Genomic DNA, 56,669 nt, shown 5'->3' on the forward strand with positions numbered 1-56,669 from the left:
CAATCACGACTAAATACGTCAGCTCGTTTTCGTACTGAAATCCCGAATAAAATTTCCCGGGTTTCGAAGCGCTTGCTTTGCTTGTCGAAAAGTCGAATCCATGGCTGATTTTCGTCTGCCTGTTTCAGGTTTTCCAACAACGCCAGAATCACAGGTCCGACACCGATGCCGCCCAGCGCAACCGTCAAATCCTGATTAGGCGATGTTTTACCCGCGTTAAATTGATTGAATATCTAGCCCGCTTACCCCAAACAACGATTGGAATGGAAGCCTGTCCGGGTTGCCATTGGCTGGCCAGAAAAGCTAAATCATTTGGACATACGCCCTGCATCGTCCCGGCACAATTTGTAAAACCTTTCGTTAAATCAAACAAGAATGACCTGATTGATGCTGAAGCAATAGCCGAAGCCATTTCTCGTCCTACTATGCGGACAGTGATCCGCAGATACTGCTCCCTCGGAAGCAATCTCTTCTGCCTCTTTTCCACTAACATCCTGACGCATCCATTCCCGGGCGGCGTTCGGTACCAGGACAAGCGGGCGCCGGTCATGGATATCAACGAGACCTTTATCAGCCGCGGCCGTGACAATCAGAAACCCTTCCGCCTCATCACCACGCTCAACCAATCGCGGCCATGAGGATTGGCTGGGCGTCTTTACGGTGGATGAAACAGGGCTGCTTCTTGTCTCCTTCACGCTTCCATTCAAACCAGCCATCGGCAAAGTAGATCGCCCGGCCGTGCTGCCACAGAGGTTTAAACATCCTGCTGCTGGCTGCGGTCTCAACCCGGGCATTAATCAATGGCGGTTTATCCCACCACCCTGGCGCGTAACCCCAGTGAACCGGATCGAGGTGCAACTGTTCGTCACATTCGCTCAGCAATAAAACCCGGGTACCTGGCGCCACGTTGAAGCGACCGATTGTTCCACACTGTGAAGAAATGGACGCAATCCGAGACAAAACGCATTAAATTCTTCCGGAGTTGCAGTCGCAGTTCTGTTTATTTTTGTTCCGGCTAACTCAGAGTTTCCGGTCGCATTTTTTACTGCGCCAGCACCGCGGATAGTCGTCTGCGAGCTAGACTTATCACCTGCCCCTGCTACGGGGCAGATGAGTTCGGCCTCTGGATTTAAAATTAACTTTTCACCGCAATAAACTGCGGGGAAAGTTATGCTGAAAAATCACCGCTTCCAGAAGGGAAGATCATTATCCGTCAACCGGTCAAACTCCTCAACGGGCCTCTTACTGTCTTCAATTGCGTAGGGTATCTCAGTTCGCCCCAATAGCATGGGAACAAATTCACCAAAGTCATCATAAAGAATAAGAGTCATTTCATAGGCAGTGTTGAATCCTGTGAAAAACCCACTAAAAAAAGACGCTAAATCATTAACATGGACATTCCATGATGTTTTGTTCTCATCAACGCCGAAAATGGAATAAAACTCATTGTCTAAAGGGAGCATTGCAAGTCTTGATTGGATCTCATCCATTTCTAGTTTTGCTGTTTTTATCTCATCAAAATTCAGGGCTTTTTTATAAAGTTTTAACATAACTACAGGATAGTTAGCCCCCCACTCCCCCTGCTCAAGAGTTTTTGATACTGTAGAAAAAAAAGCTCAACATCATCAGGAGAACCTAGCCCATATATAGTTGAAGCGCCTAAAATACCTATTTTTTTAATCATTCCATAAACCTTATGATAGCTTCACTGATTTTACCTTCATTACGCAACTGGCGTGCTATTTTTGAGGCATTTTTAATTGCCGAACCAGCCCCTGGCAATATAGTTACGGCCGCCAGTGTGTAGTCAAGTTTTGTTTCAGCCTCAGCAAATGAGCTGATAGTCCCTACTACAGGCATCATGTCAATAAGCAGAAAAGATATTGAGGTTCTGTTATCGATACGCTGCTGTGCCGCTTTATCTCCGTTTTTGGCCGCTTCATAATCGGCCGCAACAGCGGCCACCATGGGCTCAATCAAGTGTTCATCAAAGTTATAGCGATAAACCAGTTGAGCGGCATCTGCGCCACTGTATGCTCCTGAAGAGCTGTTTGTCACAACTGCACCAGCTAATGAACCAATAACTCTGGCAACCTGTTCATTAGTTTCTTTTTGCTGCATGGCATTGAGTAAATCAGCAATCTGGCCCGTCACATCAGCATCATATTTTGGAGCAAACAGACTGGGATACATGATAACCCCGGCCATTTCTGCCGCCAGCGCTCCTGCAGCGGCCCCTTTCCCGTCACCGCGACCGATTTCTGCACTGATGCCCGAGACCACCGCGTGACTCAGGGCCCTGCAAGGCAGCCCCAGTACCTCGCCGTTGTCACCAATCAGCCCTGCTCCTTCAGCATTAATCTGGTTGCCAATGTTTGCCAGCAGGGCATTTGTCAGATTGTCCTTGAAGCTACCGCCATTGATACTAGTATTCAGGCTGGAGCTGATAAGCGACTGCCCGGCCACGCGCTGGACCACTTTCCCCCACCCTTCATTTTTTACCAGCGCCGGTATGAGGAGTTTTCTATGGCTATACATGATGCCGGGATGTTCACCGTGAAAGAAATCAACCGCCTCAAAATTCTTCAGGATGTCATTGAGCGTAACCTACGTCCTGGCCAGGCTGCCGAGATGCTCGGCATCACGCCACGTCATTGCAGCCGTCTGCTGAAACGTTATCGCCAGTCCGGGTCGCTTGGTATGAATAACCAGAGTCGTGGTCGCACTGGTAACCGTCTGTTGCCCACGTCACTGACTGACCAGGCACTGAGTATCATCCGGGAACGCTACCGCGATTTTGGCACCACGCTGGCACGGGAGAAACTGGAGGAAGTCCACGGCCTGGTCCTGGGCAAGGAAATCATCAGACGTCTCATGATAAAAGCCGGACTCTGGATCCCCCGCAGACAACGCGCACCGAAAATTCATCAGCCTCGTTACCGGCGGCCCTGTACTGGCGAGCTGATACAAATACTACGCTGGCAGACCCGAGCTTGTTTGTGGCAAGTTCAAAGCGGTAGAATCGACCATCAGTGCTGCAAAGTATCGGGTAACGGTGAGCACCCAAAGGATATTTGAGATGATTAAATTCCCAACTAAAAAGCGCGTTGATGTATATAAAAACGCCGTCAGTTCTGAGCAATTACAGCAGGATCTGGCTGCAGCTCAGGAGTTTATGTTCGATGCCTGGGAAACTGATGACCTGGACACGGTGCTGAAACTCATAAGAAAAGCTATCAAAAAATCTCCGCTCTGCGCTGACGCATACTCCTTCTACAGCAAGATATCTGAAGAGTCTCCTGAGTCAAAAGTCAGTTATCTTGAAACGGCGCTGTATGCTGCCAACATCGCACTTGGCGAAGATTTCCAGGAATTCGCGGGCAATTTCTGGGGATTTGTCGAAACACGTCCCTATATGAGAGCAAAAGCAGCTTTGGCTGATGCCTTATGGGAGTCAGGTAATTTCCACCCAGCCATGGCTCATTGCCGAGAAATGCTTAAGCTCAATCCGAACGATAACCAGGGGATTCGTCATTTATTAACGAACTATTACCTTGAACTCGAAATGGTGGATGATCTGACCTTATTACTGGATGATTATTCAGGTGATGTGCGCCCGTTTCTTCAGTATACACGCGCCCTCCTCGCCTACCGACAGTCATCCCCGGATGCCGATGATATCGCTAAAGCTGCGATTGATTCTAATAGACACATCCCCGGGTTGTTATCGAAGTACAGATTGCAGCCCAAGTCTAACAGTGGATACATCACGTTAGGTGGAATGGATGAAGCCATTTATTACGTGAATAATAATATAAAGCCCTGGATTCGCACCCCTGGTGCAATTGAATGGATTGTCAATCGCATTTAAATGATGCAGGCGATTACTCAGGCCTTCATCATTAATTCAACTATAAGCCATTTCTTGCGGTCTTTAATTCTAAAAAATGGAACTTCCCTGCCCTTCATTACTGACTACCGGCTGGGATATTTCGCTTAAGCGCAGGCCTACGCTATGTTTATATGCGGTTTATGGCGTCAGACGATAGTACGACTGCACCAGACCCGAGGGGAAGCTTCGGCTTGATAACAGCGTCAAATCAATATCATGGGGAAGGGATCCGAACAGCGGCTTTCCCGAACCGAGCAGGACAGGAATGGTAGTGATAACAATATCGGCAACCAGCCCTTCGCGCAGGAACGACTGTATCAGCTGCCCACCGTCGATATAGACGCGATGTGCGTTCTGCGTCGCCAGGTCATCAATCACCTCTTTCGGCGTGCGATTAGAGAACTGCACTTTGCCCTTAAGTGCCCCGGGCACAGGGGTATCGGCTAACTGCCGGGAGAGCACCAGCACGGGCCGGTCATAAGGCCATTCGTCAAAGGTCAGTATCTTCTCATAGCTCCCCCGGCCCATAACGATCCAATCTTTGTCAGCGATGAACGCGGCATAACCATGATCCTCTGTCGGATCATCGCGCTGTAACAGCCAGCCAATATCGCCATCCTGGCGGGCGATGTAGCCATCAAGACTGACCGCGATAAAAACATGTGTGGTGACCATAAGGCGCTCCGTATTCAAGGTGCTGGCAGAGCCGCTACAGCGGCGCAATTTCAGAGTCTGATCGGGAACAATAATGTCAGAACGTTAACAATAGAAGGCTCAAAACCAAACCGGGTATAAAAATCCCTGACTTCATCATTCAGGGCGTGGACGAGAAGCGCCCTCACGCCAACCTGCACTGCGATGTTTTGGGTGCGGTATATGGCGTCCTTAAGCAGCGCAGCTCCGAGTCCCTTTCCTGCCCAGGATACATCGACCGCAAGCCTTCCCTGAACGATGACCGGTACGGACTCAGGTGCATTACGACGGTAGGTCCCAGGAACTGTGTTTCGGTGCACACTTCCGGAAGACAAGCAGTAATACGCGATCACCCTGTTTGTGTTCCCGGCACAGACCACATAGACCCTTGAAATGCCCGTACTGTGGTTTTTCAGTGCTTTCTTCTTCAACCACTCATTAAGACCTGGGTCCTGGCAACAAAATTCAGCAATGTCGTGTTCAGGGGTGAGTGATTCCGGGGGCCTCATTCCCATGGCGATTTGCGGTTCATCAGGTTATCAATACGCGCCTGGCGCTCCGCTGTCATAGGGGCATCAAGCTCTTCAATAAATGACTCAAACTGCTTATCGTCCAGCAGAAATAAGCGCTGATCCAGCAGAATGTCCTGGGCCTCGCGGCAGGCCGCCTCGAGCATAAAATCAGTACGTGATTTTGATACAAGGTTTGCGGCCATGTCGATAAGATCGCGTTGTGATGTTTTTGCCCGAATATTTATCGGGGCTTCACGGATGTCCGGTTTCATAGATACCTCTTGTGTAGCATTTCTATATACAATTATAGACTTCGTATATAGAAATGCTACACAAATCAACACAGCAAACTCAAACCCCTGGCGTATTCTCGGTCCAGTCAAACGCCAGCTGTTTTGCCGTACGCTCGGCCAGCGCCCGGTCGGAAAAGCGTTCGACTAAATGCAGGCACATATCAATACCCGCCGAGATCCCGGCGGAGGAGACAATCGGCCCCTCATCAACCCAACGCACGCCCTCTTTTACGGCTAGCTGCGGGAACATCGTTCGCAGATCGGCGATATTCTCCCAATGGGTGGTGGCCGCTTTGTCGGATAAAATGCCGGCCCTGGCGAGTAAAAACGCCCCTGTGCACACGGAGGCGGTGATCGCCGTGGTGAATGACTGCTGACGGATCCAGGCAATGACATGGTCCTTTTTCAGCTCTGCATCCACCACGCCGCCGGGAATAATCAGGCAGTCTATTGGTGGGGCGTTGGCTATCGTCACTTCAGGGGTAAGTTTGAGGCCAGCGCGTGCATATACGGTTTCCTGCGTTTCGCCTATCGTAAAAACATTAAACAGTGCCGGCTCTCCCCGATGCACCCTGGAGGCGCATGTAAAAACCTCATAAGGCCCGGCAAAATCGAGAACTTCAACATTATCGAAAATATAGATTCCCACTTGTACAGGCATAGATTAACTCCCTCGATAATACGAAAAAAAGCAAAATAGCCGATCAACATGACCCTGGCGTTTACGATATTCCCTGATTTCTCCTTTTTATTAATATACAGATATTGAGCTTTAATGGGATGGGTCGCGGATGAAACAGTTATCGTCATTGTGGTGGCGATAGTGACAGCAACTCGCGTGCGGTTTTTCCTTTTCATTTCTCCCGCCCGTTAGCGATACCTTCCCCCTTCTCGCCAATAGATATCTCTCAAGGCCGCGGCAGGCCCATCGTGAATATAACAATCCCGGCGGCGGCTCTGCACGCCCTGCTTTCTTTTTGTGAAACTCTTGCACCGTTTGCGACGGCGATGGCCGCAATTGTTCCATTTTGGTGCTCGATAATATCCATAGCTTTCTGGAGACGTCAGTAGAAGGCGAAATCTTTCTATGTGTTTCATCAAGATACAAAGATGGCATCAAAATTGCCTTTATCGATATGGCAGACCGACACAGTAACAAACGTACGGTTAAATGCGCACCACGACCACATAACAACACGATATCTCCATACAGGATGCTTTATGAAAAAAATAATGTTCTCCACCCTGGTCGCCGCGGCTTCTCTGTTCGCTGTCGCGCAGCAAGCGCATGCGGGTACTACGCTGGATGCAATTAAGAAAAAAGGCTTTGTTCAGTGCGGTATCAGCGATGGTTTACCGGGCTTCTCTTATGCCGATGCTAACGGCAAATTCACCGGTATTGATGTCGATATCTGTCGGGCTACGGCAGCGGCAGTGTTTGGCGATGCGAGCAAGGTCAAATATACCCCGCTGACGGCAAAAGAGCGCTTTACCGCTCTGCAATCCGGTGAAGTGGATATTCTGTCGCGTAATACAACCTGGACCTCTTCGCGCGATGGCGGGATGGGATTCTTGTTCGCCGGGGTTAACTACTACGACGGTATTGGCTTTCTGACCCATAAAAAAGCGGGCCTCAAAAGCGCTAAAGAGCTGGATGGCGCCACCGTATGTATCCAGGCAGGTACGGATACGGAACTGAACGTGGCCGATTACTTCAAAGCCAACAAAATGCAATACACGCCCGTAACCTTCGATCGCTCAGACGAGTCGGCGAAAGCCCTCGACAGCGGTCGTTGCGATACGCTGGCTTCCGACCAGTCTCAGCTGTATGCGCTGCGTATTAAGCTGGGCAAACCAGATGAATTTATTGTTCTGCCGGAAGTGATTTCGAAAGAGCCGCTGGGCCCGGTTGTTCGCCGTGGCGATGATGACTGGTTCACCATCGTTAAATGGTCGCTGTACGCCATGCTGAACGCAGAAGAGATGGGGATCACGTCGAAAAACGTTGAGCAGATGGCGGCAAAACCGTCTAACCCGGACATCGCTCACCTGCTGGGGGCGGAAGGTGACTTTGGCAAAGACCTGAAGCTCGACAACAAATGGGCGTTCAACATCATTAAACAGGTTGGTAACTATCAGGAAAGTTTTGACCGCAACGTCGGTAAAGATAGTGCTCTGAAAATCGCGCGTGGACAGAATGCGCTCTGGAACCAGGGCGGCATCCAGTACGCACCGCCGGTACGTTAATACTGCCTTCCAGACGGCTGCCGCCCCGCACGGGTGGTAGCCAATGCGCTATTTTTATTGAGGTTTCAACATGTCTCAACGCCCAACCGTAAAAAGGGATTTTTCATTCGGTAACCCTACGGTTCGCGCCTGGCTTTACCAGATGGCCGCCATCGTAGCCGTGCTTGCTATTGTGGGATATCTGATCCACAACACGGTGATCAACCTGGCCAATCGCGGTATTACCTCCGGTTTTGGTTTTCTTGAGCGAAGCGCCGGTTTCGGTATCGTCCAGCATCTGATTGATTATACGGAAGGCGATACCTATGCTCGCGTCTTCCTTGTGGGGTTAACCAACACCCTGCTGGTTTCCGCGCTGTGCATTGTATTCGCTTCGGTGCTCGGGTTCTTCATTGGCCTCGCGCGTCTGTCGGATAACTGGCTGCTGCGCAAGCTCTCGACCTTCTATATCGAAACGTTCCGTAATATTCCGCCACTGCTGCAAATTTTCTTCTGGTATTTCGCCGTGCTGCGTAATTTACCTGGCCCGCGAGAGGCATTAAGCGCATTCGATCTGGCATTTGTCAGCAACCGCGGTCTGTACATCCCCTGGCCGACCTACGCGCCAGGCAGCTGGCCGTTCGTTATCGCCCTGGCACTGGCGATCGCCGGCAGCATCGGTTTACGGCATTACAACCGTCAGCATCAGTTGAAAACTGGTCAGCTGCGGCGAACCTGGCCGCTGGCCGCCGCGATGATCGTCATCTTCCCGCTGATCGCTCATATGCTGTTTGGCGCCGCTACTCACTGGGATGTTCCACAGCTGCGCGGATTTAACTTCCGGGGCGGGTTCGTCATGATCCCGGAACTGGCTTCGTTGACCCTGGCGCTGTCGATCTACACCTCTTCGTTTATTGCCGAAGTGATTCGTTCCGGAATCCAGTCAGTGCCGCATGGACAGGGTGAAGCGGCCCGGTCGCTGGGGTTGCCGAATCCCGTGACCATGCGGCAGGTGATCATCCCCCAGGCGATGCGGGTCATCATTCCCCCGCTGACCAGTCAGTACCTCAATATTGTGAAAAACTCCTCACTGGCGGCGGCGATCGGTTACCCGGATATGGTCTCGCTGTTTGCCGGGACGGTACTGAATCAGACCGGTCAGGCTATCGAGACCATTGCCATCACCATGGCGGTGTACCTGCTTATCAGTCTGATGATTTCGCTGCTGATGAACCTCTACAACCGCAAAATTGCGCTGGTTGAGCGTTAAGAGAACGGAATGACTATGTTTGCTACCACACATGAAACACCGCCAGCCTCCACTAACCCGGTGCGTAAAGCCTGGGGCTGGGCACGTAAAAATCTGTTCTCCAGCTGGTTCAATACGCTGCTGACACTGTTGTGCCTGTGGGTTATCTGCAACGTTATACCACCGGCGCTAAACTGGCTGGTCTTTCAGGCTAACTGGCTGGGTACCACCCGTGCCGACTGTACCAAAGAAGGCGCCTGCTGGGTGTTTATCCATGCACGCTTTGGCCAGTTTATGTATGGGCTGTATCCGCATGAACTGCGCTGGCGTATTAACCTCGCGCTGGTAACCGGCCTGCTGTCGATTATCCCGATATTTATCAAGTCGATGCCGCGCCGGGGCCGTTATATCGCCTGTTGGGCCGTGGTCTATCCTCTCATCGTCTGGTGCCTGATGTACGGCGGTTTTCTCGGCCTCGATCGCGTTGAAACCCGCCAGTGGGGGGGCCTGACGCTGACGTTAATTATCGCCGCTGTCGGGATTGCTGGCGCGTTGCCGTTGGGGATTTTACTGGCGCTGGGGCGGCGCTCAACGATGCCGGTGGTTCGCACCTTGTCGGTGATCTTTATTGAGTTCTGGCGGGGCGTGCCGCTGATTACCGTGCTGTTTATGTCATCGGTGATGCTGCCGCTGTTTATGGCCGAAGGGAGCACTATCGATAAGCTGGTGCGCGCTCTGGTCGGGGTGATCCTGTTCCAGTCGGCCTATATTGCCGAAGTCGTACGTGGGGGGTTACAGGCGCTTCCCAAAGGGCAGTATGAAGCGGCGGAGTCGCTGGCGCTGGGCTACTGGAAAACGCAGGTTCTGGTCATTCTCCCCCAGGCGCTCAAGCTCACCATCCCGGGGCTGGTTAACACCATCATCGCGCTGTTTAAAGACACCAGCCTGGTTATCATCATTGGCCTGTTCGATCTGTTCAGTAGCGTACAGCAGGCAACGGTTGACCCTACCTGGCTGGGTATGTCGACTGAGGGATATGTTTTCGCCGCCCTCGTCTATTGGATTTTCTGTTTTAGCATGTCGCGCTACAGCCAGTATCTGGAAAAGCGCTTTCACACCGGGCGCAAATCGCACTGAGGTTTTACATGACACACACAATGACTAATTCTGCTGACGCAATGATGATTACGCTCGAAAATGTGAATAAATGGTACGGCCAGTTTCACGTCTTGAAAGACATTAACCTGCAGGTGAAACCGCGTGAACGCATTGTCCTCTGCGGGCCTTCAGGATCGGGTAAATCGACCACGATTCGTTGCATCAACCACCTGGAAGAGCACCAGCAGGGGCGGATCGTCGTTGATGGCATTCATCTGAACGATGATGTCCGCAACATAGAGCGCGTACGCACTGAAGTCGGCATGGTATTTCAACACTTTAATCTGTTCCCTCACCTCACCGTTTTGCAGAACTGTACCCTGGCGCCGACCTGGGTGCGTAAGATGCCGGCGAAGGAAGCGGAAGCGCTGGCAATGCATTATCTGCAACGTGTCCGCATCGCGGAACATGCGCATAAATTTCCCGGACAGCTGTCGGGTGGTCAGCAGCAGCGCGTGGCGATCGCCCGTTCCCTGTGCATGAAACCCAAAATCATGTTGTTCGATGAGCCCACCTCCGCGCTTGACCCGGAGATGGTCAAAGAAGTGCTCGATACCATGATTGGCCTGGCGGAAGATGGCATGACGATGCTGTGCGTCACTCATGAAATGGGCTTTGCACGCACGGTGGCGGATCGGGTGATCTTCATGGACCGCGGCGAGATTGTCGAACAGGCGCCGCCGCAGGAGTTCTTCTCCCATCCAAAATCAGAACGTACACGGACGTTTTTGTCGCAGGTTATACACTAAACATCCGGGGTTTCCCCCCTCGACTCTCGCTGAGGGGGGAAATAATAGCGCTCAGCCGCGCTGCACATCGACCGCAACTTCAAGGGCCAGCGTTACCCCGCCATCGAAAATAACCCCCTGCAACGGGGCAACATCGGCGTAATCCCTGCCCCACGCCGTGACAATATGTTGCCCCTGAGGCATGAGATCGTTGGTCGGGTCAAACTCCAGCCAGCCTGCGTCGGGGATAAAAATGGCAAACCACGCATGCGACGCATCGGTCCCGACTAATTTTTCCTGCCCCTCGGGCGGTAGCGTTTCGATATAGCCGCTGATATAGCGCGCGGGTAAGCCGACGGAACGCAGGCAGGCGATCGCCAGATGGGCAAAATCCTGACAGACCCCCCGCTTTTCCTGTAAGACCTGCTCTGGCGGGGTGCTGACGCTGGTCGCAATCGGATCGAAAGTAAACTCCTCAAAAATGCGATGGGTCAATGCCGCCGCCGCCTGAATGACCGGGGCATCATCATGGAAAATATCCGCCGCGTAGCAGGCCAGCCGCTCAGAACGGCGAATTAAACTGGAGTCGAGCAAATACTCCTTCGCCATCCGCAGCTCCGGCGTCACGGACTCATGCAATTGCTGCCGATACTCTCCGCAGGTCAGAGAGTGGCTATGCAGCAGATCCGCGCGGTTGATTTCGTCAATATCAAGCTCACTTTCCATCTCAATGGTCAGAGTGTCGTGCGGGACCTGGATCGAGAAATAAAACGTCAGATTGCCAAAATAATCATACCCTTCGTTCTGATAAACCGGCATCGGCGTTACGGTTATCCGCCGCTGTACGCAGTGCTGACTGGCGGTATTGCGCGGCAACAGGTGCGTCATGTTGTAGCATAACGTCACCGGAGAGTTGTACTGGTACTTTGTAAGATGTCGTACCCGGTATTTCATAAGTCGGTCTTCCACTGGGTGTTAATCAGTTGCTGCGGTCCATTGGCGTGGTCGAAATATTTGTCGCTCAGCAAGGTAGTGAATTGCTCCAGCTGACTGATTATCTGCGTCATTAACGTATCCAGTTGTTCACGCAGTCCGGTGGGTTCATCGACCTGCGCCAGTCGATCGAGATCGGCAAGTTGTATATCCGTGAGTGATTTCATCACCGGGCGCATATCCGATGTCAGGCTGGAGGTCTGTCCCTCCTGGCGCGGCAAATCGAGGAGATATTTACGCAACCGATCGACCTGATAAATCAACGAACGCGGGTTCGTCCCATCCAGCATCAATAAATCCAGACCGGAAATGATATTCATCTGCCCCCGGTAACGTCGTCGAAAAGAAATTAACGCCTCGACGCTCATCAGTACCGATTCTAAAATTTGCTGTTGCTGTAAACCCGGAACGGCGCGGGTCAAAGTATGTTTCAGCAGAATGGCGGTCAGACGCGCTCGTTCGGCACGGCGACCAATCTCCTGGAACCGCCAGTCCATGCCCCGCAGCATGCTTTCATGATTCAGTCCGGACAAGGCCAGTAAAGAGGTGACCAGATTATCCAGCGACTCTTCCGGCAATTCCGGCAGCCCGTCTTGATATGCGACCTCCACCGTCCGAATATAATCACGTAATTCATTGATGATAATGCGCGTATCGGCCGACAGCATCTCTTTCACCTGCTCACCGCAGGCCAGCATGTTGAGAATATTAAATTTTATCGATCCCGTGCGTTGGCCATCGCACACCAGGGAAGAAAGCTCATGATTCTGATCGCCGACAGCGCCGCTTTCTGGCAACGTCCCGGTAAGCGCAGATAATGCCCCCAGCAGAATCTCGCGGCTTTCCGGCATAAAATGCTCAACGCCGTTAAGCTGCTTGAAAAGAATACGTATCAGACGCAGGCTCATCTCCGCGCGTTCCGCATAGCGGCCAAACCAGAACAGGTTTTCTATCACCCGGCTGGGCAAATTTCCCTCATCGCGCGGAATCGAGTCCGTCAGAGGGGGTTGCGCGGTATCGAGATTTTCCCCAAGTATCCACGTATCTTTACTCCACGCCCCGGATAAGTCGCTGACGATACATTCATCGGCCGACTCTGCCACCCGCGACAACGTTCCGGGCATGACGCAGTACCCTTCAGGCGCGGCAACGGTGAACGCGCGGAAAATCGTCGGACGATACTCAATTTGCTGATTCGCCCACACCGGGACGCGTGAGCCCGGAATATAGGCCTGCGCCACGTAGCTGTGCGGGCTGGCGGTGATTTGCTGAATAATCAGCTTGCGGCCCGCGTCATCCAGACTATGACCATAGATACTTTTGCTATCAAAACTACGATAAGACGGTTTGATGATCAGTTGCTCAAGGTGGTGGATCACGAAGTCGCGGTCCTCCACTCGGCCGCACCACCAGGTTTTAACCGTGGGGATCAACAGCGGTTCGCCCAGCAAAAACTGACTAATTTCCGCGAGAAACGCCAGCAACGCCGGTGCTTCAAGGACCCCTGAGCCCAGAGGGTTAGCCAGCACGACGTTACCGTTGCGCACCACTTCAAGCAGCCCTGGCACCCCCAGGCGCGAGTCGGAGCGGAGTTCGGTCTGATCGCAGTAGGCATCATCCATCCGGCGCACAATCACATCGACTTCCGACAGCCCATTCAGGGATTTCAACCATACTCTGCCGTTACGCACGGTCAGGTCGCCCCCCTGCACCAGCTGAAAACCGAGATAGTTTGCCAGATAAGCGTGCTCAAAATAGGTACTGCTGTAGGCGCCGGGAGTCAGAACGACGATCCGTGGGGTATCGGTTTTGTGGCTGGCGAGGCTGGCCAGCGTATGCCGTAGCGCATGAAAGAAACCGGAAAGCCGCCGGACATGGCTGTTACGAAACAACGATGGCAGGACGCGGGAAACGGCGATTCGGTTTTCCAGAACATAACCGGTACCGCTCGGGGCCTGGGTGCGATCGCCAATCGCCACAAACCGTCCATTCCCGCCGCGAACCAAATCGACCGCGTGGAAGATAAGATTATGGGCCCCAGGCAAATGGATACCGTGGCATTGACGCAGAAAACCAGGGTGAGAGAAGATGATTTCCGAGGGGATAACCCCTTCTTTCAACAGCCGCTGTTCGCCATAGAGATCTTTAAGCATCAGGTCGAATAGCCGCGAACGCTGCGCCAGCCCGCGTTCCACGCTTGACCACTCCTCCTCCGCCAACAGATTGGGGATGATATCCAGCGACCAGACGTTTGGCGAAAGCGGATCGCCATTCAGGTTATAGGTGGCGCCATCGTCGCGCAAAATACGCTGGGCCTGACGCAGACGGTTTTCCATCCCTTCCACACCCATCTCACTGACGCTGTTCATCACCTCTGTCCAGTGTGGACGGAGGGTGTTCGTCAGATCGCAGGCCTCGTTATAAATGGCTGTCGAAGCGCTATCGACAGCGAAAGAAGCCGGCTCACAGGCCGGCGTGATTGATTCAGAAAAAGATGCGGTCATGTATTCTGATTACCCGGCTCAAAACTAAATCCTAGTATACTTCCTGCGAAGGTCCAAAGTATGAGGGTATTCGTCGCCAGGTTCCTCAGCAGGCGGAGCCATCGGGCGGGGAACCTGCTCATGCTCATAGAATGTTCTGAGCGCGCTGAATGCCGGCGGGGGAACCAATGCGCCCTGGGTAAAACCATGATCCCAGAAGCGATTGACACGCCTGGCTTCGGCTTCATTGCTGTTGACCGGTCGCGTCTCATAGTTTCGTCCGCCAGGGTGGCTGACACGATAGGTGCAGCCACCGATGGAAAGACCATTCCAGGTATCAATCAAATCAAACACCAGCGGGGTATTCACCCCCAGCGTCGGATGCAGCGCCGACGGCGGCGCCCACGCCCGATAACGTACCGCCCCCACCATCTCCCCTTGTCTTCCGGTCGCCCGCAGCGGCACGCGGCGACCGTTACACGCCAGCACGTAGCGCCCTTCGGTTAAACCAGACAGGCGTACCTGTATACGTTCGACCGAGGAGTCAACATAGCGCGAGGTCCCGGACAGCGTCACCTCCTCGCCCAGAACATGCCACGGCTCGATGGCCCAGCGCAGCTCCAGCTCAATATCATCAATTTGCTGACGACCATAGTGCGGGAAACGGAACTCTTCAAACGGCAACAGCCACGCCAGTTTGAAGGGATAACCATGACGCTGCAGGTCATCCACCACCTCTTTCACATCCTGCCAGACGAAATGCGGCAACATAAATTTATCGTGCAGCTGCGTCCCCCAGCGGACCAGCGGCTGGTGATACGGTTCTTTCCAGAAACGCGCCACCAGGCAGCGGAGCAGCAGCAGTTGCACCAGCGACATGCGAGCGTGAGGGGGCATTTCGAAGCCGCGGAACTCCAGCAGCCCCAGGCGGCCGCTACTGCTGCCTGCCGCATAGAGTTTGTCGATGCAAAATTCTGAACGGTGGGTATTGCCGGTGACATCCACCAGCAGGTTGCGCATCAGCCTGTCCACCAGCCATGGTGTATCAACCAGCCCTTCCGGCATATTCTGGAAGGCGATTTCCATTTCATAGAGGGCTTCGTCTCGCCCTTCATCCGGACGCGGAGCCTGACTGGTTGGGCCAATAAACATGCCGGAGAATAAATAGGAAAGACCGGGATGATGTTGCCAGTAAGTCACCAGACTACGCAGGAGATCGGGACGTCGAAGTACCGGACTGTCGGCTGGCGTACTCCCGCCCAGGGTGACATGGTTCCCCCCTCCGGTACCGGTGTGCCGGCCATCAAGCATAAACTTCTCGGCACCCAGCCTTGCCTGGTGCGCCTGCTCGTAGAGTGTTTCAATATTATGCACCAGCTCATCCCAGTGGCTGGCCGGGTGAATATTGACCTCGATAACGCCTGGGTCGGGGGTCAACAACAGCTTCTGCAAGCGAGGATCTTTTGGCGGTTCATAACCTTCAATCACCACCGGCAGCTGCAGTTCACTGGCAGCCTCTTCGATGGCATGCACCAGGGCCACGTAATTCTCGAGATGGGTGACCGGCGGCAGGAACAGATGCAGCTTGCCCTCGCGCGGTTCGAGACACAGCGCGGTACGGACCACGTTTTTAGTACCGTTGGCGAGTGTTTTTTGTTGCTGCAAGGTCTGTCGGGCACGGACAGGGGCCGCCTCTCCTCCCATCGCAAAGACCGGCAGGGGTTCACGAGGTTCAAAAGGATCCCGTTCGACGACGATCTCATCGTCGGCTAATGGCGGCAGCGAATTGAGCGGCAGACGATAACCCATCGCGCTATCACCGGGGATCAGCGTAATCAGCCCGGCACGCATTGGCCAGGGGCTACTTTGCCAGCATGTACCATCGAATTCGACAGGCAGGATGTAGCCCGTGGCGTTTTCCATACCGCGGCTAAGTAAACTCGCCAGTCTCCGCCGTTCGAGGTCATGATTCAGATTTGCGCTCCTCGGATCGGCCCCCTCCGGCAGAGAACGCTCCAGCCACAGATAGTAGAGCGAATCTTCATAAGCGGGTTGCAAATAGCGGGTGGCAACGCCTAGCTGCTGGCATAGCGCCTGACCAAACCGTTCCGCGTCGCTAAGGGTATGACCATAATCCCGATCGACGCGGGCTAAGAGCGCCTGATCGTGCCACAACGCCTCGCCATCGGTGCGCCAGAAGCACCCGAGCGCCCAACGCGGAACCTCTTCGCCCGGATACCACTTGCCCTGACCATAATGCAGAAATCCGCCGCGACTAAACTGCGTTTTTAAGCGCAGTAACAGATCTTTCGCGAGGCGTAATTTATCTTTACCCAGCGCATCGGTATTCCACTGCGCGGAATCCATATCGTCAATGGAGATAAACGTCGGTTCGCCCCCCATCGTCAGACGCACATCGTTAGATTGCAGCTCGGCGTCAACGGCGCGCCCCAGCGCGTTGATGTTCAGCCACTCATCTTCGCTATAAGGCCGTGTGACCCGCGGATCTTCATGAATGCGGGTGACGATATTGGAATAGCTGAACTCGCATTCGCACGGGTCGGTTGCGCCGGTAATCGGCGCCGCAGACTGCGGGTCGGCGGTGCAGGCTAAAGGAATATGCCCTTCGCCGGCGAACAGGCCGCTGGTCGGGTCGAGCCCTACCCACCCGGCTCCGGGCAAATAGACCTCGCACCAGGCGTGCAGATCGGTGAAATCCTGTTCCGGGCCAGACGGACCGTCCAGCGCTTTCACATCGGCGGTTAACTGCACCAGATAGCCGGAGGCAAAGCGCGCGGCCAGCCCCAGATTACGCAGTATCTGTACCAGCAACCACGAGGTATCCCGGCAGGAGCCTTTTTTCAACGTCAGCGTCTCCTGGCAACTCTGCACGCCGGGTTCAAGGCGAATACCGTAGTCAATTTCGTTGGCCAGCCGACTATTGAGCTGCACAAGGAAGGTCACAATAGGCACCATTTCCTCGCAATCAACGCTTGCCAGCCACGCCTCCAGTTCAGGACACTGCTCGGTGACCTTGAGATAAGGCGCAAGTTCTTCTTGCATCAAGGCATCATAGGCAAAGGGGAAATTCTCGGCATACTCTTCGATAAAGAAGTCAAACGGGTTGATCACGGTCATATCCGCGATCACCTCCACCGCAAACTCCAGGCGCTTCACTTTTTCAGGAAACACCAGCCGCGCCTGATAGTTACCGAACGGGTCCTGCTGCCAGTTAATAAAATGGTCCTCTGGCGTCACTTTCAGGGAGTAGCCATGGATATGGGTACGTGAATGAGGCGCAGGCCGCAGACGCAAAATATGTGGCGCCACGTTGATCAAACGGTCGAAGTCATAGGTCGTTTTATGTTGAATCGCTACCCGGATGGTCATACGGCATCTCCTTGCAGGAAATGAAACCAGTTATCGGTAATCAGGTGATGAAGCGCAATCAGGCTGAGCTGGATTTCATTAAGATAGAGGCTGAACTCGCGGTTCAGATCGTGGGAGTGATCCACGCCCCGGGTCGCAAGCAGCAAACTGTCGATGTGCTCCGAAACGGCTGACGCCCGCGGCAGTTCAGCGGCAGCCAGTTTGATCTGCTCCAGGCAAAAGCGCTGCGAACGGGGAAAATGCCTGTCCGTCAGGAGCAGCGTGACCACCAGCGAGCCTTTAATCGAGCAGCGCATCACCCGGCGAAAACTGAGATAGGCACTTTGCGATTTCAGTACCTTCGACCACACGACCTGGCCTAACTTAATGCTCTCTTCCTCACGCGCCTGCATCATCAGGGAGTTCGCGGCGTCAAGAATGCGCGTATTCATATCGGCGCGCTCAAGATAGCGTCCCATGTTCAGAAAATACCAGCCGGCATCACGACTCATCGAACCGGTCAGTAAACCAATAATTTTCTGACATCCTTCAATGATGGTATTGAGGTAGGTATGCCGTTCAGAGCGGTTGATACCAAGGCGGATATTCTGCCGGGCGTAGAGATCCAGCTCATTGATCAGTTCCCACATCTCTCCCGGCACAACATCGCGGCTGGTACGAATATTTTCCCGGACCATTTTTAAAGACGACAGCAGAGAATCGGGATTGCTCTCGTCGGCCAGCAGAAACTTCAGCACATTGCGTTCGTCTTTAACTTTGTAGCGCTGGCCAAATAACGCGACGCCGCTGTTAATTTCAATCAGGTTATACCAGGATACGGCGATGTCTCGCGGCAGATCGTAAAGCAGATCGTCATACACGCTGACTAACCGCGCGATATTTTCCACTCGCTCCAGATAACGCGCGCTCCAGTACAGGCGCGCGGCAACTCTTGATAGCATATTCATTATCTTTTGCTCTCCACGATCCAGGTATCCTTACTCCCACCGCCCTGCGATGAGTTAACCACTAACGAACCTTTTTTCATCGCCACCCGCGTCAACCCGCCGGTCGTCACGTAAGTCTCTTTGCTTTGCAAAATAAACGGGCGTAAATCAAGATGGCGTGGCTCGAGATAATCTTTGGCGATCAGCGCCGGGGCGGTGGAAAGCTTCAGCGTCGGCTGAGCGATATAATTACGTGGATTCGCCTGAATCAGTTCGGCAAACAGCTGCTGATCTTTTTTGGTCGAATGCGGCCCCACCAGCATGCCGTAACCGCCGGACTCGTTGGCCGGTTTAACCACCAGCTTATCCAGATTCTGCAGCACGTATTCGCGATCGTCGTCATTCTGACAGAGGTAGGTTTCGACATTAGGGAGAATAGGCTCTTCGTCCAGATAGTAGCGAATCAGAGCCGGCACATACGCATAGACGACTTTATCATCCGCAACCCCTGCTCCCGGCGCATTGGCCAGCGCGACGTTTCCGGCTTTCCATGCCCGCATCAGGCCGGGAACCCCGAGAACGGAATCAGGGTGAAAGGCTTCCGGGTCGAGGAACAAATCGTCAATACGTCGGTAAATCACATCCACCCGTTCCGGGCCGTAGATCGTTTTGGTATAGACGCAGTCGTCGTCGCCGACAAACAGATCGGCACCCTCGACCAGTTCCACCCCCATTTGCTGGGCCAGGAAAGCGTGCTCGAAGTAGGCCGAGTTATAAATACCCGGGGTCAGCACCACAATTTCCGGGCGTTCAACCTGGCGGGGCGACAGGGCTGTCAGGGTTTCCAGCAGTTGCGCAGGATAGGCATCAACCGGCTTAATATCGTCGCTTTCAAACAGTTCAGGCAGAACGCGCTTGGTAATGGCGCGGTTTTCCAGCATATACGAGACGCCGGATGGTACCCGCAGGTTATCTTCCAGGACGTAGAACTGCCCTGTTTCATCACGCACTAAATCGGTGCCGCAAATATGCGCCCATACGCCATAAGGCGGTGACATGCCAACGCACTCAGGACGGAAATTTTTAGATTCCTTAATAATATATTCAGGAATAATTCCATCTTTGATGCAGTTTTGTTCATTATACAGGTCATCAATAAAGCGGTTCAGGGCGGTAAGACGTTGCTTCAGTCCGGTTTCCGCGATCGCCCAGTCTTTCGCATCAATGATGCGGGGAATAATATCGAATGGCCAGATCCTGTCGATATTTCCTTTATCGGTATAGACCGTAAAACTAATCCCCATCTCCTGAATTGTCGCCTCTGCCGTCAGACGACGTTTCTCCAGTTCATCCGGAGGAAGAGAATCAAGACATTGAATCAGACGTTGCGCGGAAAGGCGTGGATTGCCCTCATGGTCGATCAGCTCATCGAAAAAGATGTCGGCTTCGTAATTTTTTATGAGTTTATGCATCAGCATTGTATCCTTGTGAAATCGCCGATCGTGACAGTATATGCTGCACCTGCGCAGAACTCAGTCCGGGCCCCTTTTATCTCCTCAAAAGGGTCGTGACGTTGTTAGCAACGGCAATACAAAATAATTATCCGCGTAACAATGCGGTTAACAGGGCTATGTGTGAATCAGGTATCCTGTTTAAAAATAACGGTGAATATGAATACTGAGATCCGTTTCAAACCCCATAATGACAACGTTGATTGTCTACTCCTCGCCGGCAATAACATCGGTACTGCTTATGGTCGCCACAAAGAAAGATTAAAATTCCCCCACGCTTTTTATCCTCTGTTACAAAGATAAGCACAAAGCATGCCATTAATTAATTACTTTAATATTAACAAGATATGAAATGAGTTGTGGTGTACTGCGGATCTGCTTTGCATCACGATGATGCATGAAAAATTTAGTGGGGCACCAAAACGAAGCATTGTTTTTGCTTCTGCCTGATTATCTGCGCGACAATGTTCACTGTGGTTGAATGATATGAGATGTTATGCAACTTCCTGAGCAGACCTGCCAGGCCGATCGGTGTAAAAGGCATTCCCTGCCCTTCGCCGCGGGTGAGCGGCAACGGATATAACCCTGCTCACGCATTTTAACTAAACTTCCATCGCTCAGGCAGACCATCCCCGTCGTCAGTAATTCAAATCCGGTTTTATCCGCCACGAAATAAATAAAAATCTTCCCGTAGGGTAACTGCGCATCACATATTGTCTGCATTAACTGGCGTTAGCGAAAAAGTGACCTTTCTCCCGGTATGCGGCCAGCACCCGGCAGCTGTCGGTGGCGCAAGCATAATCAGGAATGACCCCGGCGGCGGGCTGTCACCGGGGTGAATGTCGGGAGAACTAACGAATTACGGCAGCCTCGCTGTGCTTACGGATAAAGCGCGAGCGCCAGGGTTTCAGCAGCGCAATCGCCAGTGCGGCGGTAACAAAATCAAGCCCTATCGCGCAGCTGAAGACCACGCCCCACCCTTGAGTATGCTGGTACAGCAGCGCCGCCAGCGGGCCGCCGAAGATCGAACCGATCCCTTGCGAGATATACAACCAGCCGTAGTTCGAACTCGCGTACTCGCTGCCGAAGGTGTCGGTCAACGTAGAGGGAAACAGCGAAAAAATCTCTCCCCAACCGAAAAACACCACGCCGGACAACAGGACAAACAGCATCGGATCGTCCCGGCAGGCCAGCCACAGGGTCATCGCCACCCCTTCCAGCGCAAAGGCGATAAACATGGTGTTTTCACGGCCATAGCGATCGGAAATAAAACCGAACAGCGGACGCGTCAGGCCATTGGTAAAACGATCGATAGTCAGCGCCAGCGGCAGCGCGGCCATACCGAAGACTACCGCCTTGCTGATGCCGAAATCTTCAGCGAAGACCGCCATCTGCGACGTCACCATCAGTCCGGAGGTCGACATCATCGCCATCATGGCGAACATCAGCCAGAAAAGCGGTTCACGCAGCATTTCACGCGAAGTGAATTGCCGGGTACTTTGCGCGACGGTCTGACTGGCGGGCAACGCACCGCTATCAGGCGGCAGCTTCAGCCCCTGGCTGGCGAGAAATCCCACGGCGGCAAACAGGATGCCGAAGACCGTCATGGTCTGTTCCAGCCCGTATTGGCTCAACGAGACGGAGACCGGAAAGGTGGTCATAATCGCCCCCATGCCATACCCCGCGGCGACGGCACCGGCGGCAAATCCGCGCTGGCGGGGAAACCATCGCACCATTAAACCGACGACGCCGATATAGACAATACCGGTACCCAGACCGCCGAGGCAGCCATAGACGAGGTACAGCGCGGCCAGGCCGCTGACCTGAGCCGAGAGAACCCAGCTCAGCCCCGCCATGACCGTGCCGATAGAGATAAGCAGTCGCGGGCCAAAGCGCTCAACCAGCCGTCCCTGAAACGGCGAGAAAAAGGTCTGCAGGATAATCAACAGCGAAAAGGTCACCTGTAATTCCGCCAACCCGACGCCCAGCTTCTCGGTCAACGGTCTGGTCAGCAGCGTCCAGACATATTGTGGACTGGATATCGAAGCCATACAGATCAGGCCAAGTGAGAGTTGCGTCCATTTGCCATATCTGGCGACAACCAAAGGTTCTCTGAGAACGGTCATAATCAGCTCCAGTAATCCGCTAGCCACAAATCAAAAATGACGGCCGCGACGGTGATGGGGTCCTTGAAACCCCGGTCGTCCCCTGCGCATCCCAATACTTACAGTGCTAAGCATTAACCATGCCACGTTGCCTATTTGTTATTTATCAATATTTTATTTATCTTCGCGGGTTCAACCTGGCGTTGCCCTGCACCGCCGAAGTGCGGTTTTTGTGCGCCCGGCGTGCAGATAAAAAGGGAGATTGGCTATAATCGCCTCGCCGCCACCGGGAATGTTCCGGGTTCAGGCAGAGAAAGAGAAAGGAGTGAGATTGACTATTTCCGTTCGTCAGGCAACTCGTCATGACTGGCCAGCATTACAGCGGCTGTTCCTTTTATCGCGGTGTCATACGTTTACGTGGCTGAACGTCACCGATTTTCGCTTAACCGATCTGGAAAAGCAGACGGAAGGTGAAACGATCTGGCTGGCGCACGATCCGCAGGGAGAGCTGGCCGGGTTTATTGCCGTCTGGCTGCCAGACCACTTTATTCACCATTTGCATGTCGCTCCCGCCCGTCAGGGATGCGGAGTGGGCAAAATGCTGCTGCAGTCGCTACCCGGCTGGCAAGAGCACGGCTATCGACTCAAGTGCCTGACGCGTAATCGCAACGCGCTGGCGTTTTATGCCGCCAGCGGCTTTATCACGATTGACGAAGGGGTAAGCGACGAGGGCGCGTATCGCCTGCTGGAACGCAAAGGGGCGTGGCCGCAACAGGCGGCGAAGAAAATGCGCCCGCAGGCGCATCGTTGACGCGGCGCGGGTTTATTTTTCGCTGGCCGGGGATGTCACCCGCACACCGGCAAAAACAATAATCATGGCGCTGAGCAGGAGTAAACCGCTGCCGGTAAAGACGCCGCTGGCGCCGTTGAGATCAAACACCGCCCCACCGCCGGCCGCCCCGGCGCTGATAGCCAGCTGAATAGAGGCAACCAGTAGTCCGCCCGCGCTTTCTGCTTCATCCGGTACCGTCGTCGCCAGCCAGGTTGACCAGCCGACCGGCACCAGGCCGAAGGCAAAGCCCCACATGGCGACCAGCAGTCCGTCGAGGAGTGCGATGTGGCCGAAGGTCACCATCATCAGCGCCAGCACGCTCATGACCAGCGGAACCAGCGCCAACGTTAAACGCAGGCTGCGACTCAGCAGATGCCCGGCAAGAGAGGTGCCGATAAAGTTCGCCACCCCGAATCCGAGCAGAATCAGTGAAACGCCTTCGACGCTGGCCTGGGCGACGGTTTCCAGGAACGGCCGCAGATAGGTGAAAAAGGCAAAATGTCCGCTGAAGATTAAAATGGTGGCCAGCATCCCGCCGACCATGCCGGGACGGCGCAGAACCTTAAACAGCGTAGCAAAACTGCCGACGCTTTCCGGACGCATTGAGGGCAGTACCCACAGTTGCCACAGCAGCGCCAGTACGCTGGGGACCGTACAGAGAATAAAGACGCTGCGCCAGCCGATCAAACCGCCCAGATAGCTGCCCAGCGGCGCCGCCACCACGGTGGCTATCGACACGGCGGAGAAGATCACCGCCAGCGCTTTCGGCACCCATGCGGCAGGCACCAGACGCATCGCCGTGGCGGTCGACATCGACCAGAACCCGCCGATCGCTATCCCCAACAGCAGGCGTCCCAGCAGCAGAAACTCCAGCGAGCTGGCGAAGGCCACCATCAGGCTGGAGACGATCTGCAGGACGGAAAAGAACATCAGCACCCAGCGGCGATCGATATTTTTGGTCGCGGGGGTGATCAGCAATCCGGTCACCAGTGCCACCAGGGCTGTGGCGGTCACCGCCTGCCCCGCCATCCCTTCGCTGACCCCAAGGCTGGCGGCCATCGGCGTTAACAGACTGGCGGGAAGAAACTCTGCAACAATCAGGCCGAAAACGCCCAATGCCAGAGCATACACCGCGCGCCATGCGGGTTTGGCCGCGGTCATTCCCTCTTCGGCAGTTATGCAGGAACTCATATACATCTCTCCAGATTAATTAACATCGCGCCAAGGTTAGGGCTTTCCTGTCGGACGATCTATGATGCATACTCTGCAATTATTGATAATTCGTCCGGGATTACGTAGATGACTCGCCAGACCCTCGACCTGACCAGTGAACTCCTGCGCGGCATGCGCCTCTCCGGGGTCAATTACCGTCGTATCGAAACCGGCTGCCCGTTCGGGGTGGCCTTCAACTCCGTGTCGGGGAAAGCCCAGTTCCACTTCGTCAGTCGCGGACAAGCGCTGCTGCGGATGGCCAGCGGCCAGCGGCTGACGCTGGAAAGCGGCGATGCGCTGTTTATTCCCAACGGCGAGAGCCATGCGTTAATCTCCGATGACCAGGCGCAGGTGATTGATGTAGTGCAGTTAGCCAGCGAACCGGTCTGCGCGACGGTGTGCTGCGTCAAGCATGATGGCGTGCAGAAAGAGACGGAAGAGACGGAAGAGACGGAAAATACCGTCATCTTCAGCGGCTGCATGGATTTTGAACTGGGGGGCATGCAGCCGCTGGTCAAAGCGATGCCGGAAGTGATGCTGGTCAGCCGTCTGCTGAAAACCTGGCCCGAAATCCACCCGCTGCTGCTGGCGATGGAGCGCGAATCGCTCACCCGGCAGGCGGGCTACGCCGGTATTCTGGCGCGACTTGCCGATGTAGTGGCGGCGCTGATTGTTCGCGGCTGGGTGGAGTGCGGCTGCGGCAACGCCACCGGCTGGGTACAGGTGCTGCGCGATCCCAAACTCGCCAGAGCTATCTACGCGATGCATCAGCAGCCTGGCGTCAACTGGAAAGTCGCCGAGCTTGCTCGTGAGGCCGGGACCTCGCGTTCCGTTTTTGCGGAGCGTTTCCTCGCCGCCACCGGTACCACACCCGCGCGTTACCTCACGGAACTGCGGATGCGGCTGGCCGCACAGTATATTTCTGATGAAGGTCTGCCCCTGGAAAAGGTTGCCTTCCGCCTGGGATACAGCTCGCTGGCCGCCTTCAGCCGCGCCTTTAAACGCATCACCGGCAAAGCGCCGGGCGCGCTGCGTGGCGAGACGGTGCTGTAACCTCTTCGCACCTTCACACCAGGGCTACACCCTACTCTTTTTTATTCTGCCAGTTAGCCCACGGATTATCCGCCGGGAGGTCCTCTTTTGCCGTATCGGCTTCGGACAGCGAATCAATATACAGTTCTTCAACTTCTTTGCGCGCCCAGGGGGTCCGACGTAAAAATTTGAGGCTCGATTTGATGCTCGGGTCGCTCTTAAAACAGTTGATAGTGATCCGTTGTGCCAGTCCGGCCCAACCATACCTCGCCACCAGGGCGTTCAGTAAAGCCTCGAGGGTGACGCCATGAAGAGGATCTTTGGAAGGCTGCATTGCGATGTTGAATCCTGAATACCTGAGAAATGTCGCACACCATACTGGCTACCTCGCCCCTGTGCAAGGCAGAAAGAGAGTTGGCGCCGCCTTTATCCATTATTCGCAAAAGCACAGAACCCCGCGCGGTCATAAATTAGAAAAGAAGGTTATTGGTTGATTATTTGCCGTTGAGGCAAGCTGTGCTCACCCCACAGAATGAGGAAATCGCCATGCGCTGTTGTTGTCCCCGAACCCTGAACCTGAATAAACGCTCTTCCCTGAACGCTGTCTTCGGAGAACACAATGAACGCAACGACCTTGCCGATTCTCGATCTTGCTCGCTACGCCGATCCGGCTGAGAAAACGGCTTTTCTGGCCGACCTTCGCTATGCGGCCCGCGAGATAGGCTTCTTTTATCTGATCAATCATGGCGTCGACGATGCCTTACAACAGGCTGTCCAGCAGCAATCCCGCCGCTTTTTTGCCCTGTCTGATGAGCAAAAACAGCCGGTCGCAATGATTCATTCCCCTCACTTTCGCGGCTACAACCGCGCCGCATCGGAGCTGACCCGCGGGCAGCCAGACTGGCGAGAACAATTTGATATTGGCGCCGAGCGTCCGGCGCTGCATCTTAATGACGATGCGCCGCGCTGGCAGCGCCTGCAGGGGCCTAACCTGTGGCCGGAAGCCCTGCCGACGCTGAAACCCACGCTGCTCAGCTGGCAGCGCGCCATGACCCAGGTCGGCACCACCCTGCTGCGCGCCTTTGCTGAAGCGCTGGCGCTGCCTGATGACGCCTTTGACACCTTGTATGGCAATAAACCCAACGAGCATATCAAACTGATCCGCTATCCCGGTCAGCATGAGGCGCAAAGCCATCAGGGCGTCGGCGCGCATAAGGACTCCGGGTTCCTCAGCTTCCTGCTTCAGGATGAGCAAAAGGGTCTGCAGGTGGAAGTGGCTCCCGGACAATGGATCGACGCAACCCCGCTGGCCGGCAGCTTTGTCGTCAATATTGGCGAACTGCTGGAGCTGGCCACCAATGGCTATCTGCGCGCCACCGTGCATCGGGTTGTGTCTCCGCCAGCGCACCTGGAGCGCCTCTCCATCGCCTTTTTCCTCGGCGCGCAGCTGGATGCCACCGTCCCGGTCTATACCCTTCCGCCAGAGCTGGCGCAGGAAGCGCTCGGGCCGGACAGCGACCCGCAGAATCCGCTGCTGCGCGAAGTGGGCTGGAATTACCTGAAGGGCCGCCTGCGCTCCCACCCGGATGTGGCTGAGCGTTACTACCAGGATGTGTTTCGCGAACGCGCCGCGCAACCGATCGTTTAAAGATAAAAACTCAAAGATAAAGGAAAACACCATGAAAATTGCCGCTTTTAAACTGGCAGGGGTCGCTCTGTCTCTCTCTTTAGCCTGGACCTCAGCGCAGGCCGCCGCATTACGCGTCGCGGCGGACCCGGTTCCGCATGCGGAAATACTTAACTACATCAAAAAAATCGACCCCAGTCTGGAGCTGAAGGTGGTTGAACTGACCAGCGGCGTGAATGCCAATGAACTGCTGGCAAACGGCGACGTGGATGCGAACTATTTCCAGCACGTTCCCTATTTGAAAGATCAGGAAAAGGCGCTGGGCAAGACCTTCGCCGTCGCCGCCACGGTCCATATTGAGCCGCTGGGCATCTATTCGCGCAAGCACAAAGACTTCGCTTCGCTGCCGGAAAATGCCACCGTCGCGGTGCCCAATAACACCACCAACCTGAGCCGTGCGCTGTTCTTATTGCAAAGCCAGGGGCTGATCAAACTGGCCTCCACCTTCACCGACCCGGCCACGACGCTGGCGACGCCAAAAGACATCGTCGAAAACCCGAAACATCTGAAGATTCTGGAAATTGAATCGCCGCAGATCCCGCGCTCTCTCGATGATGTCGATCTGGCCGTGATCAACGGTAACTATGCGCTGGAAGCCGGGCTGACGCCGGCAAAAGACGCGCTGGGCCTTGAGAGCGCCAGCCATAACCCTTATGCCAACATTCTGGTCACCACCCCCTCTCTGGCAAACGACCCACGCATCAAACAGCTGGCAAAAGACCTGACTTCGCCGCAGGTGGCTGACTTTATCCGTCAGCGTTATAACGGATCGGTTATCCCGGTGGCCCCGAAAGCATGATTGACGCCATCGGGCTGAGTAAAACCTATGCCGGAGCAGGCCGACCGGCGCTGAACAAGGTGTCGCTGCATGTGCCGAAGGGGGCGATTTACGGCATCCTCGGGCGCAGCGGCGCGGGCAAAAGTACGCTGATCCGCTGCCTGAATCTGCTGGAGCGGCCCACATCGGGCCGCATTATTGTGAACGGACAGGATATTACGCAAATGGATAAAGCCGCGCTGCGCGCTTACCGTCTGCGCACCGGGATGATCTTCCAGCATTTTAACCTGCTGCACGCGCGCAACGTCGCCGACAACATCGCTGTGCCGCTGGAAATCGCCGGCATGGCCAAAACGGCGCGTCAGACGCGAGTGGCGGAACTGCTGGAGCTGGTCGGGCTTAGCGATAAAGCGCATGCGTTCCCTTCCCAGCTTTCGGGCGGGCAAAAGCAGCGCGTCGGTATCGCAAGGGCGCTGGCGGCAAGGCCGGATGTCCTGCTGTGCGACGAGGCGACCAGCGCCCTGGATCCCGAGACCACCGCCTCGGTGCTGGCGCTGCTGGCGGATATTAATCAGCGCCTGAATCTGACGATTGTGCTGATCACCCATGAGCTGGAGGTGGTCAAAACCCTGTGCGACCACGCCGCGCTGCTGGAAAATGGCGAGATCGTCGAAAGCGGCAGTATCGCCGAACTGCTGGTGGCACCGTGGTCGAAACTGCGCCAGTCATTGCTGCACGATCCGCAGTCGGAACGTGATTTTCTCGCTCGTCACGGTTATCACCGGAGGCCATTATGCACAGTCGCATGAGCTGGGATGAACTCTGGCCGCTGCTGATGGAAGGTACGCTGGACACGGTGTATATGGTGAGTCTGGCGGCGCTATTTACCGTTCTGCTCGGCCTGCCTGTCGGCGTGGTGCTGTTTATTTCGCGCAAAAACGGCCTACTGCCGATGCCGAAACTCAACGCCCTGCTGGGGGCGGTGATTAACTTTGGTCGCTCGCTGCCGTTTATCGTGCTGCTGATCGCCCTGATCCCGTTTACCCGACTGATTATCGGCACTACGCTCGGGAGTACCGCGGCAGTGGTGCCGGTGACGATTGGCGCCTTCCCTTTTTTCGCCCGGTTGACGGAAAACGCGCTCGACGAAGTGGATTACGGTCGTATTGAAGCCATTTTGTCGATGGGCGGTACGGTCTGGCATGTGATTTTTAAATCGCTACTGCCGGAAGCGTTGCCAACCCTGCTGGCGGGCGTCACGCTGACTATCGTTATGCTGATTGGCTTCTCGTCAATGGCTGGCGTCATTGGCGGCGGCGGACTGGGCGATTTGGCGATTCGCTATGGCTATCAGCGCTTTAATGATCAAGTGATGGTCGGCACGGTGCTGATTCTGGTGGCTCTCGTGCAGGGCGTGCAGATGGCGGGAGACCGTCTGGTTCGCCGCCTGGCCCACCGTCGCTAGACATCCGCACGGTCGGACATCGGCAGTCGCGGCAGGTCGCCATCCCGCCGCGGCTGCTGAGTGCAAAAACCGCCTTCACGGATCAGCGCCTGCATCAGGTCAGCCGCCGGCAGCGCCCGGATCATCGCGACACCCTCTCCTGCCCATTGCGCCCCAAATCCCCACTCGCCCTGCGCTCTCGCCACGGCCGCCAGCGCTTTCCCCGCGTCGTAGGCCACCGGGTAGTCGGGAGGTAGCACTCCGGGATGACGCCTGCCGATTTCACAAAATGCATTATCAATGCTGCGCGCCGGGCGGCCGGAAATCGCCGCGGTCATCACGGTTTGTGGCGGCGGTTCAGTACTCAGCGCCTGACGATATCCGGCGTCGGTAGCCGATTCCGGGCACAGCAGGAACGCGGTCCCCAGTTGAACTCCTTCTGCGCCCAGCTGCAGCAGGCTGCGGATCCCGGCGCCGTCCATAATCCCCCCTGCGGCGACAACCGGTATCGACAGCGTCCGCTGTAGCGCCTGGAGCAACGTCAAGGTCCTCATTTGCCGATCGTCGCCATGAGGATCGAAGATCCCGCGATGGCCTCCGGCTTCATACCCCTGCGCAATCACGATATCGACGCCCTGGGCGACGGCCCGTTGCGCCTCGTTTACGCTGGTGGCGCTGGCCATGATCGCCACGCCTTTTTCCTTAAGGCGGCGAATGAGTGTCTTATCCGCCACACCGAAGTGGAAACTGACCACTTCAGGTGCGAGGTCCAGTATCAGCTCGGCCATCGGCTGGTTCGCAAGGAAACTGTGATAGATTTCCGTCAGCGTCTCGGGCGGTTCCCCGCCGAAACGGGCGAATAGCGGGCGCAACAGCGCTATCCACCGCGCTTCCGTGTGCGGGTCCCGGCGCGCCGGCGCATGGCAAAACAGATTGACGTTGATGGGCCCTGTGGTCAGATTCCGGGTACGCGCGATCAGCGCTTCGGCCTGGGAAACGGTCGCGGCTCCCAGCCCCAGAGAGCCGAGCCCGCCGCTGTTGCTCACCGCGGCGGCCAGCTCTGGCGTTGAGACGCCGGCCATTGGCGCCTGAATAATGGGATAAGCAATATCCAGTCTCTGCGTTAAGCGATTGTGCATAGTCACCCTGTCTGAATGTGTGATACCGAATGTTTAACATCTCTTTTTGAGATGTTAAGATCAATATCATTTCCATATTTAGAAGAAAAACATGAACCACACCACGTTACAGATCTTTAAAATTGTCGCGGAAGAGCAAAGCATCACCCGGGCAGCAAAAAAGCTGGGCCGTGCGCAATCGAATATCACCACGCGCATCCAACAGCTGGAAGAAGAGCTGGACGTTGAGCTGTTCGTGCGGGGCAATAAAAAAATGGCGCTCTCCTGCGCCGGAAAGCAGTTCCTCGACTACGCGCTAAGAATACTGAGCCTTGGCGAAGAGGCGAAACAAGCGCTGCACCCGTCGAAACCCGCCGGGCGCTTGCGCCTGGGGTCCATGGAAGCGAGCGCCGCCAGCCGCCTAATTCACCTTCTTCCACGGTTTCGCGCGATCTGTCCGCAGGTCGAGCTGACGCTGCATACCCAGCCTACGCAGCAGTTGACTGAGCTGGTGCAGCGTGCCGTCCTCGACTGCGCGCTGGTCAGTTTGCCGCTGAGCGCTGACGGTAAGCTGGTCTGCCCGACAGAGATCGACGCACTCCCCGTTTTTGTCGAGCAACTGATGCTGGTGAGCCCACCGGGTCACGCGGAGATCAGGCTCGCCGCCTTCCCCAGGGGCTGCAGCTATCGGGCGATCGGGGAAGCGTTTTTCGCCGCCGACCGGCGCATCGAGGTTCAGGATGTGGGCTCATACCACGCCATGAGCGCCTGCATTGCGTCCGGCGGCTATAGCGCTATCCTGCCGCAAAGCGTCATCGATATCCTGCCCCTGCCTGACGAGTGCCAGATTCAACCGGTTCAGCAGGCGCAGACTCAGCTCATCTGGCGCCGGGAGTCGATGTCCCCTGCGCTCAGTGAAATGCGGCAGCTGCTGATGTCAGCCGCATCGTTTTAAGGGTGCGCGCGCCCTGACCTGACCGCAACCAGCCCCGCCGCCAGAAACAGAGACGCTGCCGCCGCCATCAGTGAGGGAGTAAACGCTCCCGTCAGGTTATGCAGCGCCCCGGCGACAACGGGCCCGATAATCTGCCCGACGCCGTAGGTGGCCGTCATCGCCGCGATCATGTTAAATTTTACCCGATGGTTCAGCCTTCTGGCTTCCGCAAGTGCAATGGTAACGGTGCCCATAAAGGTAAAACCGACCAGCAGCGCGCTGAGCAGGCAAGCGAGTAATCCCTGGCTGAGAGCTGGCAACACAACGCCCGCCGCCTGTGTCAGCAGATTGGCGGTCAGCGCCCGCCGGAAGCCCAGCCTGATAACCAGTTTGTGCCAGATAAAGCATGAAGGTACCGCCGCAAGCCCAAACAGCGCCCAGATTTGCACGGGATCGATCTGCGCCAGCGAGCCGGATAAAAACAGCGGCAGGTAGGTCGCGGTAATGATGTAACCAAAGCCAGAAAAACCATATATCGCCAGTAATCGCCAGGCATCGGCGGTTTTTCCATCCGTCCCGGTTATCGCCGGTGACGGCTGCGGCCAGGCCAGCGCCGCATCAGCCGGCGTCAACAGCAGGCGCACGACCAGTAAAAAGAGGATCGTTGCGCTCGCGGCGCAGATAAGCCAGATTTGTGGGCTGGAGAGCGAGACGTATTTTGCCAGCGAAATACATTCGGCGGATAAAAAGATCCCCATCCCAACGCCGGAAAAGAGTACCGGCGCGCCATGAGGGTGTTTCATATGCTGGAGGAGCCATAGCGAGCCGGCGATCAGCGTCACTGCGCTCAGCACTCCGGCCAGCCCGCGGATAAGGATTATGGCTAAAGGCGACTTCACCCACGCCAGTAGCGCCAGACATACTAACGTGGATACCACCGAGGCGAGAGTCAGGCGGGTGCTGTCCGCCGGCCGGGCTTTCGACAGCAACAGCGCCCCGATCAGATAGCCCGCGTAGTTGACCGAGGCTGCCAGATTCCCCTGCCGCAGCAACAGGATCTGCTCATCCAGCATAACCGGCAGAATCCCGGTATAGGCAAAACGCCCGTATCCCATGCCGATAATCAGCACGACTGAACCGGCCAGCGCCAGCCGCAAAGCCTGACGCTCGGTCCGCTGTGGGGTCATATTCACATCCTGCTCCGTCGCATTTAATCTCAGAAAGAGAACCATATTTTAATATTGTTCTCTTTTTATTATGGTAAGAAAAAGACCGGCGAGCAAGATACGTAGATCGCGCCCGCCGTCGACTGTCACAGTAGAGGAGCCTGATAAAGATGCTTCGCTGAACGGCGAAGTGTGGTGGTCAACGCGGCAGAGAAATTCGGGGGGCCTGCTGCCCCCTGGGGCAACTAACGATGGCTGAGTGCCAGTCTGGCGGCAAAGAGCATAAACACCCCGCCGGTGATGCGATCCATCCACCGGATAAAACGCGGCCTTTTGAGTAGCCCGGAGGCATAACGGGTCGCGAGGATCAGGGTTAGCGACCACAGCGTGCCGATCAACACGTGGATGGCGACCAGCAGGAAGGTCCAGATAACCGGCGAGTGCCCTGCGGGGATAAACTGCGGTAAAAAGGAGACGTAAAATACCCCCATTTTGGGATTGAGGACGTTTCCGAGCATCCCTTTTACAAACCAGTTACGGCCAGAAGACGCGGCAACCTGCGGCGTATCAAAGGCCCGGCGTGGACGAAGCAGAAGCTGAAAGCCTAACCAGCATAAATAGGCCGCTCCGCACCATTTCAGGATGTTATAGGCGACTTCCGATGCCGCAAGCAACGCGCCTAAACCGAAAGCAACGATTGCGCCCCAGATAAAACAACCGGTATCGATACCCAGGGCCGCCTGAAAGGCTTTTTTGCCACCTTCGACGGTTGAGGTGCGGAGGATTAGCGCGGTATCAAGGCCAGGGGTTAAGGTCAGAAGTAACGCGGCTAAGGAATAAGCCAGAAGGGCATCGGCAACGGACATTTGCTCTCTCCGAAAGGGTTGATTCTATGGAAAATGGTCCGTCCTGGCAATCAAATCACGCGGGTTAACGACGGCGTTTCGCCGCGGCCCGTCGCCATTATAGTCGCGGGCCGCCCGCTTTTCAGCGCGCCAGACGGTTCCACTCATCGCGGGTGATTTCCCACAACTCCGCATCCAGCCTACCCGCGGTGAACTGCTGTTGCTCTACGCGAATCAGGCGCATGCCGCTGTTGATCGATATTTTCCGCGAGCCATCGTTGTCGCGGGCTTTGGGCGCCCGCAGCACCTCCCGATGGAGGGTGTTAAACCAGAAATCGGTCACACAGCGGCAGGCTTCCGTCATCAATCCCTGACGCTGCCAGGCCGGATCCAGCCAGAACCCGCGATTGTTATCCACCTGGTCGGATAGCGTAATCAGACCGATAAGTTGCTCCGGGGCGGCCTGGCGGCGAATCGTCCAGAACCAGCCGCTACCCTTTTCGGCGGCCGGTAAGGCAATCGTGTTCACATAGCGAGATGCCCCGTCGTCCGGGAATGGCCATGGAAAACTGGCCGCCAGATGACGCACGATTTCCCATTGCGGGAAGACAGCCTGAATCTGAGGCGCGTCGTCTTTGACCAGCGGGACCAGCCGTAGTCTGTTGGTTATCAAGAGCGGCGCTTTCACCGCGTCTCCTCGCGTAGCCATGGCGTAATCGTGACGCCGGTCAGCAGTCCTTCCGGGCTGAGCAGGCGGGTGACGGTCTGACCCCATGGCTCTTCCCGGTTGGCAATCAGCAGCCGGTATCCTTTGGCGATCAGCACGTCGGTGGCGGTCTGGATATCGCGGACTTCAAATTCTATCCATGCCTGCGGGATGGGCAGATCTGCCGGCCACTGTTCACTGCCAAAGCAGGAAGTCGCCGCCTGAGACAGCGGCCAGAGGGCAAAATGTTTCACTCCCGCCAGCGCATCCTGTTCGGTCAGCAGATAGTCATCGTTGCCCGCCATCCGTTGCAAAGGTAAACCTAACGTCTCGCCATAAAAGGTATGGCTCAGCGCGGTGTTTTGCGTGATGGGACCAAATCCTGCAACAAACAGCACGGCGATATCGGTGAAATCTTTTGTCATGTTCCCTCCTGAGGGTGAACACAGAAATAGAGTCGGCAGAAAATTTATACATTGAATACGCAGACTTGCACAGATTCGTCTTGTCCGGGGACTAATTTTGGTGGGTTTGGCTAAAACAACGGGAAAACGCATCCTGTGCTCGTCCGGATGACCGGGTCTGCGCTATGCTGCTCACACCTTCGTTTGAAATACCATGATGTTATGACCTCTTCAGTCAGTAATACGCAACTCAATCTACGCATTATTTCGATCGTCGTTTTTACCTGTATCTGCTATCTCTCTATCGGTCTGCCGCTCGCCGTCTTGCCTGGCTATATCCATTACCAGCTGGGATACAGTACGCTTATCGCCGGTGTTGTTATCAGCCTGCAGTACATCTCTACGCTGTTCAGCCGCCCGCACGCTGGACGTTATACGGATATCTGGGGACCCAAAAAAGTCGTCAGTCTTGGGATCGTCTGCTGTCTGCTGAGCGGGCTGTTCACTCTCGTTGCGGTGGCGCTGCAACCGGTGCCGCTGCTGGCGATTAGCGCTTTGCTGATAGGCCGTCTTTTTCTTGGCGTCGGTGAAAGCTTTACCGCGACGGGGGCTACGCTGTGGGGCATTAAAACCGTGGGGGCGATGCATACTTCGCGGGTGATCTCGTGGAATGGCGTGGCGACCTATGTGGCGATGGCGGTTGGCGCGCCGCTCGGCGTGATGCTGAACAGCAACTTTGGTATCAGCGGTTTTGCCGCCGTGGTCGTCGTGGTGGCCCTGGTTGGCCTGCTCTTTGCCCGTACGCGCCAGGATGTCAGCGTCACCGCCGGTGTTCGGGCGCCGTTCCATGTGGTGGTGCGCAAAATCTGGCCTTATGGCCTGGGTCTGGCCCTGGGGACCGTGGGGTTCGGGGTTATCGCAACCTTTATCACGCTCTACTTTTCCGCACATCGCTGGCAAGGTGCGGCATTTACCCTTTCGCTGTTTAGCGCCGGGTTTATCTGCGTGCGCCTGGTGGCGGGTAATATGATTACCCGCTACGGCGGCGTTCGCGTCTCTCTGGTCTGCTTCGTTGTCGAATCTCTCGGGCTGGTGATTATCTGGCTGGCGCCTTGTGCATGGATAGCCGGCCTCGGCGCGCTGCTGACCGGTTCCGGTTTCTCTTTAGTTTTCCCGGCGCTGGGGGTGGAAGCGGTCAGACAGGTTGAAGAACAAAACCAGGGTACGGCGCTGGGAACCTATTCGGCCTTTCTCGATTTGGCGCTCGGTTTGACGGGTCCCGTCGCGGGCTGGGTCGCCGGGTATTATGCTCTGGATACGATTTATCTGTTGGCCGCGGTGGTCGTTGTGCTGGCATTCCTACTGGTTTTACGCATTTATCTGCAGCAACGCGTCGGTTTGCGCCACCTATGAAAGAGGGTCTCCGGCAGCCTCTGGTTGCCGGTTCCGCTAAAAAACTAATCAATAATTGACGGCGATTCGGCATCCGTGCCAACATCCTTGTCACGTCTGGTTACAGGCGCACTGACGTGGCGGGTGGCATACCAGAGATCGCGCAATAAAAGATCCGGCCCGTGACGTAACCCAATCCAAATCACTGACCACGATGGTGAGTTCTTGAGCCTGGCGGGAAATACGCAAATGCATCAAAGCTTTAATCAGCGCGTTCATTTCTATTACTGCATCTTAGTCGCGCTGAAAATTCATGGTAAATCAAAAAAATCGGGGGGAATCAGGGGAAAGAACAACTTCCTGCTGAAATGGCTGCGTAAAGCTCAGGACAATAATATCTTCCACCCGGATATCACCAGCGAAATCGAATGGCTACGCGGTAAAATTATCCAGGCCGGATATGACACCGATCTGGAGCCGATGCTGGATTTCGTCTATGCCACGGCAAAACGCGCCGAAGCGCTCAAAGAGAGCGATTAACTCACGCCCATGCCGGGCTCCCCGGCATGGCCATGCGTACTCCCTGCCGCCCGCTCATCGCATGCGTGACATTGTCACAAAAATGGCGACAATTTCCTCATAGCGATGAAAAGACGTTTAATCTGCCGACATTGCCCTCTATGCTGGTGAACGCGTATATTTTACCCGGAGTCACCCATGGCCGACTGGAATCCCTCGCTCTATCTGAAGTTTGGCGCTGAACGTACGCGCCCCGCCGCGGAATTAGTCACCCGTATTGCCCGGCATCCCGTCACATTCGCCGTCGACCTGGGATGCGGTCCCGGCAACAGCACCGCTTTGCTACATCAGGCCTGGCCGGAAGCGACGCTGATCGGCGTTGACAGTTCGCCGGCGATGCTCGAAGACGCCGCCCGGGCGCTACCAACCTGCCGCTTCGTCGCCGCCGATATTCGCCAGTATCAACCCGAACGGCCGGCCGATCTTCTCTATGCCAATGCATCGCTCCAGTGGCTGACGGATCATGAAAGCCTGTTTCCACATCTGGTGAATCAACTGGCGGATAACGGCATGCTGGCGGTACAAATGCCGGACAACTGGCAGGAACCTTCCCATCGGCTGATGCGCCAGGTCGCCCAGGAGATGGGGTTCCCGGAGAACGGACGTCATCCGCTGCCGGGCGTGCAGGCGTATTACGATATTCTTAGCGCCTGCGGTTGCGAGGTGGATATCTGGCGAACGACATATTATCACCCGCTGGAGTCGCACCAGGCGATTATCGACTGGCTGCAATCCACGGGACTTCGCCCCTATCTGCAACCGCTCGATGCCGGGCAGCAGGAGGCTTTTCTGCAGCGCTATCTGACGCTGTTGCAGCAGCACTATCCGTTACAGTGTAACGGAAAGGTTTTGCTACTGTTCCCGCGCCTGTTTATTGTCGCGCAGCGTAAACCGCGCCTCTGATGGCCGAGACGTCCGGCGACATAGCCAATGCGTGCTGTGTCGCCGGGCGTCGGTATTGTTTTGCTTGTTGTGGTTACCAGGAAAGATGGTGCACCAGCGAGAGATCCCACGCGGTGGCCAGCAGCGAAAGAAACATAATCAGGTTAATGGCGGTGTCGATGCGTTTTTCCATTTTGATTCTCCTGAGTTGTTTTCAGCCGCCAGGCGACGCTGAACAACGGCCTTTCTTCTAACCTGTCTTAACAGGTGATGCGGTAACGCACGTAATCATCGGCGGGAGTGAATTCATCATACAGTCGGCGGGCCGGATTGTCGGTGCGCGTATGCCAGTAAAGACGCGACCATCCTTGCGCTTTGCCCTCCGCCCGTAATGCCTGCATCAACTGGCGGGCGATGCCGCGGCCCCGGACCTGCGGATCGACGAACAAGTCTTCCAGATAGCAAATCGGAGTTTTCACCCAGGTTCCTTCATGGAGAACACAAATCGCAAACCCCACCACGCTATCGTCAACCACGGCCACACGACCCAGCACCGGCGAGTGGCGGTCCAGCAAACGCTGCCAGGTATATTCCGTGACATCGGCCGGCTGCGGGCTGCCATAAAAAGAGGTATAGCCTTCCCAGAGCAGCAGCCATGACGATTTGTCTTGCGCGCAGACTTCACGAATATCAACAACCATTGTTTTATCTCCTGATGCCCGAACGGCACGGGCGAGCGACTGACACAGTGCAGTTACGATAGCCTATTATTTTCCTGCCCCGCTATTTCTTCAAGCGCCGCAGACACGATTTGCCGTTATTCGTCTTTTTCTGTAAGCGCATTTTCCGCTGCTGAGCGCTAGTCGTTTCAGGTGCTACAGACCGGCAGCGTTTTTTTATTCAGGCTTCTTGTATGTTGTAACTAAGTTGGGTTGATAAAGAACCCGGCCGTGGCCGGGTCACCTGCAATCAACGGTTTAGACCAGCACTTTAGATCAACACAGCGGCCTCACCGCTTCGCGCATCCCGCGCAGCAGAATGGCGTCAAGATCCTGCGTCACCTGTTCAACCAGGCCGTTAACCTGCGTCAGGTCCTGCTCCCAATGAGAGGTCACCGAGAGCACCGCTTTCACCAGTTCAGCGGTGCTGAGCCGCGCATCACGATGCTGCGCCCACAGCGTCTGGAAACGGGTCATCCATTCGGCATCATCCTGCACCGGATAGCTTTCGCCATTGCGCTCTGCGCGATAGAAGGCAATCAATGCCGCCAGCGCAAAGGTCAGACGCGGCGGTAGTTTACCTGATTTCTCCTGCCCTGCCAGCAGCTGCGGCAGAATGCGGGTACGGAATTTGGTCATGCCGTTTAGCGCAATGGAGAGCAGCTGATGTTTGATATACGGATTACGAAAACGCCCTGTTACCGCGCGAGCAAAAGACTCCAGTTCAGCCCGCGGCAGGTCGAGTACTGGAATAATCTCGGCATAAATCGCTTTCTCGACGAAGGCGCAGATCTGCGGGTCGCTCATGGCTTCGCCGACGGTATCCAGCCCTGCCTGGTAGGCGACCGGCACCAGCGCGGTATGTGCGCCGTTAAGAATCGCCACTTTCCGCTCTTTATACGGTTTAATATCATCAACAATCAGGACATTAAGCGGCAATTTATCCAGTCGCAGTTCAGCGGCCAACGATGCTGGCCCCTGGATAACAAACAGATAGAAATGTTCGGCGGTGGCGAGAAAACCGTCTTTGTAACCCAGCTGCACTTCGATAGCCTGGGCCTCATCGCGCGGGTAGCCCGTCACGATACGGTCAACCAGCGTTGAGCAGAAGGCGTTTGCCTCCTGCAGCCAGGTCATAAATGCCGCCGGGAGCGCCCATTCATCGGCATAGCGCAGCACCAGTTCACGCAGCGCTTCGCCGTTATAATCGATCAGCTCGCAAGGAATGATAATCCAGCCTTTATCCTTCGCGCCGGCGAAGTGGCTGTAACGCTCGTACAGCAGCCGGGTCAGTTTTGCCGGACAGCTCACCGCTGGCGCGTCGTCAAACCGATCGCCAGCGTGGTAGCTGATGCCGGCTTCCGTGGTATTGGAAAACACAAAACGCATCTCCGGGTTATGCGCCAGCTGCAGGAACGCGTCGTAGTCAGCGTAAACGCTGATTTCCCGGTTGACCGAACGGATCAGACGCGCTTCGCTGACCGCATCGCCCTGTTCATTCAAACCGCGGATAATGGTGGTGTACAGCCCATCCTGGGTACTCAGCGAGGGAGGAAACGCGCTTTCTATCGGGCGCACAATCACCACACCGGCGTTCAGGTCGGTATGCTCATTCAGCAGATCAAGCTGCCAGTCGACAAATGCCCGAAGAAAGTTACCTTCACCAAACTGGATGATACGTTCAGGATACTGCGCGCCGGGAAAATCACGACGGTTTAATGTTTTCACAATAGGTTCCCTCGTAGAGTGGTCATACAACCTGTGCAATTGGTGTAATAACTTAACAGCTTTTCTAAGGGTAAAACCGTGTTTTGATCAAACCTGTCTCGGTTATTGCAGGATCTTATAGAACAGTGAGGTCGCGGTCATCGTTCCATCCGGCATTAACGCATAACGCGGAATTTCCCCGGCTTTTTCCCAGCCGCACTGGACATAGAAGCATTCCGCGCCACTGCCGGTGGCCGTATCCAGTACCAGAACAGACTTCCCCTGTTCGCGGGCAAGCTGCTCCAGGTGATTCATCAGCGCCTTAGCCAGCCCCTGCCGTCGCGCATTTTGGTGAACCAAAAGTTTGGCCACGTCGGCGCGATGAGGCTGGTTTTCCGCTTGATCGATCACCAGCTGTACCGTGCCGACAATCTGCCCGGCATGTTCGGCCACCACGACAAGGCGCTCGCCGGCCGCCACGCTTTCGGCGATACGCAGCCAGAATGCTCGCGCGGTTTGCCGTGAAAAAGGCAGCATAAAACTGACGGAAGCGCCGCCGTTAACGCAATCGGCCAGAATATCGCTCAGTGGGGAAAGGTTTTCGAGAATATCAGCACGCGATAGCGTGCGAAGGGAAAAGGATGCGGTCATTGCTCACTCCATGTAATTGACCACATCACTATGTTTTTAACTAATATTTAACACAAGCGAAATTGTCATCGCGTTTTCTTATTACCGGTTTTCCACCAGCGTCGGCGTACAAATTCGATTGCGCCCGGCTTTCTTCGCGTTAATAAGATAATCATCGGCAGCCATCAGCAGCTGATTAAACAGTTCGGTGATCCGCCCGTTACTAAGCGGACGACACTCCAGCCCCAGGCTGAGGGTCAGTTTGATCTTGTGCGGCCCCCAGACGAAGGTTTGCGCCGCTACGCCCTGGCGGATTTTCTCCGCCAGCAGTTCGCCCTCGCGCGACGTCGCACTCAGCATGGCGACGGCGAACTCTTCCCCGCCAACGCGCGCCACCAGTCCCTGTTCGCCCACCAGATCGCGTACCCGCTGAGCGAACTGAGTCAGCACGCAATCCCCGCACTCGTGACCCCAGCTATCATTAACCCGCTTAAAGCCATCGATATCCAGCAACATCACGGTTAGCTGCTGCGTTGCTGATTGCGGTTGGCGTTTCAGCGCCTCACTCAACCCGGAACGTGAGTAAACCCGCGTCTGGAAATCAAAATCAGCCCGCAGCGCCAGCTGTTTCACCAGGTTATTAATCGCGTCAACACTTGAGGCGACAATTACCGGGCTAATTAACATCGCCGCAATGCCCAGCCGGGTCGAGAACAGCTGCCACGGCTGCAGATGCGCATCGGGAGAAAGATGAACTAACGCGTTCGCCACCAGCAGGATCTCACCGATTCCGGTGAGGAAAGTCAGCAGACAGGTCAGCGGCAGCGGATAACGAATCGCACACCAGATCAGCGCCGGCAGCGGGAAAGTGATAGTTTCGGCGCCCCCGACGGCAACGCCAGGAATAATGGACAGCACCAGCACTAAAACCGGTAGCAGCTGACGCCAGCGGAAACCGCTGAGCGTCGAAGGGATAGTCACCGTCAGGATAAACGGCAGGATCAGCACCGCCGTCGAGAACTGTTCGCTAAACCAGTCGCCCAGCAGAGAGAGAAATGTCTCCCGCTCGACATCCATTGAGCCAAGCGTCCCCACCGCGGCGCTGAGAAAAGCCGCCAGCAGGCAATAGCAGAACAAATTCAGCACATTAATCGGGCCTGGCATCGAATCCGTCCGCCGCTTATCCCACAGCAGCAGCTGCGCCAGACTGACGATAAAGACCATATTCGAGAAGTTAATCAGCAGCGAGGCAAAGCCCATTCCCCAGCGCGAGGTCAGGCCGTCGTATACCATCATCGCCACAAAACAGGTGACATAAAAATAGCTACGATTGAGCCAGACATAGCGGACGAAGATCCCGACCATCACGGCATTCAGCGGCCAGAAAAAGGACAGTTCCTGGACCAGACGCAGCATGGCACCAAAAAAATGGAGCAACAACGTTAAGGTGAATAACACCAGTGCGTCACGCACGGGATGTTCCTCACGAAACAGCGTGAATGACCGAATCGACAGTGAAGACATTCAGAAATAATCCGTCTAATTGTTTCAGGCAATTATTATGTTAATAATTAGTTAGCGGATTATCATAGCATGAGAATATTTATCCAGCATCCCCAGGCCGGATAAATGCGCATGATTAGCGTGCGGATGAATTCATCTGGATAACCAGCCAACGATGGATCACCTGCACCACATATTGCTGCTCCCGGTCCGTCAGCTCGCGCCCGGCGGGAATATCGTGCCACTTCGCGAGACAGCCGCGACAGCAGGTGGCGGTGGCATGCTGGGCGATAAACACCGGATGCCCGCGCATCGGCGTCTGTTTACCGTCATTCGCGATCTGCGCTGGCGCCAGACGGCGGGCAATAAAATCCGCCGCGTGCTGGTCGATGGTCTCCGGCCCTTTCTCGACACAGTACTGCCGCTCTTTGCTGCCAAGATGGAAGCGCGAGCGAAAAGTCGAACGCTGGAGGCGGGCAAATAAATAATCCATCTTCTCCATCAGAATACCGACCTTCCCAGGCGTTGCGTCAGCTTTTCCAGCACCGCGATCCCCGCCAGCGAGTTACCGGCCGCATCCAGCTCCGGGCTCCACACCGCGATGGCCATCTCCTGCGGGACGATCGCGACAATACCGCCGCCGACGCCAGATTTCGCCGGCAGCCCGACGCGCCAGGCAAACTCGCCGGCGTTCTGGTACATCCCGCTGGTCATCATTAAGGCATTCACCTGCCGCGACTGGATTGGGGCAATCACCGGGGTCTCCAGATGCGGGGCCACCCCGCGATCGGCGAGAAACAGAAACGTCCGCGCCAGTTCGTGACAGCTCATTTCCAGCGAACAGTAGTGAAAATAGTTTTGCAGCACCGTCGCGACATCATTATCGAAGTTGCCGAATGATTTCATCAGCCAGGCGATCGCGGCATTGCGTGCCGAGTGTTCAAACTCCGAACGCGCCACCAGCGGATCATAGGCGATATCCGCCACTCCGCTCAGACGACGCACGATTTCCAGCATTCTCTGCCGCGGCGCGCTCAGTCGGCTTTGCAACATATCGCAGACCACCAGCGCGCCAGCATTGATAAAGGGGTTACGCGGTTTGCCTTGCTCAATTTCCAGCTGCAATAGCGAATTAAACGGTTGTCCGGAAGGATCTTTCCCCACCCGCTGCCAAATCTCATCCTCCTGATAGTGGTTCATCGCCACCACCAGACTCAGCACTTTGGAGATCGATTGAATGGAAAAACGCTCGTGGGCATCACCGGCGGCATAGTATTGACCATCCACCGTGCAAATCGCCACGCCAAGCTTATTACCGCTGACGTTTGCCAGCGCCGGAATATAATCCGCCACTTTGCCACGCCCAATCAGCGGCCTGATTTCTGCCAGAATTGTCTCCAGCATTGCATTATTAATGACCGTCGCCACACCCGGCTCCTTGCCTGCCGTCAAAATTCGGGCTGCGAGTATAGCAGAGCACGACGACGATCGTCAGGTGCGTCTTCGGTTAGCGACGGTCTTTCCATACGGTCTGGATATTGCAGAACTCATGCAGACCAAAGTGGGATAACTCACGACCAAAGCCGCTCTTCTTCACCCCGCCAAACGCCACGCGGGCATCGCTGGCGCTGTAACCGTTGATAAAGACGCCGCCGCACTCCAGTTCGCGAGAAAAACGCCCGGCTTCATCGACGCTGGCGGTAAACACGGTCGCCGACAGACCGAATTCGCTGTCATTAGCCAGCGTCAGGGCATGGGTGGCGTCGCGTGCCACAGAAATGGTCGCCACCGGGCCAAACAGCTCCTGGCGGAATCCGGTCATCTCCGGGGTCACGTCGCCCAGCACCGTTGGCGCATAGTAGTTGCCCGGCCCGGCGATTTTCTCCCCCCCAAGCAGCAGGGTCGCCCCTTCAGCCAGGGTGGCCGTGACCTGCTGATGCAGCTCATCGCGCAGATCGAAACGCGCCATCGGCCCAAGATAGTTGGCCTCATCACGCGGATCGCCCATCTTCAGCGCCTCAACCGCGGCAACCAGTTTTGTGCTGAAGGCCTCGGCAATCCCGGCCTCAACGATAAAGCGCTTCGCGGCGGCGCAAACCTGTCCGGTGTTTTGATAGCGGCCAATCACCGCGGCTTTGACCGCTTCGTCGAGGTCGGCATCATTGAGGACGATAAACGGATCGGAACCGCCCAGTTCAAGAACGCATTTCTTCAACGCCGCACCGGCCTGGGCGCCAATCGCCTTCCCGGCGCGCATGCTGCCGGTTAGCGTCACTGCGGCAATACGCGAATCGTTGATCATTTGTGAGACGCCGTCATTCGTCGCGTTCACCCAGCCAAATACGCCATCTGGCAGCCCCGCCTGATTGACGATTTCGCCAATCAGCGCCGCGCAGCCCAGCACATTCGGCGCATGTTTCAACAGATAGCTATTCCCCGCCAGCAGAATCGGCACCGCACCGCGCAGTACCTGCCACAGCGGGAAATTCCACGGCATAATGGCGAGGATCGCGCCCAGCGGGCGATATTCAATCACCGCATTGTTATTTTCCACCTGAGTGGCTTCAGTCGCCAGCATGGCCGGACCGTGCTCTGCATACCAGTCGCAGAGATTCGCGGATTTCGCCACTTCGCCGCGAGCCTGAGCAATCGGTTTGCCCATCTCAAGACTGATCATTTGCGCCATCTCTTCGCCACGGGCGCGCAGGGCGTTACCGATATTACGCAGGGCGTCGGCGCGCTGTGCGAGGCTGACGGTGCGCCACTGACGATAGCCCTGTTCAGCAAGCGCAATCGCCGAATCCACCTCTTGTTCGCTCGCCCAGGGCAGAGACGACACCCTTTCTCCCGTGGTCGGGTTGACGGAAACCGCGTGAGTTGCAGATAAATTCATCGTTATGCTCTCTCTGTTAATGACGAATGGTGATTGCGAATTGACCTCATTCTGGCTTACCCTTCCTTTCATTGAAAATGAATAATATTAAGCAACTCATTCACAAAAGAAGAATACTATGGACCTGACCCAGCTTGAGATGTTTAACGCCGTCGCCAGCACCGGCAGCATTACCCAGGCCGCGCAGAAGGTGCACCGCGTGCCGTCAAACCTGACGACCCGTATTCGCCAGCTGGAGGCCGATCTCGGCGTCGAGCTGTTTATTCGTGAGAACCAGCGCCTGCGCCTTTCACCGGCGGGACACAGCTTTTTGCGCTACAGCCAACAGATCCTCGCGCTGGTCGATGAAGCCCGAATGGTGGTCGCCGGGGATGAGCCGCAGGGGCTGTTTTCGCTGGGTTCGCTGGAGAGTACCGCCGCGGTTCGCATTCCCTCGACGCTGGCGCTGTATAACCAGCGTTATCCAAAAATCCATCTCGCACTCTCTACCGGCCCATCCGGGACGATGATCGATGGCGTACTGGAGGGCACCTTAAGCGCGGCCTTTGTCGACGGGCCGCTGGTCCATCCGGGCCTTGAGGGGCTACCGGTCTTCCCGGAGGAGATGATGATTGTGGCACCCTTCGGCCACCCGCCGATTACCCGCGCCAGCGAAGTGAACGGCAGCAATGTCTACGCTTTTCGCGCCAACTGTTCCTACCGCCGCCATTTTGAAAGCTGGTTCCACGCCGACCGGGCAACGCCGGGGCGGATTCATGAAATGGAGTCCTATCACGGGATGCTGGCCTGCGTCATTGCCGGTGCCGGACTGGCGCTGATTCCGCGCAGTATGCTGGAAAGTATGCCCGGTCATCATCAGGTGTCGGCCTGGCCGCTGGCCGAAGAGTGGCGCTGGCTGACGACCTGGCTGGTCTGGCGGCGCGGCGCGAAAACCCGTCAACTGGAGGCGTTTATAGCGCAGCTGAACGAAGATCGGCAACGAGCAGTTTCTCCATAAACAGGCTCAGCGGATCGGGTTGATACGGAGCGAAGGCGATGCGGGTCTGATAACCCCAGCGGGTATACAGTCTGATCGCCGCCTGCTGATGGATGCCGGTCTCCAGCCGCACGGTATGGCAGTCCCGGTGCAGTGCTTGCGTTTCCAGCGCCGCCAGCAGCCGTTCGCCAAGCTGTTGCCCGCGATGATGCGGATCGATAAACACCCGTTTCATTTCGCCAACCCCATCGTTGCCGAGCACAATCGCCCCGCAACCGACCGCCCGTTGCCGGGCATCGCGGATCAGCAGCACAATCACCGACTCCGCCGCCAGCTGGCTCAAATCAACCAGGTGGTTACTCTCGGCCGGATAGAGGGATTCCTGATACGCATCCAGACGGGCAATGAGAGCCGTAAGATCCGCATCGTTTATGGCTGTCGGGGCGATGGTGTACATAGGCAAGCTCCTTTTTTCGCCTACTGTAGCGTAGCGCATCCCCCCTGACTCATAGCGTTAACTTATACCGCCCGCCGCGGCTTGCGCTAATCAATTGAACCGCAGCAATATTTTCCCCTGCAGCCAGGTCACCGCCTGCCCGGCCATCAGCACGCGGTCGCCCTTCAGTTCACAGCGAATATCGCCGCCGCGCGCCGATATCTGGCGGGCCAGCATTTTGCTTTTCCCCAGCTTCGCACTCCAGAACGGGATCAGCATGGTATGCGCCGAACCGGTGACCGGATCTTCCCATACGGCTTCTCCCGGAGAGAAAAAGCGGCTGACGAAGTCATACTCGCCATCGCCGGGCGCGGTAATCGTCACCTTATGTTCTCCGGGCATCATGGTCTCGATAGTCGGACGCACGGCGGCAACCTCTTCGCGGCTGGCCAGCTCGATAAGCCATGCCCGGCCACGGCGGGCGCTGACGTACCGCTCAACGCCTAATCCGGCCAGCAGGGCCGCAGGCGGGGTCGTTTCTTGCGTGGCGCCCGCCGGGAAATCGAGGGTCAGCCAGTCCCCTTCCCGGCTCACGGTCAGGCGACCGGACGCAGTCGCGAAATGAATCACCGCGTGTGGGAAGTCAAGATGATGAAAAATAACGTGTGCGCTGGCGAGCGTCGCGTGACCGCACAGATTGACTTCATTGCGGGTCGTGAACCAACGCAGAGAAAACGACTCCCCCTCGCGCACCAAGAAAGCGGTTTCAGACTGATTATGCTCCTGCGCCATCTTCAGCAACACATCATCCGCCAGCCATGCGTCCAGCAGACAGACCGCCGCCGGGTTACCGGAAAAGGGCCGTTCACTGAACGCAGAAACCAGATACACGGGGATCTCTTTCACGGTATCTCCTTAACGTAGGGTGATGGTGCCCGTCATGTACGTTATCGCCTGCCCGCCAATCAACACCCGATCGCCCTGCCACTGGCAGCGCAGATCGCCGCCGCGTGCGGAAACCTGCCGCGCCTGCATGGTCGTCTTAGCCAGTTTCTCCCCCCAGTAGGGGATCAGCATACTGTGCGCCGAGCCGGTCACCGGGTCTTCGAAAACACCCTCGCCCGGGCAGAAAAAGCGGCTCACAAAATCATATTGCTCATCGGCGGCGCTGACGCAGATCATTTTGCCCGTCTGCGCAAGCAACGACATATTCGGCCGCACGGCCTCAACCTGCTGGCGATTTTCGAGGACCACCAGATAGTCCCGCCCCTCGCGAATCTCTACCGCGGTGTCCAGCCCCAGCCCGGCAAGCAGCTCCGGCGGCGGCGCGCTAACCGGAGTGGTTTGCCACGCCGGGAAGTCTAACGTCAGCCAGTCGCCGTTGCGCATCACCCGCAGCTCCCCGACAAAACGGGTACTGAACACGATAGTGGCGTAAGGATGGTCGAGATATTCAAAGATAATATGCGCCGAGGCAAGCGTGGCGTGGCCGCAGAGGTTAATCTCATGCTGCGTGGTGAACCAGCGCAGCTCATAACCCTCATCGGTGCGCACAAAAAAGGCGGTCTCAGACTGGTTGTGCTGCTGCGCCATGCTCAGCAGCGTTTCGTCCGGTAGCCATTCGGTGAGTGGACACACCGCGGCGGCGTTGCCGCCAAAATTGCGATCGCTGAAAGCGTCTACCAGGTAAAAATCAATTTCCTGCATCATACAACTGTTCCTGTTTTTTACTTTTCTTCAACATGACATAAAAGCGGAGCATGTACACGATCTATATAAAAATGAATCCGTTAGCTTTTCGCTGCCACCGGCGACATAATGAGATCCAGATCACAAAACAATTGTATTTTCACCAGCAATCGTTTTAAGATCGCGCCCTCTTCTTCCTCTTTAGTAACCAGCGCAGAATCTATGATTACAAACACGGTTTCACGCAGAGTCGCGTGGCTTCGGGTAGTCACGCTTGCGATCGCCGCTTTCATCTTTAATACGACTGAATTCGCTCCGGTCGGTCTGCTGTCCGATATTGCCGACAGCTTCGGCATGGAAACCGCGCAGGTGGGCATGATGCTGACCATCTATGCGTGGGTGGTCGCGTTAATGTCGCTGCCGTTTATGCTGTTGACCAGCCAGATGGAGCGTCGCCGTCTGCTGATCGGCCTGTTCATTCTGTTTATTGCCAGCCATGTGCTGTCGTTCTTTGCCTGGAGCTTTAACGTTCTGGTGATCAGCCGCATCGGTATCGCCTTTGCGCACGCGGTCTTCTGGTCGATAACCTCGGCATTGGCAATCCGTCTGGCGCCGCCGGGCAAACGTGCCCAGGCGCTGAGTCTGATTGCAACCGGCACCGCTCTGGCGATGGTATTCGGCATTCCTGTCGGCCGTATTATCGGGCAGTATTTTGGCTGGCGGATGACCTTCCTGGCGATCGGCCTGGGCGCGCTGGCGACGCTGGTATGCCTGTTTAAGCTGTTGCCAGGACTGCCCAGCGAGCATTCCGGTTCGCTGAAAAGCCTGCCGGTATTGTTCCGTCGCCCGGCGCTGCTGAGCATCTATCTGCTGACCGTCATTGTGGTGACCGCACATTACACCGCCTACAGCTATATTGAACCGTTTGTACAAACGGTAGCCGGTATGAGCGGTAATTTTGCCACCGTGCTGCTGCTGATCCTTGGCGGCGCGGGGATCGTCGGCAGCGTGCTGTTTGGCAAACTGGGCAACAAGCATGCTTCCGGGCTGATTAGCAGCGCCATTGGCCTGCTGCTGATCAGTCTGCTGCTGCTGTTGCCGGCAGCGCAAAACGCCCACCACCTGATCATATTGAGCCTCTTCTGGGGCATCGCAATCATGATTATTGGTCTGGGGATGCAGGTCAAGGTTCTGGCGCTGGCGCCGGATGCCACCGATGTGGCGATGTCGCTGTTTTCGGGGATCTTTAATATCGGTATCGGCGCGGGGGCGCTGGTTGGTAGTCAGGTCAGTACCCATCTTTCAATGGACTCTATCGGCTACATCGGGGCGATTCCGGCGCTGGTGGCGCTGGTGTGGTCAATCATGATATTCCGCCGCTGGCCGGTGTCGCTGGACGATCATCAGCCTCACCACTCCTGAACGGGGTGAAGCGATAAAAAAGCCTGCCGATGCAACAACCGGCAGGCTTTTTTGTTCGCGGGCCGAAACGCCGCGACGGCGATGTTATCAGGCGTGATAGGTCGTAATAATTTCCAGCACGCCGTTGATAATAAACTGTACGCCCATGCAGACCAGCAGAAAGCCCATCAGGCGCGAAATCGCTTCGATTCCCCCTTTCCCGACCAGCCGCATGATAGCCCCTGAACTGCGCAGGCAGGCCCAGAGGATAATGCCGACCAGCGCAAAGATAATCGGCGGCGCGACCATTACCACCCAGTGCGAAAAATCGACGCCATGTTTCACCGTCGATGCGGTGCTGATAAGCATAGCGATGGTCCCTGGCCCGGCGGTGCTCGGCATGGCCAGCGGCACAAACGCGATATTGGCCGACGGTTCATCGACCAGCTCTTCGGATTTTATCTTCGCTTCCATCGAGTCATGCGATTTCTGCTGCGGGAAGAGCATCCGGAACCCGATGAAGGCAACAATCAAGCCACCGGCAATCCGCAGGCCGGGAATCGAGATACCGAAGGTACTCATCACCACCTGACCGGCATACCATGCAACCATCAGGATAATGAATACGTACAGCGAGGCCATCAACGATTGTTTATTGCGCTCCTCGTTGTTCATATTGCCAGCCAGCCCAAGGAACAACGCAACGGTCGTCAGTGGGTTCGCCAGCGGTAAAATGACCACCAGCCCCAGACCTATCGCCTGAAAGAGTTCAATCATAATTAATTAAGGCCCCGTTAATCGTTCGCTATTTAAAGTCTCGCCGCGCAAGTATAACTTTTGTCGTCAATACCATTCCAGCCCTTATCGTCCGGACTCCGGGCCGCTTCAGCCCGGGTCAGAAACCCGCTTTAGCAAATCGTGTCATCAGCTAATTCATCAGGTTGACATATTATTGCCTGGGCAATAATATCAGCAGCAATTAACTACTTGCCTGGGCAACCATTGTGAAAAACACAAGCGATCTGTTTAACGAAATGATCCCCCTCGGGCGCTTGATCCAGATGGTTAACCAGAAAAAAGATCGTCTGCTCAACGAATATCTCTCACCGATGGATATTACTGCCACCCAGTTTCGGGTGCTTTGTTCCATTCGTTGCGAAGTATGTACTACCCCCGTTGAGCTGAAAACCGTGCTGTCGGTCGACCCAGGCGCAATGACGCGCATGCTCGACCGTCTGGTCTGTAAAGGCTGGATTGAACGGTTACCCAACCCCAATGACAAACGCGGCGTACTGGTGCAGTTAACGCCAGACGGAGCGGCCCTTTGTGAGCAGTGTCATCAGGTTGTGGGTCAGAAATTGCACCAGGAATTAACAAAAAATCTGTCGGCGGATGAAGTGGTCAACCTTGAGCATTTACTCAAAAAAGTCCTGCCGTAATAAGAAGAGGTAAGATGATGTCCAGACGCAATAATGACGCCATCACTATCCATAGTATTTTGTCGTGGATTGAAGATAACCTGGAATCGCCCCTGTCGCTGGAAAAAGTGTCCGAGCGTTCTGGTTACTCCAAATGGCACCTGCAAAGAATGTTTAAAAAAGAGACCGGCCACTCCTTAGGCCAGTACATCCGCAGCCGCAAGCTGACGGAAATCGCGCAAAAACTCAAGCAGAGCAACGAGCCGATTTTATACCTGGCAGAGCGTTACGGTTTCGAATCGCAACAGACGCTGACGAGAACCTTTAAAAACTACTTCGACGTTCCGCCGCACAAATATCGCATGAATAATATGCCGGGTGAATCCCGCTATCTGATGCCACTAAACAACTGCTGTTAAGCGCCTGCAACAAGACGTATTGAGGAAATCATGAAACTATTCGCTGCCGCTGCCATTGTCCTGGGCGCTCTGGTCTCCAGCCAGAGCTATGCGGAGCAAACCACTACCCCGGTTCGCCACACTCAGCGCGATGCGATGATTATGCCTTCCGAACATAACGACTCGCCATTTGATTTCAATCATATGGCCGCCGGTAGCGACAAATCGGATGAGCTGGGCGTACCGTATTACAATTAACTGCACTACCCGAGCATTTTGCCCCGTTTACGGGGCTTTTTTTTGCGCATCTGACGCCAACCCGCAGCCTGTGGCGCGTCGGTATGCTGCCAAACGCCTGTCCCCTTGCTTGCTCCCTTTTTGATGCCCTGCGGTTTACCGGCGGTGCTCTAAAAATGACGGGTTTGTTTGACAAAAACGCTTAGCGTTTAAGCGCAGCAACGATTGCGGCTTCCATTTTCTCAGGGGTGGCGATCGGCGCAAAACGCCGGAGCGGTTTGCCGTCGCGACCGATCAGGAACTTAGTAAAGTTCCACTTGATCCGCCCCCCCAGCACGCCGGGCAATTCGCCTTTCAGGTAACGAAACACCGGGTGCGTTGCGGCCCCGTTCACCGCCACCTTCTCAAACATCGGGAAGCTCACACCGTAGTTGATATGACAGGTCTGCTCGATTTCGTCGGCATCGCCGGGTTCCTGCTTCCCGAACTGGTTGCAGGGGAAACCCAGTATCACCAGGCCCTGGTCGGCGTACTTCTTGTAGAGCGCTTCAAGGCCTGCGTATTGTGGCGTGAAGCCACAGTGGCTGGCGGTATTCACCACCAGAACCAGCTTGCCCGCGTAGTCGGCCATGGCGATGGGCTGGCCCCGCAGACTGGTGGCAGTAAGTTCATAAAAGGGAGTCATAGCGGGATCCTCAGGGTAAAAGCCGTTCAACATCGACATTGCACGCAGTGCGTTGGGTATGAACATAGCGCGTGGAACGTGGGCATGGCGGGCAGACCCCGTTCATGATAGCGTGGCAGGTCCGCATTCGCGAGGGCAAACTTGACTGCGAGGGCGAGCGCACCGTGGCGCTTAACATGTATCAGCTGATGTATGGCCTACAGGCCGCTAACATCAAGAGACTACAGCAGTCCGATAAGCGTTGTGCGTTGAGCAAGATGCGGGGTAGCCCCATGCTAAATCGAATGATTGAAGCAGGTTCGGAAGCTATGATAAACAGCAATGGATATTGGTAAGTCGCGTCTTAAAGATATTCATCGGTTATCCCAGAGGAAACAGCAAACAGGAATGGTTGAAATGATGAAATATTTATCGCTGCTGGTCGCAGTGATTCTGTCAGGGTGCGCAAGCGCGCCAAACTTGCCGCCTACCGATACCATCGTGGCGGTGAAACCTATTGAGTCCGGCATTATCGCCAGCTCAGCTAAATACAGTTACCGTTTCTTTCGTAACGGCGTGCCGCAAGAATATCAGCGTTATAAAACATTTTATGACCGCTTTCATCAACAGGCCTCCGGTGTGCGGGTTAACTTTGTGGTAGAGCAACATGAAGTGGCGGCAGAGTACCTGGTGGTGATGGATAAACGCAAACTGGATGCCGGGCAGCTTACGCTGCTGGTCAATGAGTATCAGGCGGTGCAGATGGATAACGATCGCCTCGGTGTTTTGTTTAAAGCGACAGGATTTTGGTCTGCATCGCACGCACCAGAACTGGCAGCCCCGTATCAGCTGGAACACCCGGTAGTGGTCTCAATTAATGATAAGACCCAAACTCTGAGCACGGCAGGAACCATCGCCCTGATCCCTTTAGCCCCCTTGTTTCCTCTGGTCATGATGTACGGATGCGCCACTGGGCCCTGTATATGAAACTCACGACGTCTTAGACGACCTGGCTGCGGGAGCACGTCTGGTCTTTGCTATATTTGGGCGGGAGCAAACGGCAAGTCCCCCGCTCAAACAAACCATTCAGTTTCAGCGCTCCCTGACAGGGCTGATACCAGTCAATCAAAGCCTACTCCCCCCTCGGAGTAACAGCATCACGCGAAGAACAGGAGTATTAAGCCTGAAGTCAGTGTGATGAAAATACCGCTCTCTAGCGGATTTCTCGACGAACCTGAACCCTGATGAATGCTGAACCACTGCTTCTCCCAGGTATGGTACACGCCATAGGACACCAGCGAGGCCTGTAGAACATATGTCAACATGTGCAGAGCAGAACCTATTGGTGACAGACGCGAAATAGTTTGCAGCGACTCTGCAACAGAAATAATAAGAATGCTAAACAGACTATAATTCAGCAATCTCATCTTATGATTGATTAGCCATTTTCTCATGTGAAATGCGCCCGCCGAGAAAAGTGTCAGCAAGACCCAGATAATATCAATCCAGTTCATATTTTCATTCCAGAAAAAATTTAGTTATCTACAGGCTGAGATATTAATAAGCGTATTGCAGGTGTTATCACAGGCCATGCGGTATCAGAAAGGATGACGACGCCTGTCTTGCTGGCCCTGTCGATGGCAATGACCGAGGCATAGCCAGCAGTTTCGCCATTATGCCAGGTTATCTCACGTCCTCTGAATTTTGTTGTAAACCAGCCATAACCGATCCTTGTGTCACGTTCATCCGTTGACCGTTTCGGATCCATCGCAACACTTCCCGGTAATTTGCCGCGGAGCAAGGCCTGCGTATATTTAACCATATCGGTGATGGTGGACCTCACGCCACCGGCAGGGGCAAATGAGAGCATGTACCAAGGGGCCTCACGATATCCTGCGGCTGACCAACCGCGACTGACGTCGTTTTTTGCGCCATCGCCTGGTATCGCGACAAAGGTATTTTTCATTCCTGTAGGGGCCAGGAGTCGTTTATTCAGCAACTCGCTATAGGACATATGAGTCATTTTTTCCAGCGTAAGACCGAGAACTGCGTAACCCATACTGGAATACCTGAAATAATTATTTTCCTCTTTTTCTGTTCTACGCAGCATCGCAATGATGTCATTCTCTGAGAAACGCCACGGGTTCTTATGAGTGGCGATGGCTAATAACATCAAGGCGCTCTGCCACGGCGTTGTCGATATGTCAGGAAGCCCCGAATGGTGAGAAGCCAGTTCTGAGAGCCGGACAGATGCCATCGCTACGGGTAGGCCGGGGAGGAGTTCGCCAACGGTGGTTTCGGGTTTGGCCTCCCCACGATTCTCGGCATCAGCCAACAATGCCGCCGTCATCGTTTTGCTCAGACTACCGACCTCAAATTCCTGACTAAAATCCCCTCCCCAGAGACCATACTGGACCCCTCCAGGTTTAATGAGCGCGACCGCTACATGGCCGCGAGCACCGCGGAGAAACGGCGTCATAAATCGTACCAGCTGTGCATCACCGGTTATATTTCTCGATGGTGAACTAAATCCTGCCTGTAGATAAATCCCCGAAAGGACAATCACCACAAAAATTGTCACTGAAGCTATGACTCTTGCCAGAATAGTTTTATTGCCTGGTAACATACCTTTCCTTAGTATGAATACTGGATAAGATAATAAATGGAATCGACGGTGCCTTCATCCAGCATCGGATTATCCGCTGTCTGGCTGTCAGGATAACCGTTGACGAAATTCGCTTTCACCTTCCGCCGCAGCGATAAAACCATTGCGCGAATATATAAAGGTATTAAAGCCGGTCATGTTATTCGGGCCTTCACCGGTTTTCGTCATCACGGGGGTGGCATGCGTATCTCCTGATAAGTCATCCTTTTCACATTATGGCGGAAGGAGTGTCAGGAAATTGTTAGGGCCTTGCTGCGGAATATCGCAGGATACCGTCGTTTATGCGTTTTCGGGAATGATATCCGGGGTGGAACTCACCAGCCCTGGGGCGTGAAAATCACTTTGCTGTTGTCCGCTGTACCGTATCGCGTAACTCTAGTGTAAAACGGCATCCCTTCTCAGAACTTTCGACCGTCATGCCCCAGCCTAAATGCTCCACAATGCGTTGCACAATGGATAAACCAAGCCCTTCGCCACTGAGCCGGGCGCCGCGCTGAAAGCGGCGAAACTGCTGGGGATCGATACTGGATGGTAGCCCCGGTCCGCTATCGCATATGACGATCGTCGTACCATGCATCGCCAGACGAACCTCCCCCATTTCGGTGTACTGACAGGCATTGCGCAGAAGATTCCAGATGACGCTGCGCGCTAACTCGGCATTGGTACATGCGTGGGGAGAGGATGGTAAGTCAAGGATTAAGTTGACCTCTTTTTTTGCCAGCCAGGGCTGGCATCGGGCGACGCACTCCTCAAATATCGGGCGCAAAGGTACGTCGGACTGCGGCAGCGTTTGCGGATCGCGCGAGAGCAATAAAAGACAACTTAGCTGACGCTGCATTTCCTGGGTGGTGTGGACGATGCGTTCCGCGCTTTGTACCAGATGGCTATCCGCGGGCAACTGGTGGGCGATAGTTTCTGCTGCGCCGGCAATGATAGCCAACGGCGTGCGTAATTCGTGACTGGCATCGCCGACAAAGCAGCGCTCACGCTGCAGAAAACGTTCCAGTTCGTCGCTATGTTGGGCGAATGCACGCGCTAAAATGCCGATTTCATCATTTGCGTCCTGGTAGGGTAAGGGTTTTTGCTTGCGTTGCACAACTTCCGCCAATCGCGTGATGGGGATGGTCACTCTCGCTGATGTCAGTCGACCGATCCAGTATGCGCACAGAATACACAGCATAATAACCAGCGGCGCGAAGCCATCAATCACCAGCTCAAGATACCCGTATTTCTGGCTCTCTTGCAGCAAGTAGTAGCGCTGATTGTTAACCTCAAATACGAACAAGTACCGGTCTTCAGGTTTTGCCAGGCGATGGTAACCCGGCGCAAGCTGGCGCAATTTTTCAGGCACATTGCGCGCATCATAGAGATGGCTTCCCTTCGGGACGACCGGAGGAAACCCTCTCGCCATCTCCCCTTCCAGTCTGGACGCCTCATCCTGCATACTTTGTGATACGACATATGCGCGAAGATCGTCGTAATCAAGCTGCTCTGCCACGACAACAAAAGCCATGATCGCGACCATCAGCAACACGAATGAAATAGTGATTCGCGTCTTGAGGGTCATTTGCTGGTAAAGGGATTTCATGATGGTTCCACTCTGCGTACGATTATTCCGGGGCGGCCCCTCCGGGCTTATGCAGGCGCAAACCTACGCCATGCACCGTTTCTATCAGTACAGATGTGAAGTTTTTGTCAATTCTCTGCCGCAAATCGTGAATATGTGTGCGCAAAGCCCCACTTTCAGGGGGATCCTCCCCCCACAGGAGATACTCCATCTCTCTTTTTTTGACGACTTCAGGGGCCGCTCGCATCAGACACAACAGCAATTTATGGGTCGTTGGCGTCAGATTGATTGTCTGCCCCTGACGCCACGCCTGCGGTGTCCTGGTATCGACAAGCAGATCTTCCCAGGCCAGCGTTCCCAGGACCTGCCGCCCCTGGGCGCGGCGAACCAGCGCCTGGATCCGCGCATCCAGCTCCTTTAATGAAAAAGGTTTGACCAGATAATCATCGGCGCCCATCGCCAGCCCTGCAACACGATCGTCAACGGGATCGCGGGCGGTCAGCATCAGCACCGGTACAGGGTTCTGAAACTCCGTGCGCAGTCGACTGCACAACGTCATTCCGTCCAGACGGGGCAACATCAGGTCCAGTAAAATC

The 56,669-nt window shown here is 55.4% G+C and carries 54 protein-coding genes and 6 pseudogenes (1 of these 60 running past the window's edge); 23 read left to right on the forward strand and 37 right to left on the reverse strand.

Annotated elements, in window-relative coordinates; translation table 11 throughout:
- Positions 1-212: 212 nt before the first annotated feature.
- Positions 213-437, forward strand: a pseudogene (locus tag FNY10_RS26820) (IS110 family transposase); the annotation flags it as partial.
- Here the strand turns inward: FNY10_RS26820 and FNY10_RS07840 are convergent.
- The 3 pseudogenes from FNY10_RS07840 to FNY10_RS26825 form a co-directional block, all read right to left on the reverse strand.
- Positions 366-921: pseudogene (locus FNY10_RS07840) on the reverse strand (SOS response-associated peptidase family protein); the annotation flags it as partial. The pseudogenes FNY10_RS26820 and FNY10_RS07840 sit on opposite strands and share 72 nt — an antisense overlap.
- Before the next feature lie 260 nt (positions 922-1,181).
- Positions 1,182-1,604: pseudogene (locus FNY10_RS07845) on the reverse strand (Imm70 family immunity protein); the annotation flags it as partial.
- Positions 1,605-1,980: 376 nt separating this feature from the next.
- A pseudogene (locus tag FNY10_RS26825) lies at positions 1,981-2,490 on the reverse strand (DUF637 domain-containing protein); the annotation flags it as partial.
- A gap of 36 nt (positions 2,491-2,526) precedes the next feature.
- On the opposite strand from FNY10_RS26825, the pseudogene FNY10_RS07855 reads away from it, so the two are divergent.
- Both FNY10_RS07855 and FNY10_RS07860 read left to right on the forward strand, forming a co-directional pair.
- Positions 2,527-2,973 (forward strand): annotated as a pseudogene (locus FNY10_RS07855) (helix-turn-helix domain-containing protein); the annotation flags it as partial.
- A gap of 106 nt (positions 2,974-3,079) precedes the next feature.
- Positions 3,080-3,871: a tetratricopeptide repeat protein gene (locus FNY10_RS07860; protein WP_131050353.1), complete on the forward strand. Its 792-nt coding sequence runs from the start codon at positions 3,080-3,082 to the stop codon at positions 3,869-3,871.
- Positions 3,872-4,030: 159 nt separating this feature from the next.
- Here FNY10_RS07860 and FNY10_RS07865 read toward each other — a convergent pair whose 3' ends face one another.
- The 4 genes from FNY10_RS07865 to FNY10_RS07880 all read right to left on the reverse strand — a co-directional run bounded on the left by FNY10_RS07865 (position 4,031) and on the right by FNY10_RS07880 (position 6,051).
- Complete coding sequence (locus FNY10_RS07865) at positions 4,031-4,567, reverse strand: dihydrofolate reductase family protein (protein ID WP_100683703.1); 537 nt, start codon at positions 4,565-4,567, stop codon at positions 4,031-4,033.
- Positions 4,568-4,617: 50 nt separating this feature from the next.
- Positions 4,618-5,100, reverse strand: a complete 483-nt coding sequence (locus tag FNY10_RS07870; protein ID WP_141964594.1) for a GNAT family N-acetyltransferase — start codon at positions 5,098-5,100, stop codon at positions 4,618-4,620.
- A complete protein-coding gene (locus FNY10_RS07875; RefSeq protein WP_100683705.1) occupies positions 5,091-5,369 on the reverse strand; it encodes a DUF1778 domain-containing protein in 279 nt (92 codons plus the stop codon). Before FNY10_RS07875 ends, FNY10_RS07870 begins: the two co-directional genes overlap by 10 nt.
- 79 nt (positions 5,370-5,448) lie before the next feature.
- Positions 5,449-6,051, reverse strand: coding sequence for a DJ-1/PfpI family protein (locus FNY10_RS07880; RefSeq protein WP_160704955.1), 603 nt, complete (start codon positions 6,049-6,051; stop codon positions 5,449-5,451).
- A 560-nt stretch (positions 6,052-6,611) separates the two neighbouring features.
- Here FNY10_RS07880 and FNY10_RS07885 point away from each other — a divergent pair.
- The 4 genes from FNY10_RS07885 (at position 6,612) to FNY10_RS07900 (ending at position 10,772) form a co-directional block, all read left to right on the forward strand.
- Positions 6,612-7,637, forward strand: coding sequence for an amino acid ABC transporter substrate-binding protein (locus tag FNY10_RS07885; protein WP_100683707.1), 1,026 nt, complete (start codon positions 6,612-6,614; stop codon positions 7,635-7,637).
- A gap of 70 nt (positions 7,638-7,707) precedes the next feature.
- Positions 7,708-8,886 carry an amino acid ABC transporter permease gene (locus tag FNY10_RS07890; protein ID WP_131050357.1) on the forward strand — a complete coding sequence of 393 codons (1,179 nt, stop codon included), beginning with the start codon at positions 7,708-7,710 and terminating at the stop codon, positions 8,884-8,886.
- A gap of 15 nt (positions 8,887-8,901) precedes the next feature.
- A complete protein-coding gene (locus tag FNY10_RS07895; RefSeq protein WP_131050358.1) occupies positions 8,902-10,002 on the forward strand; it encodes an amino acid ABC transporter permease in 1,101 nt (366 codons plus the stop codon).
- An 8-nt stretch (positions 10,003-10,010) separates the two neighbouring features.
- Positions 10,011-10,772: an amino acid ABC transporter ATP-binding protein gene (locus FNY10_RS07900; protein ID WP_131050359.1), complete on the forward strand. Its 762-nt coding sequence runs from the start codon at positions 10,011-10,013 to the stop codon at positions 10,770-10,772.
- A gap of 51 nt (positions 10,773-10,823) precedes the next feature.
- Here FNY10_RS07900 and FNY10_RS07905 read toward each other — a convergent pair whose 3' ends face one another.
- The 7 genes and pseudogenes from FNY10_RS07905 to oxlT all read right to left on the reverse strand — a co-directional run bounded on the left by FNY10_RS07905 (position 10,824) and on the right by oxlT (position 22,180).
- Complete coding sequence (locus tag FNY10_RS07905) at positions 10,824-11,705, reverse strand: transglutaminase family protein (RefSeq protein ID WP_131050360.1); 882 nt, start codon at positions 11,703-11,705, stop codon at positions 10,824-10,826.
- Positions 11,702-14,113 carry a circularly permuted type 2 ATP-grasp protein gene (locus FNY10_RS07910; protein WP_202395529.1) on the reverse strand — a complete coding sequence of 804 codons (2,412 nt, stop codon included), beginning with the start codon at positions 14,111-14,113 and terminating at the stop codon, positions 11,702-11,704. Before FNY10_RS07910 ends, FNY10_RS07905 begins: the two co-directional genes overlap by 4 nt.
- Before the next feature lie 159 nt (positions 14,114-14,272).
- Positions 14,273-17,617 (reverse strand): transglutaminase family protein, encoded by a 3,345-nt coding sequence (locus tag FNY10_RS07915; RefSeq protein ID WP_160704954.1) that lies wholly within the window; start codon positions 17,615-17,617, stop codon positions 14,273-14,275.
- Complete coding sequence (locus FNY10_RS07920) at positions 17,614-18,564, reverse strand: alpha-E domain-containing protein (RefSeq protein WP_202395528.1); 951 nt, start codon at positions 18,562-18,564, stop codon at positions 17,614-17,616. The genes FNY10_RS07915 and FNY10_RS07920 overlap by 4 nt, the downstream gene beginning before the upstream one ends.
- Positions 18,564-20,015 carry a circularly permuted type 2 ATP-grasp protein gene (locus tag FNY10_RS07925; RefSeq protein WP_100683834.1) on the reverse strand — a complete coding sequence of 484 codons (1,452 nt, stop codon included), beginning with the start codon at positions 20,013-20,015 and terminating at the stop codon, positions 18,564-18,566. Before FNY10_RS07925 ends, FNY10_RS07920 begins: the two co-directional genes overlap by 1 nt.
- A gap of 612 nt (positions 20,016-20,627) precedes the next feature.
- Positions 20,628-20,786, reverse strand: a pseudogene (locus tag FNY10_RS26830) (GNAT family N-acetyltransferase); the annotation flags it as partial.
- Positions 20,787-20,905: 119 nt separating this feature from the next.
- Positions 20,906-22,180, reverse strand: coding sequence for an oxalate/formate MFS antiporter (gene oxlT, locus FNY10_RS07930; RefSeq protein WP_160704953.1), 1,275 nt, complete (start codon positions 22,178-22,180; stop codon positions 20,906-20,908).
- A gap of 304 nt (positions 22,181-22,484) precedes the next feature.
- On the opposite strand from oxlT, the gene FNY10_RS07935 reads away from it, so the two are divergent.
- Positions 22,485-22,970 (forward strand): GNAT family N-acetyltransferase, encoded by a 486-nt coding sequence (locus FNY10_RS07935; RefSeq protein ID WP_416309066.1) that lies wholly within the window; start codon positions 22,485-22,487, stop codon positions 22,968-22,970.
- A 12-nt stretch (positions 22,971-22,982) separates the two neighbouring features.
- Here FNY10_RS07935 and FNY10_RS07940 read toward each other — a convergent pair whose 3' ends face one another.
- Positions 22,983-24,182: an MFS transporter gene (locus tag FNY10_RS07940; protein ID WP_100683716.1), complete on the reverse strand. Its 1,200-nt coding sequence runs from the start codon at positions 24,180-24,182 to the stop codon at positions 22,983-22,985.
- Positions 24,183-24,290: 108 nt separating this feature from the next.
- Here FNY10_RS07940 and FNY10_RS07945 point away from each other — a divergent pair, with 108 nt between their 5' ends.
- Positions 24,291-25,256 carry an AraC family transcriptional regulator gene (locus tag FNY10_RS07945; protein ID WP_160704951.1) on the forward strand — a complete coding sequence of 322 codons (966 nt, stop codon included), beginning with the start codon at positions 24,291-24,293 and terminating at the stop codon, positions 25,254-25,256.
- A 31-nt stretch (positions 25,257-25,287) separates the two neighbouring features.
- Here FNY10_RS07945 and FNY10_RS07950 read toward each other — a convergent pair whose 3' ends face one another.
- The gene (locus FNY10_RS07950; RefSeq protein WP_131050367.1) at positions 25,288-25,569 is read right to left on the reverse strand and encodes a VF530 family DNA-binding protein; all 282 of its coding nucleotides are present in this window, start codon (positions 25,567-25,569) and stop codon (positions 25,288-25,290) included.
- Positions 25,570-25,854: 285 nt separating this feature from the next.
- Here FNY10_RS07950 and FNY10_RS07955 point away from each other — a divergent pair, with 285 nt between their 5' ends.
- The 4 genes from FNY10_RS07955 to FNY10_RS07970 are packed head-to-tail and all read left to right on the forward strand — an operon-like array spanning position 25,855 to position 29,165.
- A complete protein-coding gene (locus FNY10_RS07955) occupies positions 25,855-26,883 on the forward strand; it encodes an isopenicillin N synthase family dioxygenase (RefSeq protein ID WP_160704950.1) in 1,029 nt (342 codons plus the stop codon).
- 31 nt (positions 26,884-26,914) lie between these two features.
- Positions 26,915-27,721: a MetQ/NlpA family ABC transporter substrate-binding protein gene (locus FNY10_RS07960; protein ID WP_160704949.1), complete on the forward strand. Its 807-nt coding sequence runs from the start codon at positions 26,915-26,917 to the stop codon at positions 27,719-27,721.
- Positions 27,718-28,509: a methionine ABC transporter ATP-binding protein gene (locus tag FNY10_RS07965; protein ID WP_141964589.1), complete on the forward strand. Its 792-nt coding sequence runs from the start codon at positions 27,718-27,720 to the stop codon at positions 28,507-28,509. The genes FNY10_RS07960 and FNY10_RS07965 overlap by 4 nt, the downstream gene beginning before the upstream one ends.
- Complete coding sequence (locus tag FNY10_RS07970; protein ID WP_160704964.1) at positions 28,506-29,165, forward strand: methionine ABC transporter permease; 660 nt, start codon at positions 28,506-28,508, stop codon at positions 29,163-29,165. The genes FNY10_RS07965 and FNY10_RS07970 overlap by 4 nt, the downstream gene beginning before the upstream one ends.
- Here the strand turns inward: FNY10_RS07970 and FNY10_RS07975 are convergent.
- The gene (locus tag FNY10_RS07975; RefSeq protein ID WP_160704948.1) at positions 29,162-30,283 is read right to left on the reverse strand and encodes a nitronate monooxygenase; all 1,122 of its coding nucleotides are present in this window, start codon (positions 30,281-30,283) and stop codon (positions 29,162-29,164) included. The two genes, FNY10_RS07970 and FNY10_RS07975, sit on opposite strands and share 4 nt — an antisense overlap.
- Positions 30,284-30,374: 91 nt before the next feature.
- On the opposite strand from FNY10_RS07975, the gene FNY10_RS07980 reads away from it, so the two are divergent.
- A complete protein-coding gene (locus tag FNY10_RS07980; RefSeq protein WP_160704947.1) occupies positions 30,375-31,217 on the forward strand; it encodes a LysR family transcriptional regulator in 843 nt (280 codons plus the stop codon).
- Here the strand turns inward: FNY10_RS07980 and FNY10_RS07985 are convergent.
- The 4 genes from FNY10_RS07985 to FNY10_RS08000 all read right to left on the reverse strand — a co-directional run bounded on the left by FNY10_RS07985 (position 31,214) and on the right by FNY10_RS08000 (position 34,338).
- Positions 31,214-32,383: a YbfB/YjiJ family MFS transporter gene (locus FNY10_RS07985; protein ID WP_160704963.1), complete on the reverse strand. Its 1,170-nt coding sequence runs from the start codon at positions 32,381-32,383 to the stop codon at positions 31,214-31,216. The two genes, FNY10_RS07980 and FNY10_RS07985, sit on opposite strands and share 4 nt — an antisense overlap.
- A 224-nt stretch (positions 32,384-32,607) precedes the next feature.
- Positions 32,608-33,228: a LysE family translocator gene (locus tag FNY10_RS07990; protein ID WP_160704946.1), complete on the reverse strand. Its 621-nt coding sequence runs from the start codon at positions 33,226-33,228 to the stop codon at positions 32,608-32,610.
- Positions 33,229-33,349: 121 nt separating this feature from the next.
- The gene (locus tag FNY10_RS07995; protein WP_131050388.1) at positions 33,350-33,895 is read right to left on the reverse strand and encodes a GNAT family N-acetyltransferase; all 546 of its coding nucleotides are present in this window, start codon (positions 33,893-33,895) and stop codon (positions 33,350-33,352) included.
- Positions 33,892-34,338 (reverse strand): glyoxalase, encoded by a 447-nt coding sequence (locus FNY10_RS08000; protein ID WP_131050372.1) that lies wholly within the window; start codon positions 34,336-34,338, stop codon positions 33,892-33,894. Before FNY10_RS08000 ends, FNY10_RS07995 begins: the two co-directional genes overlap by 4 nt.
- 201 nt (positions 34,339-34,539) lie before the next feature.
- Between FNY10_RS08000 and FNY10_RS08005 the strand changes: the two genes are divergently transcribed.
- The 3 genes from FNY10_RS08005 to tam all read left to right on the forward strand — a co-directional run bounded on the left by FNY10_RS08005 (position 34,540) and on the right by tam (position 37,191).
- Positions 34,540-35,730: an MFS transporter gene (locus tag FNY10_RS08005; protein WP_100683734.1), complete on the forward strand. Its 1,191-nt coding sequence runs from the start codon at positions 34,540-34,542 to the stop codon at positions 35,728-35,730.
- A gap of 228 nt (positions 35,731-35,958) precedes the next feature.
- The gene (locus FNY10_RS08010; protein ID WP_004862141.1) at positions 35,959-36,249 is read left to right on the forward strand and encodes a hypothetical protein; all 291 of its coding nucleotides are present in this window, start codon (positions 35,959-35,961) and stop codon (positions 36,247-36,249) included.
- A gap of 177 nt (positions 36,250-36,426) precedes the next feature.
- The gene (gene tam, locus FNY10_RS08015; protein ID WP_160704945.1) at positions 36,427-37,191 is read left to right on the forward strand and encodes a trans-aconitate 2-methyltransferase; all 765 of its coding nucleotides are present in this window, start codon (positions 36,427-36,429) and stop codon (positions 37,189-37,191) included.
- Positions 37,192-37,430: 239 nt separating this feature from the next.
- Here tam and FNY10_RS08020 read toward each other — a convergent pair whose 3' ends face one another.
- The 7 genes from FNY10_RS08020 to sad form a co-directional block, all read right to left on the reverse strand.
- Positions 37,431-37,871: a GNAT family N-acetyltransferase gene (locus tag FNY10_RS08020; RefSeq protein ID WP_160704944.1), complete on the reverse strand. Its 441-nt coding sequence runs from the start codon at positions 37,869-37,871 to the stop codon at positions 37,431-37,433.
- A 294-nt stretch (positions 37,872-38,165) separates the two neighbouring features.
- Positions 38,166-39,617, reverse strand: a complete 1,452-nt coding sequence (locus tag FNY10_RS08025) for a tagaturonate reductase (protein WP_160704943.1) — start codon at positions 39,615-39,617, stop codon at positions 38,166-38,168.
- 102 nt (positions 39,618-39,719) lie between these two features.
- Positions 39,720-40,247, reverse strand: a complete 528-nt coding sequence (locus FNY10_RS08030) for a GNAT family N-acetyltransferase (RefSeq protein WP_100683739.1) — start codon at positions 40,245-40,247, stop codon at positions 39,720-39,722.
- A gap of 81 nt (positions 40,248-40,328) precedes the next feature.
- Positions 40,329-41,750 carry a GGDEF domain-containing protein gene (locus FNY10_RS08035; RefSeq protein ID WP_160704942.1) on the reverse strand — a complete coding sequence of 474 codons (1,422 nt, stop codon included), beginning with the start codon at positions 41,748-41,750 and terminating at the stop codon, positions 40,329-40,331.
- 115 nt (positions 41,751-41,865) lie between these two features.
- The gene (locus tag FNY10_RS08040) at positions 41,866-42,222 is read right to left on the reverse strand and encodes a DUF4186 domain-containing protein (protein ID WP_416308797.1); all 357 of its coding nucleotides are present in this window, start codon (positions 42,220-42,222) and stop codon (positions 41,866-41,868) included.
- Positions 42,223-42,230: 8 nt separating this feature from the next.
- Positions 42,231-43,157, reverse strand: coding sequence for a glutaminase B (gene glsB / locus FNY10_RS08045; protein WP_100683741.1), 927 nt, complete (start codon positions 43,155-43,157; stop codon positions 42,231-42,233).
- Between the two features lie 79 nt (positions 43,158-43,236).
- A complete protein-coding gene (gene sad / locus FNY10_RS08050; RefSeq protein ID WP_160704941.1) occupies positions 43,237-44,622 on the reverse strand; it encodes a succinate-semialdehyde dehydrogenase in 1,386 nt (461 codons plus the stop codon).
- 118 nt (positions 44,623-44,740) lie between these two features.
- Between sad and ptrR the strand changes: the two genes are divergently transcribed.
- Positions 44,741-45,619, forward strand: a complete 879-nt coding sequence (gene ptrR, locus FNY10_RS08055) for a putrescine utilization regulator PtrR (protein WP_032687636.1) — start codon at positions 44,741-44,743, stop codon at positions 45,617-45,619.
- Here the strand turns inward: ptrR and FNY10_RS08060 are convergent.
- The 3 genes from FNY10_RS08060 to FNY10_RS08070 form a co-directional block, all read right to left on the reverse strand.
- On the reverse strand, positions 45,573-46,055 hold the full coding sequence (locus FNY10_RS08060) for a GNAT family N-acetyltransferase (protein ID WP_160704940.1): 483 nt from the start codon (positions 46,053-46,055) through the stop codon (positions 45,573-45,575). The two genes, ptrR and FNY10_RS08060, sit on opposite strands and share 47 nt — an antisense overlap.
- A 90-nt stretch (positions 46,056-46,145) precedes the next feature.
- Entirely contained in the window at positions 46,146-46,940 is a 795-nt protein-coding gene (locus tag FNY10_RS08065; protein ID WP_160704939.1) for a PhzF family phenazine biosynthesis protein, read from the reverse strand.
- A gap of 9 nt (positions 46,941-46,949) precedes the next feature.
- Positions 46,950-47,741 carry a PhzF family phenazine biosynthesis protein gene (locus FNY10_RS08070; protein ID WP_160704962.1) on the reverse strand — a complete coding sequence of 264 codons (792 nt, stop codon included), beginning with the start codon at positions 47,739-47,741 and terminating at the stop codon, positions 46,950-46,952.
- 204 nt (positions 47,742-47,945) lie between these two features.
- Here FNY10_RS08070 and FNY10_RS08075 point away from each other — a divergent pair, with 204 nt between their 5' ends.
- Complete coding sequence (locus tag FNY10_RS08075; RefSeq protein ID WP_131050380.1) at positions 47,946-49,145, forward strand: sugar transporter; 1,200 nt, start codon at positions 47,946-47,948, stop codon at positions 49,143-49,145.
- Positions 49,146-49,232: 87 nt separating this feature from the next.
- Here the strand turns inward: FNY10_RS08075 and FNY10_RS08080 are convergent, their stop codons facing one another.
- The gene (locus FNY10_RS08080; RefSeq protein ID WP_100683746.1) at positions 49,233-49,901 is read right to left on the reverse strand and encodes a MarC family NAAT transporter; all 669 of its coding nucleotides are present in this window, start codon (positions 49,899-49,901) and stop codon (positions 49,233-49,235) included.
- A 227-nt stretch (positions 49,902-50,128) separates the two neighbouring features.
- Between FNY10_RS08080 and marR the strand changes: the two genes are divergently transcribed.
- The 3 genes from marR to marB are packed head-to-tail and all read left to right on the forward strand — an operon-like array spanning position 50,129 to position 51,198.
- The gene (marR, locus tag FNY10_RS08085) at positions 50,129-50,563 is read left to right on the forward strand and encodes a multiple antibiotic resistance transcriptional regulator MarR (RefSeq protein ID WP_160704938.1); all 435 of its coding nucleotides are present in this window, start codon (positions 50,129-50,131) and stop codon (positions 50,561-50,563) included.
- 17 nt (positions 50,564-50,580) lie between these two features.
- Positions 50,581-50,961: an MDR efflux pump AcrAB transcriptional activator MarA gene (marA, locus tag FNY10_RS08090; protein ID WP_100683837.1), complete on the forward strand. Its 381-nt coding sequence runs from the start codon at positions 50,581-50,583 to the stop codon at positions 50,959-50,961.
- Positions 50,962-50,991: 30 nt separating this feature from the next.
- Positions 50,992-51,198, forward strand: a complete 207-nt coding sequence (marB, locus tag FNY10_RS08095) for a multiple antibiotic resistance protein MarB (protein WP_100683748.1) — start codon at positions 50,992-50,994, stop codon at positions 51,196-51,198.
- A 181-nt stretch (positions 51,199-51,379) separates the two neighbouring features.
- Here the strand turns inward: marB and FNY10_RS08100 are convergent, their stop codons facing one another.
- On the reverse strand, positions 51,380-51,862 hold the full coding sequence (locus FNY10_RS08100) for a glutathione peroxidase (RefSeq protein ID WP_160704937.1): 483 nt from the start codon (positions 51,860-51,862) through the stop codon (positions 51,380-51,382).
- Between the two features lie 396 nt (positions 51,863-52,258).
- Between FNY10_RS08100 and FNY10_RS08105 the strand changes: the two genes are divergently transcribed.
- Positions 52,259-52,828: a hypothetical protein gene (locus FNY10_RS08105; RefSeq protein ID WP_131050381.1), complete on the forward strand. Its 570-nt coding sequence runs from the start codon at positions 52,259-52,261 to the stop codon at positions 52,826-52,828.
- Positions 52,829-52,998: 170 nt separating this feature from the next.
- Here the strand turns inward: FNY10_RS08105 and FNY10_RS08110 are convergent, their stop codons facing one another.
- The 4 genes from FNY10_RS08110 to FNY10_RS08125 form a co-directional block, all read right to left on the reverse strand.
- Positions 52,999-53,355: a hypothetical protein gene (locus tag FNY10_RS08110; protein ID WP_160704936.1), complete on the reverse strand. Its 357-nt coding sequence runs from the start codon at positions 53,353-53,355 to the stop codon at positions 52,999-53,001.
- Between the two features lie 20 nt (positions 53,356-53,375).
- Positions 53,376-54,467: a serine hydrolase domain-containing protein gene (locus FNY10_RS08115; RefSeq protein WP_160704935.1), complete on the reverse strand. Its 1,092-nt coding sequence runs from the start codon at positions 54,465-54,467 to the stop codon at positions 53,376-53,378.
- Positions 54,468-54,843: 376 nt separating this feature from the next.
- Entirely contained in the window at positions 54,844-56,094 is a 1,251-nt protein-coding gene (locus tag FNY10_RS08120; protein WP_160704934.1) for a sensor histidine kinase, read from the reverse strand.
- 22 nt (positions 56,095-56,116) lie between these two features.
- Positions 56,117-56,669, reverse strand: partial view of a response regulator transcription factor gene (locus FNY10_RS08125; protein WP_142255887.1) — the 3' portion only. It continues 143 nt past the right edge of the window; the window shows 553 of its 696 coding nt (coding positions 144-696); its start codon lies beyond the right edge, outside the window — the gene reads right to left on this strand; its stop codon occupies positions 56,117-56,119.

The organism is Klebsiella sp. Lac1, assembly GCF_009825425.1.
Lineage (GTDB): Bacteria > Pseudomonadota > Gammaproteobacteria > Enterobacterales > Enterobacteriaceae > Klebsiella > Klebsiella electrica.

Coding starts and splice junctions, on each gene's coding strand:
- FNY10_RS07860 (WP_131050353.1), top strand. CDS start 3,080: ATGATTAAATTCCCAACTAAAAAGCGCGTTGATGTATATAAAAACGCC.
- FNY10_RS07865 (WP_100683703.1), bottom strand. CDS start 4,567: ATGGTCACCACACATGTTTTTATCGCGGTCAGTCTTGATGGCTACATC.
- FNY10_RS07870 (WP_141964594.1), bottom strand. CDS start 5,100: ATGGGAATGAGGCCCCCGGAATCACTCACCCCTGAACACGACATTGCT.
- FNY10_RS07875 (WP_100683705.1), bottom strand. CDS start 5,369: ATGAAACCGGACATCCGTGAAGCCCCGATAAATATTCGGGCAAAAACA.
- FNY10_RS07880 (WP_160704955.1), bottom strand. CDS start 6,051: ATGCCTGTACAAGTGGGAATCTATATTTTCGATAATGTTGAAGTTCTC.
- FNY10_RS07885 (WP_100683707.1), top strand. CDS start 6,612: ATGAAAAAAATAATGTTCTCCACCCTGGTCGCCGCGGCTTCTCTGTTC.
- FNY10_RS07890 (WP_131050357.1), top strand. CDS start 7,708: ATGTCTCAACGCCCAACCGTAAAAAGGGATTTTTCATTCGGTAACCCT.
- FNY10_RS07895 (WP_131050358.1), top strand. CDS start 8,902: ATGTTTGCTACCACACATGAAACACCGCCAGCCTCCACTAACCCGGTG.
- FNY10_RS07900 (WP_131050359.1), top strand. CDS start 10,011: ATGACACACACAATGACTAATTCTGCTGACGCAATGATGATTACGCTC.
- FNY10_RS07905 (WP_131050360.1), bottom strand. CDS start 11,705: ATGAAATACCGGGTACGACATCTTACAAAGTACCAGTACAACTCTCCG.
- FNY10_RS07910 (WP_202395529.1), bottom strand. CDS start 14,113: ATGAACAGCGTCAGTGAGATGGGTGTGGAAGGGATGGAAAACCGTCTG.
- FNY10_RS07915 (WP_160704954.1), bottom strand. CDS start 17,617: ATGACCATCCGGGTAGCGATTCAACATAAAACGACCTATGACTTCGAC.
- FNY10_RS07920 (WP_202395528.1), bottom strand. CDS start 18,564: ATGAATATGCTATCAAGAGTTGCCGCGCGCCTGTACTGGAGCGCGCGT.
- FNY10_RS07925 (WP_100683834.1), bottom strand. CDS start 20,015: ATGCATAAACTCATAAAAAATTACGAAGCCGACATCTTTTTCGATGAG.
- oxlT (WP_160704953.1), bottom strand. CDS start 22,180: ATGACCGTTCTCAGAGAACCTTTGGTTGTCGCCAGATATGGCAAATGG.
- FNY10_RS07940 (WP_100683716.1), bottom strand. CDS start 24,182: ATGAGTTCCTGCATAACTGCCGAAGAGGGAATGACCGCGGCCAAACCC.
- FNY10_RS07945 (WP_160704951.1), top strand. CDS start 24,291: ATGACTCGCCAGACCCTCGACCTGACCAGTGAACTCCTGCGCGGCATG.
- FNY10_RS07950 (WP_131050367.1), bottom strand. CDS start 25,569: ATGCAGCCTTCCAAAGATCCTCTTCATGGCGTCACCCTCGAGGCTTTA.
- FNY10_RS07955 (WP_160704950.1), top strand. CDS start 25,855: ATGAACGCAACGACCTTGCCGATTCTCGATCTTGCTCGCTACGCCGAT.
- FNY10_RS07960 (WP_160704949.1), top strand. CDS start 26,915: ATGAAAATTGCCGCTTTTAAACTGGCAGGGGTCGCTCTGTCTCTCTCT.
- FNY10_RS07965 (WP_141964589.1), top strand. CDS start 27,718: ATGATTGACGCCATCGGGCTGAGTAAAACCTATGCCGGAGCAGGCCGA.
- FNY10_RS07970 (WP_160704964.1), top strand. CDS start 28,506: ATGAGCTGGGATGAACTCTGGCCGCTGCTGATGGAAGGTACGCTGGAC.
- FNY10_RS07975 (WP_160704948.1), bottom strand. CDS start 30,283: ATGCACAATCGCTTAACGCAGAGACTGGATATTGCTTATCCCATTATT.
- FNY10_RS07980 (WP_160704947.1), top strand. CDS start 30,375: ATGAACCACACCACGTTACAGATCTTTAAAATTGTCGCGGAAGAGCAA.
- FNY10_RS07985 (WP_160704963.1), bottom strand. CDS start 32,383: ATGACCCCACAGCGGACCGAGCGTCAGGCTTTGCGGCTGGCGCTGGCC.
- FNY10_RS07990 (WP_160704946.1), bottom strand. CDS start 33,228: ATGTCCGTTGCCGATGCCCTTCTGGCTTATTCCTTAGCCGCGTTACTT.
- FNY10_RS08000 (WP_131050372.1), bottom strand. CDS start 34,338: ATGACAAAAGATTTCACCGATATCGCCGTGCTGTTTGTTGCAGGATTT.
- FNY10_RS08005 (WP_100683734.1), top strand. CDS start 34,540: ATGACCTCTTCAGTCAGTAATACGCAACTCAATCTACGCATTATTTCG.
- FNY10_RS08010 (WP_004862141.1), top strand. CDS start 35,959: ATGCATCAAAGCTTTAATCAGCGCGTTCATTTCTATTACTGCATCTTA.
- tam (WP_160704945.1), top strand. CDS start 36,427: ATGGCCGACTGGAATCCCTCGCTCTATCTGAAGTTTGGCGCTGAACGT.
- FNY10_RS08020 (WP_160704944.1), bottom strand. CDS start 37,871: ATGGTTGTTGATATTCGTGAAGTCTGCGCGCAAGACAAATCGTCATGG.
- FNY10_RS08030 (WP_100683739.1), bottom strand. CDS start 40,247: ATGACCGCATCCTTTTCCCTTCGCACGCTATCGCGTGCTGATATTCTC.
- FNY10_RS08035 (WP_160704942.1), bottom strand. CDS start 41,750: ATGTCTTCACTGTCGATTCGGTCATTCACGCTGTTTCGTGAGGAACAT.
- FNY10_RS08040 (WP_416308797.1), bottom strand. CDS start 42,222: ATGGATTATTTATTTGCCCGCCTCCAGCGTTCGACTTTTCGCTCGCGC.
- sad (WP_160704941.1), bottom strand. CDS start 44,622: ATGAATTTATCTGCAACTCACGCGGTTTCCGTCAACCCGACCACGGGA.
- ptrR (WP_032687636.1), top strand. CDS start 44,741: ATGGACCTGACCCAGCTTGAGATGTTTAACGCCGTCGCCAGCACCGGC.
- FNY10_RS08060 (WP_160704940.1), bottom strand. CDS start 46,055: ATGTACACCATCGCCCCGACAGCCATAAACGATGCGGATCTTACGGCT.
- FNY10_RS08070 (WP_160704962.1), bottom strand. CDS start 47,741: ATGCAGGAAATTGATTTTTACCTGGTAGACGCTTTCAGCGATCGCAAT.
- FNY10_RS08075 (WP_131050380.1), top strand. CDS start 47,946: ATGATTACAAACACGGTTTCACGCAGAGTCGCGTGGCTTCGGGTAGTC.
- FNY10_RS08080 (WP_100683746.1), bottom strand. CDS start 49,901: ATGATTGAACTCTTTCAGGCGATAGGTCTGGGGCTGGTGGTCATTTTA.
- marA (WP_100683837.1), top strand. CDS start 50,581: ATGTCCAGACGCAATAATGACGCCATCACTATCCATAGTATTTTGTCG.
- marB (WP_100683748.1), top strand. CDS start 50,992: ATGAAACTATTCGCTGCCGCTGCCATTGTCCTGGGCGCTCTGGTCTCC.
- FNY10_RS08100 (WP_160704937.1), bottom strand. CDS start 51,862: ATGACTCCCTTTTATGAACTTACTGCCACCAGTCTGCGGGGCCAGCCC.
- FNY10_RS08105 (WP_131050381.1), top strand. CDS start 52,259: ATGATGAAATATTTATCGCTGCTGGTCGCAGTGATTCTGTCAGGGTGC.
- FNY10_RS08110 (WP_160704936.1), bottom strand. CDS start 53,355: ATGAACTGGATTGATATTATCTGGGTCTTGCTGACACTTTTCTCGGCG.
- FNY10_RS08115 (WP_160704935.1), bottom strand. CDS start 54,467: ATGTTACCAGGCAATAAAACTATTCTGGCAAGAGTCATAGCTTCAGTG.
- FNY10_RS08120 (WP_160704934.1), bottom strand. CDS start 56,094: ATGAAATCCCTTTACCAGCAAATGACCCTCAAGACGCGAATCACTATT.